41 protein-coding genes and 2 tRNA genes (2 of these 43 only partly in view) are annotated in these 57,671 nt (G+C 65.6%); 14 read left to right on the forward strand and 29 right to left on the reverse strand.

Going from position 1 to position 57,671, the window contains the following annotated elements; translation table 11 throughout:
• From KF724_01770 to prfB, 13 genes are all read right to left on the reverse strand, one after another.
• On the reverse strand, positions 1-859 hold the 5' portion of the coding sequence (locus KF724_01770) for a hypothetical protein (GenBank protein MBX3354409.1). Its footprint begins 518 nt before the window's first position; 859 of the gene's 1,377 nt are visible here — the first part of the coding sequence; its start codon is at positions 857-859; its stop codon lies off the left edge, out of view.
• The gene (locus KF724_01775; GenBank protein MBX3354410.1) at positions 856-3,210 is read right to left on the reverse strand and encodes a CHASE2 domain-containing protein; all 2,355 of its coding nucleotides are present in this window, start codon (positions 3,208-3,210) and stop codon (positions 856-858) included. Before KF724_01775 ends, KF724_01770 begins: the two co-directional genes overlap by 4 nt.
• Positions 3,211-3,247: 37 nt before the next feature.
• Positions 3,248-4,066, reverse strand: coding sequence for a hypothetical protein (locus KF724_01780; protein ID MBX3354411.1), 819 nt, complete (start codon positions 4,064-4,066; stop codon positions 3,248-3,250).
• Between the two features lie 187 nt (positions 4,067-4,253).
• Positions 4,254-4,325: transfer RNA gene (locus KF724_01785), tRNA-Gly, on the reverse strand.
• An 81-nt stretch (positions 4,326-4,406) separates the two neighbouring features.
• Complete coding sequence (locus tag KF724_01790) at positions 4,407-5,312, reverse strand: hypothetical protein (protein ID MBX3354412.1); 906 nt, start codon at positions 5,310-5,312, stop codon at positions 4,407-4,409.
• A complete protein-coding gene (locus tag KF724_01795; protein ID MBX3354413.1) occupies positions 5,300-6,070 on the reverse strand; it encodes a hypothetical protein in 771 nt (256 codons plus the stop codon). Before KF724_01795 ends, KF724_01790 begins: the two co-directional genes overlap by 13 nt.
• 431 nt (positions 6,071-6,501) lie before the next feature.
• Positions 6,502-7,365 (reverse strand): hypothetical protein, encoded by an 864-nt coding sequence (locus KF724_01800; GenBank protein ID MBX3354414.1) that lies wholly within the window; start codon positions 7,363-7,365, stop codon positions 6,502-6,504.
• Between the two features lie 227 nt (positions 7,366-7,592).
• Positions 7,593-11,267, reverse strand: coding sequence for a PD40 domain-containing protein (locus KF724_01805; protein MBX3354415.1), 3,675 nt, complete (start codon positions 11,265-11,267; stop codon positions 7,593-7,595).
• A gap of 45 nt (positions 11,268-11,312) precedes the next feature.
• Entirely contained in the window at positions 11,313-11,951 is a 639-nt protein-coding gene (locus KF724_01810; GenBank protein ID MBX3354416.1) for a sigma-70 family RNA polymerase sigma factor, read from the reverse strand.
• Between the two features lie 184 nt (positions 11,952-12,135).
• Positions 12,136-14,799 (reverse strand): glucosidase, encoded by a 2,664-nt coding sequence (locus KF724_01815; GenBank protein ID MBX3354417.1) that lies wholly within the window; start codon positions 14,797-14,799, stop codon positions 12,136-12,138.
• A 92-nt stretch (positions 14,800-14,891) separates the two neighbouring features.
• Positions 14,892-16,916: a glycogen debranching enzyme family protein gene (locus tag KF724_01820; protein ID MBX3354418.1), complete on the reverse strand. Its 2,025-nt coding sequence runs from the start codon at positions 16,914-16,916 to the stop codon at positions 14,892-14,894.
• Between the two features lie 30 nt (positions 16,917-16,946).
• Entirely contained in the window at positions 16,947-18,020 is a 1,074-nt protein-coding gene (locus tag KF724_01825; protein MBX3354419.1) for an ABC transporter ATP-binding protein, read from the reverse strand.
• A gap of 3 nt (positions 18,021-18,023) precedes the next feature.
• On the reverse strand, positions 18,024-19,205 hold the full coding sequence (prfB, locus tag KF724_01830) for a peptide chain release factor 2 (protein ID MBX3354420.1): 1,182 nt from the start codon (positions 19,203-19,205) through the stop codon (positions 18,024-18,026).
• Positions 19,206-19,433: 228 nt separating this feature from the next.
• On the opposite strand from prfB, the gene KF724_01835 reads away from it, so the two are divergent.
• The 3 genes from KF724_01835 to KF724_01845 all read left to right on the forward strand — a co-directional run bounded on the left by KF724_01835 (position 19,434) and on the right by KF724_01845 (position 22,130).
• Positions 19,434-19,802 carry a DUF2200 domain-containing protein gene (locus tag KF724_01835; GenBank protein ID MBX3354421.1) on the forward strand — a complete coding sequence of 123 codons (369 nt, stop codon included), beginning with the start codon at positions 19,434-19,436 and terminating at the stop codon, positions 19,800-19,802.
• Between the two features lie 227 nt (positions 19,803-20,029).
• Positions 20,030-21,259: a pyridoxal phosphate-dependent aminotransferase gene (locus KF724_01840; GenBank protein ID MBX3354422.1), complete on the forward strand. Its 1,230-nt coding sequence runs from the start codon at positions 20,030-20,032 to the stop codon at positions 21,257-21,259.
• 67 nt (positions 21,260-21,326) lie between these two features.
• The gene (locus KF724_01845) at positions 21,327-22,130 is read left to right on the forward strand and encodes an NAD-dependent deacylase (protein ID MBX3354423.1); all 804 of its coding nucleotides are present in this window, start codon (positions 21,327-21,329) and stop codon (positions 22,128-22,130) included.
• A gap of 59 nt (positions 22,131-22,189) precedes the next feature.
• On the opposite strand, the gene KF724_01850 is transcribed toward KF724_01845, so the two are convergent.
• The 3 genes from KF724_01850 to KF724_01860 all read right to left on the reverse strand — a co-directional run bounded on the left by KF724_01850 (position 22,190) and on the right by KF724_01860 (position 23,657).
• Positions 22,190-22,753 (reverse strand): NADH-quinone oxidoreductase subunit B, encoded by a 564-nt coding sequence (locus KF724_01850; GenBank protein ID MBX3354424.1) that lies wholly within the window; start codon positions 22,751-22,753, stop codon positions 22,190-22,192.
• A gap of 117 nt (positions 22,754-22,870) precedes the next feature.
• On the reverse strand, positions 22,871-23,170 hold the full coding sequence (locus KF724_01855) for a hypothetical protein (GenBank protein MBX3354425.1): 300 nt from the start codon (positions 23,168-23,170) through the stop codon (positions 22,871-22,873).
• Between the two features lie 64 nt (positions 23,171-23,234).
• A complete protein-coding gene (locus tag KF724_01860) occupies positions 23,235-23,657 on the reverse strand; it encodes an STAS domain-containing protein (GenBank protein ID MBX3354426.1) in 423 nt (140 codons plus the stop codon).
• A 106-nt stretch (positions 23,658-23,763) separates the two neighbouring features.
• Between KF724_01860 and KF724_01865 the strand changes: the two genes are divergently transcribed.
• Positions 23,764-24,942, forward strand: coding sequence for a DUF1570 domain-containing protein (locus tag KF724_01865; GenBank protein ID MBX3354427.1), 1,179 nt, complete (start codon positions 23,764-23,766; stop codon positions 24,940-24,942).
• On the opposite strand, the gene KF724_01870 is transcribed toward KF724_01865, so the two are convergent.
• Complete coding sequence (locus KF724_01870; protein MBX3354428.1) at positions 24,839-25,744, reverse strand: YihY/virulence factor BrkB family protein; 906 nt, start codon at positions 25,742-25,744, stop codon at positions 24,839-24,841. The genes KF724_01865 and KF724_01870 overlap by 104 nt on opposite strands.
• A 117-nt stretch (positions 25,745-25,861) precedes the next feature.
• Positions 25,862-27,928, reverse strand: a complete 2,067-nt coding sequence (locus tag KF724_01875; protein ID MBX3354429.1) for a hypothetical protein — start codon at positions 27,926-27,928, stop codon at positions 25,862-25,864.
• Positions 27,929-28,375: 447 nt separating this feature from the next.
• Here KF724_01875 and KF724_01880 point away from each other — a divergent pair, with 447 nt between their 5' ends.
• Positions 28,376-29,581 carry a pseudouridine synthase gene (locus tag KF724_01880; GenBank protein MBX3354430.1) on the forward strand — a complete coding sequence of 402 codons (1,206 nt, stop codon included), beginning with the start codon at positions 28,376-28,378 and terminating at the stop codon, positions 29,579-29,581.
• Here the strand turns inward: KF724_01880 and KF724_01885 are convergent.
• The 3 genes from KF724_01885 to KF724_01895 form a co-directional block, all read right to left on the reverse strand.
• On the reverse strand, positions 29,550-30,251 hold the full coding sequence (locus KF724_01885) for a radical SAM protein (protein MBX3354431.1): 702 nt from the start codon (positions 30,249-30,251) through the stop codon (positions 29,550-29,552). The two genes, KF724_01880 and KF724_01885, sit on opposite strands and share 32 nt — an antisense overlap.
• Before the next feature lie 20 nt (positions 30,252-30,271).
• Positions 30,272-30,355, reverse strand: a tRNA-Leu gene (locus KF724_01890).
• A 92-nt stretch (positions 30,356-30,447) separates the two neighbouring features.
• Positions 30,448-33,240, reverse strand: a complete 2,793-nt coding sequence (locus KF724_01895) for a hypothetical protein (protein MBX3354432.1) — start codon at positions 33,238-33,240, stop codon at positions 30,448-30,450.
• Positions 33,241-33,526: 286 nt separating this feature from the next.
• On the opposite strand from KF724_01895, the gene smpB reads away from it, so the two are divergent.
• A complete protein-coding gene (smpB, locus tag KF724_01900) occupies positions 33,527-34,003 on the forward strand; it encodes an SsrA-binding protein SmpB (GenBank protein ID MBX3354433.1) in 477 nt (158 codons plus the stop codon).
• A 94-nt stretch (positions 34,004-34,097) separates the two neighbouring features.
• Here smpB and KF724_01905 read toward each other — a convergent pair whose 3' ends face one another.
• From KF724_01905 to ptsP, 5 genes are all read right to left on the reverse strand, one after another.
• Positions 34,098-34,838, reverse strand: a complete 741-nt coding sequence (locus KF724_01905; protein ID MBX3354434.1) for an SDR family oxidoreductase — start codon at positions 34,836-34,838, stop codon at positions 34,098-34,100.
• A gap of 21 nt (positions 34,839-34,859) precedes the next feature.
• Positions 34,860-36,965, reverse strand: coding sequence for a site-2 protease family protein (locus KF724_01910; protein ID MBX3354435.1), 2,106 nt, complete (start codon positions 36,963-36,965; stop codon positions 34,860-34,862).
• Complete coding sequence (dxr, locus tag KF724_01915) at positions 36,953-38,188, reverse strand: 1-deoxy-D-xylulose-5-phosphate reductoisomerase (GenBank protein ID MBX3354436.1); 1,236 nt, start codon at positions 38,186-38,188, stop codon at positions 36,953-36,955. Before dxr ends, KF724_01910 begins: the two co-directional genes overlap by 13 nt.
• A gap of 7 nt (positions 38,189-38,195) precedes the next feature.
• A complete protein-coding gene (locus KF724_01920; GenBank protein MBX3354437.1) occupies positions 38,196-41,603 on the reverse strand; it encodes an Rne/Rng family ribonuclease in 3,408 nt (1,135 codons plus the stop codon).
• Between the two features lie 339 nt (positions 41,604-41,942).
• Positions 41,943-43,700, reverse strand: coding sequence for a phosphoenolpyruvate--protein phosphotransferase (gene ptsP / locus KF724_01925; protein MBX3354438.1), 1,758 nt, complete (start codon positions 43,698-43,700; stop codon positions 41,943-41,945).
• 346 nt (positions 43,701-44,046) lie between these two features.
• On the opposite strand from ptsP, the gene KF724_01930 reads away from it, so the two are divergent.
• Together KF724_01930 and ahcY are read left to right on the forward strand one after the other, a co-directional pair.
• A complete protein-coding gene (locus KF724_01930; GenBank protein ID MBX3354439.1) occupies positions 44,047-44,817 on the forward strand; it encodes a hypothetical protein in 771 nt (256 codons plus the stop codon).
• Positions 44,818-44,939: 122 nt separating this feature from the next.
• Entirely contained in the window at positions 44,940-46,490 is a 1,551-nt protein-coding gene (ahcY, locus tag KF724_01935; GenBank protein ID MBX3354440.1) for an adenosylhomocysteinase, read from the forward strand.
• A 65-nt stretch (positions 46,491-46,555) separates the two neighbouring features.
• Here ahcY and KF724_01940 read toward each other — a convergent pair whose 3' ends face one another.
• Positions 46,556-47,980 carry a hypothetical protein gene (locus KF724_01940; protein ID MBX3354441.1) on the reverse strand — a complete coding sequence of 475 codons (1,425 nt, stop codon included), beginning with the start codon at positions 47,978-47,980 and terminating at the stop codon, positions 46,556-46,558.
• A gap of 150 nt (positions 47,981-48,130) precedes the next feature.
• Here KF724_01940 and KF724_01945 point away from each other — a divergent pair, with 150 nt between their 5' ends.
• The 4 genes from KF724_01945 to KF724_01960 are packed head-to-tail and all read left to right on the forward strand — an operon-like array spanning position 48,131 to position 52,825.
• Positions 48,131-49,174 (forward strand): ABC transporter ATP-binding protein, encoded by a 1,044-nt coding sequence (locus KF724_01945; GenBank protein MBX3354442.1) that lies wholly within the window; start codon positions 48,131-48,133, stop codon positions 49,172-49,174.
• Positions 49,171-50,283 carry a substrate-binding domain-containing protein gene (locus KF724_01950; GenBank protein ID MBX3354443.1) on the forward strand — a complete coding sequence of 371 codons (1,113 nt, stop codon included), beginning with the start codon at positions 49,171-49,173 and terminating at the stop codon, positions 50,281-50,283. The genes KF724_01945 and KF724_01950 overlap by 4 nt, the downstream gene beginning before the upstream one ends.
• A complete protein-coding gene (locus tag KF724_01955) occupies positions 50,280-51,989 on the forward strand; it encodes an iron ABC transporter permease (protein ID MBX3354444.1) in 1,710 nt (569 codons plus the stop codon). The genes KF724_01950 and KF724_01955 overlap by 4 nt, the downstream gene beginning before the upstream one ends.
• Before the next feature lie 59 nt (positions 51,990-52,048).
• Entirely contained in the window at positions 52,049-52,825 is a 777-nt protein-coding gene (locus KF724_01960) for a DUF1573 domain-containing protein (protein ID MBX3354445.1), read from the forward strand.
• Between the two features lie 9 nt (positions 52,826-52,834).
• Here KF724_01960 and KF724_01965 read toward each other — a convergent pair whose 3' ends face one another.
• On the reverse strand, positions 52,835-53,407 hold the full coding sequence (locus tag KF724_01965; protein ID MBX3354446.1) for a hypothetical protein: 573 nt from the start codon (positions 53,405-53,407) through the stop codon (positions 52,835-52,837).
• Positions 53,408-53,477: 70 nt separating this feature from the next.
• Positions 53,478-54,653, reverse strand: coding sequence for a thiolase family protein (locus KF724_01970; protein ID MBX3354447.1), 1,176 nt, complete (start codon positions 54,651-54,653; stop codon positions 53,478-53,480).
• A gap of 95 nt (positions 54,654-54,748) precedes the next feature.
• Here KF724_01970 and fbp point away from each other — a divergent pair, with 95 nt between their 5' ends.
• On the forward strand, positions 54,749-55,783 hold the full coding sequence (gene fbp, locus KF724_01975) for a class 1 fructose-bisphosphatase (protein ID MBX3354448.1): 1,035 nt from the start codon (positions 54,749-54,751) through the stop codon (positions 55,781-55,783).
• Positions 55,784-55,823: 40 nt separating this feature from the next.
• Positions 55,824-57,671, forward strand: partial view of a PD40 domain-containing protein gene (locus tag KF724_01980; protein MBX3354449.1) — the 5' portion only. The gene runs 1,653 nt beyond the window's last position; only the first 1,848 of its 3,501 coding nucleotides appear in the window; it begins with the start codon at positions 55,824-55,826; its stop codon lies off the right edge, out of view.

Raw genomic sequence — 57,671 nt, forward strand, 5'->3', positions numbered from 1 at the left:
AGAGCAGCGAGCGCCTGCGGCGCAGGAGATCGCGAAGGGTGGAGCCGGTGAGCGCCGCGGGAAGGAGCCCCGCGCCAAGCAGGGCCATGAGCGCGAGCGCAAAGGGCACCGCCGCACCGTTCACTCCCGCGGCGTGCACCGATCGAAAGGTGGGCGGAACGGGACCTCCCCACAGCAGCGCCAGCGATCCGAGCAGAAGCACCGGAGGAAGACAGCCGATCCACCCCCAGCGATCGGACTCCTGATTGAGCCCCGTCGGCCGCCACCGGGCCGGAAGCGCTCGCATGGCGGAGCCCAGCGCGAGTGGTGCCGCGCCCCAGAGCGCGAGTTGACGCATGGAGACCGCCAGCGCCAGTGCGCATCCTGCTCCAAGCGACCGCCACGGAGTCAACGCCCCGCCGATGGCGATCAACACTGCCGCAAGCGCCAGCGCCAAGGCGAGGTTGTCCGACGCGAGCCAGAGACTGCCTGCGAGCAGGTAGCTGCTCATCACCAGTGGCAGCGTCGCCAGCACCGCAAGCCATGGTCCCATGCGCCGCGCTGCACCGCACCAGACCACGACGACCAGGCAGAATCCCAGCGCAAGGTTCACCACTCGCAAGAGCGGAAGCGAACCGTCCGATGCTCGATGCACGATGGCGAGGAGAAGGTGATAGGTGGGGCCTGTCGCCGAGCGATAGTCGCGCAGGTTCGGCGTCGGCAGCTCCGCGGCGAATGTCTCGATGACCGGCAGGTGGAAGAGGCGCTCATCGATGGCCTGCGAGCGGTTCGCAGGAAGCTCGATCAGCACGGGGAGCGTCAGCGCCAGGAACACAAGCGCCAGCGCGCCGATGGCCATGGCAGCGGTCGCTCGGTTCACGCTTCGAGTGTATCGGCGTGATCGAGGCTCCACGCCAGTCGGACCAGTCCCATCCATCCGGCAACGAGCGCGACGGCGGCACCACCGATCGCACCCGCCACTGCTCCAATCAGGAGAATGGCCGTGTGAAAGTGCACATGCACCGGCATGCTGCGGCTTGCGATCCAGAGAGCGACCGCCGCTGCCGTGGTCATCATGAGCGCGATGGCGGCGTTCCTCCAGCGCCGACGAGCCACCGCTGGCTGGAGAATCGAAGTTGACCACGATCCTCCCAGCGAGGGCATGTTCAGTCCGCGGCTTTGAAGGCGCCGCGCGGTCACCAGCATGGCGAGCGCCATCGCGACGGGAACAATGCCGAGCGAGAGCACCGAGTCGAGCGTTCGAAGGCGCGGAGCCGCCACGCCCTGCATGAGCGCCTCGGTCGCGGTGGCGTGAAGCCAGACCCCGGGCATCGATCGACCATCTCGGACCGGATGGACATCCTGTTCACTCCAAGCGGCAAGGAAGACGACACGACCGTTGATGAGTTCACGCAACGCCTCGCGCTCGGTCTCAGAAGGAGCGACGCACTGCATCACAGTCCGGTCAATGGCCGCGATGGCCGCAGGTTGTGGTGCTTCGAAGGGAAAGACGCCGACCTGATCATCGGGTTGAAGGCCTCCCGGATCCTCGAGCCAGAGCGCCCGACGAGGGCGAACATCGAAGAGCACCACGCTGCGCGGCGCATCGAGCCCGTGGTGGAACTGGAGTGCCTCGAGTGACGCATCCATGGTGACGGCGACCGACCGACCTCGGTCGATTGAACTTGCGACCGCCGCGGCTGCCAGCGGAAGGCGCACTTCGCCCTGCGACGAGCGGGGAACAAAGAGGGCCTTCTCGAATCCATGCACGGGCTCGAGTCGGTAGCACCCCCACGCGGCGGCGGCGTTGACGATCTCCTTGGCGAGTTGCAACGGTCCACCATGCTGATGGGGCCGCCCTGGTGTGTAGTCGTGTGTGGCGACGACCACCGGAACACCGACCTTCCGTGCCCGATGCATGGCGTCGGCAATGACGGTGTTGAGCTCCGGCTCGTCGAGACTGGGGAAGACGATATCGAAGACGACCACCGAGGGATTCATGGCGACGACTTCATCGAGCACGCGCGCCCAGACGCGCCGCCAGGAGCCGCGAGACTCAGCCGACACCCCAGAGATCCCGAGGTGCTGGGCGACTCGAACGAGCTCGCCCGCATCTTCGCCCCGGATCACGGCGACATGCGACAGGTCGGTGACCTCAGCGCCCGGAAGCCTGATCTCAGGACCGGCGCGGAAGGCGACGGCGGCCACTGAGAGGAGCGCCGTCAGCCCCACGCAGAGCAGCATGAGCACTGCAAGGGCAACCAGTGGTCGAGCGAAGCGCCGAGTCGAGTTACGCCGGGGCCAGAGTCGCGACTCAAGAGCGCGGGCCCATCGCTCGCGTCCCGGTGGGCGATAGTTCGCCAGTGCTTCGAGCAGTTCACGGGCGTCGGCGTAGCGATCGCCGCGCACAGGGGCTGTCGCGCGGGCCACGATCTCATCCAGCGCCGAATCCCGAAGGCCCCGCTCTGACTCAAGCGGCTTGGCGCGCCACTCGGCCTCACCAGGATGCGGAGTCACGGCGCCAGGCCCGCCGATGAGTTCCGCGAGTTCCTTGCCGAGCGAAAAGACATCCGCTCGGGCATCGATTGCGGCGGGGTCGCCCGCAATGACCTCCGGCGCCACTCGATGCGGCGAGTAGATTGGCGGCGATGGATCGGATCGACCCCCGCGCCGAGTGCCCCCGAAGTCCGCGACCTTGACCACGGGCGAGCGCCCGCGCTCGATGACCAGCAGATTCGAGCTCTTCAGGTCGCAGTGAGGCGTTCCATGAGCGTGCAGCCACGCGACGCCATCGAGCGCTTGGCGGAAGAGCGCGAGTCGCTCCACCTTGTCGAGGCCCGCCGAGTCGGCGTAGGGAATCAGCCCTCGCGCGCCTTCGAGCCATTCCATCACCAGCGCCGGGGTCTCCGTGCCGCTGGGCCACCGCGCTGTCACTCGCCCGTAGAAGGTCACGAGATGTTCATGGGGTGGAAGCGCCAATGAACTTCGACACTCCTCGTTCCATCGCTCCAGCATCGCCGCATCGAGGCCGAGCGGATGCGGCACCTTGATGGCAACGAGCATGCCCGCTGGATTGACGGCGCGATAGACGCGGCCGAACCCCCCTCGCAGGAATGGAGGGAGCGGTGGTGTCATGACCAGCGTGAAGCCATCCACTTGCGGATGGACATGGTCCATCGCGCCGCGAAGCGGAGAGTCATCCTGAAAGCTGGATCGCGTCGAGTCGGTCATGCACGATCACGAACGCAGTGCGCCACGAACGAGTCACTCAGGGCCGCAGGCCCACATGCTTCGCGCGGTTCTTCAGTTCAACAATCATCGTCTCGATGGCGCTGCCGGCGATCGGCAGAATGGCGGGCACATCTGGTCCGAAGACATGGCCGCGCAGGGCAACAAAAGTGTCGTGTTCCACCAGTTTGACAGTGCGTCCGTCGGGGTGTCCGGGGACAGGAGTCATGTCCAACACGAAGAGTGTGCTTGAGCTGGGTCCTGCGGGGACATTGTCACCTGGAGTCAGCAGTGCAAAGTAGGTCACATTGCCCGGAAGGTCCTTCCAGCAGATCCACGCGGTGCCCACGGATCCGCCTCGAACCGGCCCCGAGGTCACCACGATCGGAAAGAGCGACATCGACGCGCCCTGCGGGGGCTGCGTCGTCTGCTGGTTGATGTAGAGCAGGCCGGATGCAAGCTCAACCGACCCGGCTGGATTTGGCGAAGGGCCACCACCGACCATGAGCTTCCCGCTCTGAAGCAGAGCGCTCCAGTTGGCCGCGGGTGCTCCATTGACAGCCGGCACACTCATGCCGGAGATGAGCCACTCCACCGGCTCGTTCGAGTCGAGCTCGGTCCTTGGAGTCATGGGCTTTGTCGAGAGCAGCGGCTCGGCGATCGGCGAGGCATCCGGACCCTTGGGCGGGCCGGGGTCCTGGCATCCGTAGAGACCACAGGAAGCGGCGAGGACACCCGCCACACTTCCTCGCCACATCAACGCCCCCATCACCGATCTCCGAGAGATCTGCTTCGAGTTCGAAACGAGTTCCATGATGTTGCTCCCGTCAGTCAGCCCGGACTTCAGATGCGAACGCATCACGCAGCGGAGGAATGCCCCAACGACCCCGGCTTCCTCCCTTGGAGGCTATCAGACAGGAAGTGAAGATTTCGCCCAGATGGTCTGTCGACAGCAGCGCGCGGGGCCGATCGTGCTCTCCGCCGTCGCATCATGCGCGACTGGCCAATGACAAGGGCCCGAACCTTCCGGTCCGGGCCCTGATCGAAGCGGGTGAAGGGACTTGAACCCTCGACATCCACCTTGGCAAGGTGGCACTCTACCACTGAGTTACACCCGCGATTGAACGCCGAAGTATATCGAGAAGCGGTGGTGCGGCAAGGGGCAGCACCGGCGGGCTGCGTCGCCCCCGTCCATCGGTTCAGGAGGGAGGGCAGAGCCCCCACTGGGAGAGCAGCAGGGAGACATCGCCGCCGTTCACCACGCCATCGCCGTTGAGATCACCCACGAGTTCAAGCGGACAGGCGCTCGAGGTACCCCACTTCGAGAGGATGACGACCAGATCGCCTGCGTTCACGATGCCATTCCCGTCAAGGTCTGCGGTACACGCGCTTCCATACCAACCACCCGGAGCGAGGTACTCGAAGGAACAGGAGAGCACTGTGGTCGCGCCGGCGGAGACTGTGACCGTGTGGGCCAGCCCCATCGTCTGCACGGAAGGCGGGCCGGGAATGGTTGGACCGGGCAACCCGAGACTTTGCGTGAGGGCCAACTCGCCGGGCCCGGAGATCGCCAGCGCAAAGGGGCAGATGAAGAGATTGACCGCCGGCGCACCGTTGCAGAGGAGTCGCACGATCGGCGTCTGGCCGGTGCAGCTCATCGAGCCGGGCGCCTGAGTGATCAGGGTCATGGTGGCCGTGCCCCCAACGAGAGAACCACCCTGGATCGCGGGGCAGAGCGGGACCTGGACCGTCACTGTCGCGGAGCGTGAGAGGAGAGAACCGTTCTTCACGGTCACGCCTCCCGAGAGCGCGCTCAACGGATTGGCGAACCAATCCGCAGTCATGGCAATCTCGACGGTGGTCTGGCTCCCCGGCGGGGTCACCGTGGCGAAGTAGGTCGCCACCCCCGGCGAAGTTGCCGCACCCGGAATGACCAGATTCTGAGGTGGGAATCCAATGATCGAGACCGTCGCCGTGGCCGCAGGGGCGGGCGGCTGAACAGAGTCTTCAGAGGCTATTGCAACGGAGGTCGCTGCCGACCACGCGGTGAGCGTGATCCACGCAGCGACCTCCGTGCATCGCGTCGATCGGTTTACGGGTCGCATGGCCCCCATGCGCCGAGGAGGAGGGCCACATCCTTGGCGTCAACCGTCAGGTTGCCGTCGAAGTCACCTTGGAGGCAGGGATTGGTGTGGTCTCCCCACAGGCCGAGCAGTTCGGCAAGATCAAGGGCATTCACCGTGCCATCACCATTGAGGTCAGCCACGCATGCGGAGGGCAGCCCGAGGCTCTTCACGATGATGTTGGATGTGATCTGGAATGAGTCGCCGTCGGAGATCGTGAATCGATTTCGACTTCCGACACTCGGCGCCGAGTTCGGGCCGGGAAGGCTGGGAATCGGGGCGCCGAAGATCTTGTTGGTCTGGATGGTGCCCGAACCAGTGGTTGAGAGAATGAATGGGCACCAGTACTCCTGATGAGTGGTCGTCTCATCAATCAGCACCTGCCAGAGCGACACGGCACCGGGGAGACAGGAGATTGTCGCGCCATTCTGATTCGCAGTGGCGAGCAGAGTGACCGAACCTCCGATGGTGGTGCCACCGGGAATGTCGGGGCAGAGCGGCACGCTGAACGATGCGTCGATGCCCTGCGCCGTGGACGACGAGTTTGAGCACTTGATCCATCCGGACATCAAGGCGATGGGATCATTCTTCGAGTCGACCTTGTAGTCGAAATTCAGTGTGACTCCTTCGCTGGTCTTGAAGATGCCCTTGTACTGCACCTGACCGTTTGGAAGAAGAATGCCTGAGACGGGGGCGGTTGACGGACTCCGCCCGTTCACTGACCAAGTGAACTTGGCCATGCGCGGAAATGTCACTTGCGCTGACGCGACTGCGCTCAGCACAATCGGCGCGATCGTCCCGAGGCCCACCACGATTGAACGCTTGACCACTCTTCACCTCCCCACCCGGATTTGACGCGCGGTGGCGGCGACATTGCCGTCACCACCTCGCAGCAGGCCCCGGAACGGTGCTGTCACGGAGCAACCGCCCGATGCAAGGGCAGTGGATTTCCGCAGAGATCGCCTCAGTTTTCAAGGGGGAGCCGGGGACTTTTTTCCGAGATTGCTGTTTGTGCGGGGCTGCGCGACGCCGCGCGGAGCTGGCATTCGAAGGGGTCATCGCATTCCGCAATCGCCGGGCCAGATTGCGATAACTCAAGAAAGGGACCCGGATCTGAGAGATCCGAGTCCCTTCGAGGGCTACTCCCCCTTGATTGATCGCAGGAATCACCTCACTGGCTGCAAGGTCCCCAGGTACCGAGCACCGCGGCCAAATCGTTGCCGTCCACGATGCCATCGCCATTGACATCCGCGGTGTTGCATCCCTTGGAGTCGGAGGCCCCCCAGCGGCCAAGGATCTCCGTGAGGTCCATCGCGTCGATCATGCCATCACCGTTCACATCGGATGCGCAGGGCGAGAGGGCGCCCATGGACTGAACCACCACATTCGTCGTGAAGGTCACAGTCTCACCATTGGTCAGCGCGAAGCGGTGCCGCGAGCCGAGTGTCGGAGCCGAGTTGGGACCGTTCAACGCCGGAATGGGCATTCCGAACTGGGAGTTGTTCTGAATCGAGCCCGATCCGCTCGATGCGAGTTGGAACGGACACCAGTACATCGAGTGAGCCGCCTCACCGCCGATCATGAGCTGCCACGCGGAGTTCGCGCCGGGAAGGCAACTCACGCTTCCGCCATTGGCATCGGTCAGCAGAAGGACCGTCAGCGTGCCGCCAATCTTGGTGCCACCGGGGACCGCCGGGCAGAGCGGAAACTCAATCCACGCCTCGACGCCGCGGGGCACGCCCGAGGTGTTGACGCACTTGAACTGGGTGGCCGCCCATGCGGTCGGATTGCTGATGTCGTCAAGGACGCAGACGAAACTCAGTTCCAAGCCAGGCACTGGGAACACCGAGTGCGCGTACTTCGAGTTGCCGTTGAGCAACTGCACGCCATCGACATTGACGGACACCGGAGTGCCGCCATCGATCGCGTACTTGAACACACCGAGATTCTCCTGCGTGATCTGCGCCGTGGCTCCGCCTGCCAGCAGAATTGACGATGCGATTCCAAGTGCCGTCACGGTCAGTCGACTGTCCAAGTTCCACCTCCTCGCCCGGATGGTCACGAAGTCGGGCGCCGGCAACGGTGTCGGCGCCGCACCCCTCCAGGTCCGTCGTTCAACGCCGTCACGAGGCGCGAACCTGGCGGAGATCGACCCACATCAACGGATTCGGAGGAGGCTCCCGCAAGCAAGGTTGGCGCAAGCGCGTGCGATCGCGCGGTACGCACCACGCGACCGTCACGATCGGATGAAGGATGTCGCTCTCAGCGGTCCTCGAGGGGGAGTCCCATGCCGCTTCGATCCGGACCTGCCGGTCTCGGCGGGTCGCGCGGCGGGTTGCGCTCGAGCTCAGCCAGAACGAGTTCGATCGCCTTCTCGAGTTGCGGATCGCGGCCTCCGAACTCGAGTCCGCCTCGCATGACGCCGGGATCGTCGATCACCTCGAAGTCGGGATCCACGCCATGGCCCTCAATGCCCCAGGTTCCATCGAGCTTGTAGAACGCGAATCGGGGCACGCTGATGTTGCCGCCGTCGACGAACGATGGATTGCCGCTGATGCCGACCAGTCCGCCCCAGGTGCGGGTGCCCACCAGCGGTCCGAGCCCGTGATGCCTGAAGAGCCACGGGAACATGTCGCCGCCCGACCCCGCGAGACCGTTGATCAGCATGGCCTTCGGGCCGTGATGGGCGCCGCGCGGCTGATCCCAGTCGCGATGATCGCGCACCGCCCAGTAGTTCGTGCGTGGACGATTGAGCAGCTCGATGAAGCGGTTCGGGATCTGACCGCCGCCGTTCCAGCGCTCGTCGATGATGAGACCGGGCCGGGCTCGATTGCCCTGGAACTGACGGTAGAGATCCGTCTGACCGTCGACGCCCGTGTTGGGAACATAGATGTAGCCGATCTGCCCGCCGGACTTCTCCTCGACAAACGCGCGGTTGCGCTCGATCCAGTCGCGGTATCGAAGAGCGTTCTCGCTCGAGAGGGGGCGCACGATGACGGTGCGTGCCTGATCGTCATCCTTCGGATTCGGACCGACGCGCAGCACGGTGGTGCGACCGGCAAGACCGGTGAAAGCGGCCCATGGGTTCAATTCGACACTCAGCGGCTGTCCATTCACGGCCAGCAGGAACTCGCCCTCCTTCACATCGATGCCGGGCGCGAGCAGGGGATTCCGTGCATCGCTGTCCCACGGAGCGCCGCGCACCAGCCTCTTCATGCGATAGGCGCGGTGGCCCTCCTCGTCGCCATCAATCTCGAAGTCCACGCCGAGCAGACCGACCCCGGGGCCGCCGGGCGGGGATTCGACATCGCCCGGACCCTGAAGATAGGCGTGGCCGACATTCAGTTCGGAGATCATCTCCGCGATGATGAAGTTGAGATCCTCGCGGCTGTTGGCGAAGTCGACGAGCGCCAGCGCGCGATCCCTCTCGCGAGCCCAATCCACCTGGTGGAGGCCCTCCTCGTAGAAGTAGTCGCGCATGATGCGATAGGCGTCACGGATGATCTGACGCCACTCGGTCGGCGGATCGATGCGGGTGAACATCGGCGTGGTCACCACGGCCTGCGACTTCGCGTTGGCGCGGGCATCGAGAATGTTCGCCCCGCCACCCTGCGCCGGCACGAGCAGCTTCTTGCCATCGGCACTCATCTGGAATGAGCGGCCCGGGCCGACGCTCTTCTCCTCCTGCTTCTTGTCGGAGAGGTCCAGCAGTCGGATGCCGGTACCCGGCTCATCTTCTCCGCCTCCGCCGCGCGCCCGCATGGCGCCACCGGCGCGGACATAGATGAGGTGATTCTGGTCGTTCACCGCGAGTGAGCCGAATCGACCAGGGCGCACGGGCAGTTCGAGCACGCGCTCTTCGATGCCTTCGACATCGATCGTGATCGGCTTCGGTGGATCCTTCGGAGCGGCGCCTCCGCGACCGCGGCCCGGCCTGCGGGCGTCGGCCTCCTCCTTGGGAGCGTCCTTCTCCTCGGAGGGGGGATCCTTCTTGTCATCCTTGTCATCCTTGTCATCCTTATCATCGCCCTCCTTCTTGTCGGCGGGCGGGTCCTTCCTTTCGCCACCATTCTTCTCATCGGCGGGCGGGTCCTTCTTCTCCTCGGCGGGCTTCTCGCCGTTGTCGTTCTTCTCGCCGTTCTCCTTCTTCTCCTTGTCGGCGTCGGGCTTCTTCTCCTCCTTGACGGTCTCCTCGTCGCTCTCGGGCAACCACGGGTGCTTCACATCCTTGCGGAGCGGCATCGCCATGAGCTGGCCCGAGTTGAGATAGACCCATGAGTCGTCGAAGTCGCCGTACTGCGGCTGGAAGTTGCGGCTGCTCTGGAAGAAGATCCACTCGCCGTTGCGGCTGAAGACAGGCGAGTAGTCATTGAAGAGTCCGCTCGTCAGGCGGTGCTTCGTGCCGGTCGCGACTTCGTAGACCCAGATTGAGTCGTGATCGTTGTCGTCATCGGCGCGCGAGTAGGTGATCCAGGCGCTGTCCGCGCTGAACGAGGGAATCGGTGCGCCGGAGCGAGGCTCGCGATCGACGAGCGTCACCTCCGTGCTCTCGACATCGACGAGTCGGAGCGTGCCCGTCTTGTCGGTGAAGGCGATCTTCTTCGAGTCCGGGCTCCAGAAGATGGCCGTCTTGAAGGGGCCCGAATCGCTCGTGAGCTGCCGTCGAGTTCCGCTGCCGTCGACGGCGATCAGCATCAGTTCATACTCGCCGGTCGAGTCATCGAAGAAGGCGATCCACCGGCCATCGGGGCTCCACGCCGGCGTGCGCTCCGCGACGCCGTTGGTCTGGGTCAGCGCCCGGGGCGAACCATTCTCGGCGGGCAGTGTCCAGAGATCGCCGCGAGCTTCAACCGCGACGCGCTTCCCGGTGGGGGAGATACTCCAGGCACCGATGCGGCGCGAGACATCCTGGGTCTTCGGCGCAATCCGCTGTCGCGCACCGGGGATCTGCACGGGAACCTCGCGGGCCTGTCGCGTGGCGAGGTTGAGCAGCATCAACTTGGGCCCGAGCTGAAAGACAATCTCTCCGTGGCCGCCATCATCAGGACCGATTGCCGGCCACTTCACATCGAAGTCGTCGAAGGTGGTGATCTGCTCGCGAGCGCCGGTCCGAGTGTCGTAGCGCCAAATGTTGAGGCGATGCGAGGGTCCCTCGTCGCTCAGGTAGTAGAGATCGGTGCCATGCCACATCGGAATGCTGTCGAGTCCCTCCCAGTCCGTGACCTGCCGACTCTCTCCGCTCTGGAGGTCGTAGAGCCAGATGTCCGTGGCCATCCCGCCGCGATAGCGCTTCCAAGTGCGCCCGTCGATCGAGTGGGGGGTGTAGGCCAGCCAGCGACCATCACGACTGATCGCCGCGTTGGTGCCGTAGGGCACCGGAATGCGCGTGGGCATCCCTCCGGTCACGGGCACCTGATAGAGCTGCGTTGATCGTGTGAGCCCGCCCATGTCGGCACTGGCAAAGACCAGAGATTGACCATCGGGAGTCCAATCGCAGAGGGTCTCGTTGGTCGGGTGATGCGTGACCCGCGTCGCCGTGCCCCCGCCGACGGGCATGATGTAGAGATCGCGGCCCCCTTCGAGTGAGCCGACGAAGGCCACTTGCGAGGAGTCGGGAGAGAATCGGGGAAAGAGCATCGACCCGGGTGCCGCGGCGAGTGGCTTCGCGACTCCGCCTTCCTTGGGCACGAGCCAGAGATCGTTCGCGAAAAGGAAGACGATGAAGTCGCGTCCCACATCGGGGAAGCGCAGGAGGCGAGCGTCTGGAATGGTGACCTCGCCCTGGGCTGGCGCAGCAGCCAAAACAACTGGTGCAGCGGCCCGACTCGGAAGAGCGGGGGCCTGTGGCGAGACGGCGAGCGTGAGACTCGATGCGAGCGCCAGGGTGGCGATCGCGACAACCAGGGCCGCAGGAGCGGCAAGAGAGCGCGTGATCATGATCGGGGTCATACCACGAGCCCCGGCTTCAGGTTGAGTTCAGAATCAGCGACGGCTGCGAGTTCGGCCGGCCGTCGATCCACCTGACGCCATCCACTCCGGGTTGCTCTCGAAGTGGAGCGAGGCCTCCTGCTCAGCCTCTCGGGCCTCGAGGAGGGCTCGAAGCTTGATCAGCCCGCGTCGCGCATGGGTCTTCACGGTGCCCAGCGGCATGCCCGTCGTCGTCGCGATTTCCTCGTGGGTCTGGCCGCAGTGAATCGCGAGCCGAAGCACCTGCTGCTGCTCGGGGCGAAGGCGATTGAGCGCTTCCATGGCCCGCTCACCCTCTTCGCGGATCTCGCTTCGATCGCGAACAGCGGGATTGGTGCGATCAGCGTCCGGAGGCAACTCCTGCACCATGGTGACGCGGGGTTCCCGCGAGCGTCGACGCATTCGATCGATCAGCCGACGCCGAGCAATCGTGGCCACAAAGGTTGTCTCGCTGGCAACGGATGCGTCAAACCGCGCCGCGCAGCGCCAGATGTCGACGAAAATCTCCTGAACCGCCTCGTCGACCTCGGTCGCGTTCGGGCAGGTCCGGCGAGCAAGGGAGCGAACCAATCCACCGAAGCGCTCCATGCACGCGGTCACCGCGGAGGGATCTCCTCCAGCAATGCGCTCGAGGATGGAAGGGGGAGAGGTCATGGGAGGACGCGGCGGATTCGCCGTTCCAACAATACTCTCTTCGCCGACAGGGGTTTCCTGGATTCCGCCCGGTTGCGGCAAGTCCTTGAACCAGGCAGGAATGGAGGAAAGCCCCCCGTGGAAAAGGGCGCGGTTTCCGGGCTCTCTTCCGCGCAACGCTGGGCTGGGCAGCGGGTTAGGTCGATCACGGGCGTTCGCCGAAATGCTCTTCCATGAATCGCATCGAGGCCAGATTGGCGACCAGGGCGGTCCACCCCGTCTGATGCATGGCCCCGCAGCCGCGACCGGTATTCCCGCAGAAGTACTCGAAGAAGAGGAGGTGATCGCGGAAGTGGGGATCGTGCTGGAACTTGTTCCACTTCCCATACACCGGCCGGCACCCCTCGGAGTCGCGCTGAAAGAGCGTCCCGAGGCGCCGGGCAATCTCCTGAGCCACCTCGCGGAGTGTGCACATGCGCCCCGAGCCCACGGGGCACTCCACGCGGAAGTCGTCGCCGTAGTAGTTGTGGAACTTGAGAAGGCTCTCGGCGATCAGGTAGTTGAGCGGGAACCACACCGGGCCGCGCCAGTTCGAGTTGCCTCCGAAGATCTCGCTCTCACTCTCCGCCGGTTCGTAGCGCACGCTCAGGCTCTCCGTCCCCTGCCAGAAGACATAGGGCTTCTTCTCGAGCGCTCGCGACATGCTTCGAACGCCGTGCGGCGAGAGAAACTTCGATTCATCCAGCATCAGCTTCAACAGGCACTTCATGCGATGGCCACGAAGCAGGCTGAAGAGTCGTTGATCGCCGCGGCCGGGAAGACTCCATCGGCTCACCAGATTCGCCAACTCCGGACGCTCGTTGAAGTACCACTCGAGGCGCGCCTTGAAGGCGGGCAGTCGATCGAGCATCTCGGGCTCCAGCACCTCGACGGCGCAGAGCGGAATGAGCCCGACGATCGAGTGGATGCGCAGCGGCATCGTGGTGCCATCGGGAAAGCGCAGGCGGTCGTAGTAGAAGCCATCCTGTTCATCCCAGAGACCTTCGCCGGTGCCACCGAAGTTGGTCATCGCTTCGGCGATCTGGAGGAAGTGCTCGAAGAACTTGACGGCGAGATCCTGATAGATCGGATCGTGCGTGGCGAGCTCAATGGCGATGCGCAACATGTTGAGCGCGTACATGCTCATCCAGCTCGTCGCGTCAGCCTGTTGCAGCGTGCCTCCCGTCGGCAGTGCCGCGCTGCGGTCGAAGACACCGATGTTGTCGAGCCCCAGGAAGCCGCCTTCGAAGACATTGTGACCATCGACATCCTTGCGATTCACCCACCAGGTGAAGTTGAGAAGCAGGCGATGGAAGATGTGGCGCAGGAAGTCGAGATCGCCGCGGCCCGAGTGAAGCATGCGATCGATCTGGTAGACCCGCCATGACGCCCACGCGTGCACGGGCGGGTTCGCGTCATCGAAGGACCACTCGTACGCGGGGAGTTCGCCCGAAGGATGCATGTAGCGATCGCGCGTGAGGAGGATCAACTGCTCCTTCGCGAGGTCAGGATCGATCGGCGCGAGCGCCACCGCGTGGAAGGCGTGATCCCACGCGGCGAACCATGGGTACTCCCAGGTGTCCGGCATGATGTGCACGCTGTGGCAGGAGAGGTTGGTCCACGCCGCGTTGCGACCATGGCGGCGCTCAGTCGGCGGCGGAGGCATCGTCGGGTCGCCATCCAGCCAGCGGCGAACATCGTAGAGATAGGTCTGCTTGCTCCAGAGAAGCCCCGCCCACGCCTGGCGCTGCATGCGGCGGATCTCCTCGTCGGCGCCCGGGTCGTGCACGGTGGCGTAGAAGGCATCCGCTTCGCGCCGGCGGCTCTCGATGATCGCCTCGACGCCGTCGAACGGCGCGCGGAGCGAGGGTGCGGCAAGACGGAGCGTGCGCTCCATCGCGCCGCCAGCCGGAATCGTCTCGGCCCAGTGCACTCCCAGCTTCGTGCCTTCGAGGCGCGCGTTCACCGCGTCGGCGCGTCCATGCACGATGGCGTCATTCACGCCGTCCTTGAAGGTGCGTCCCTCTCGCGCCTTGCCGAAGAGACGCTCCGTGTTGGTGTCGTTCTCGCAGAAGAGGAGGACCGGTGCCCCGCGGCGCGTGTCGATGAAAAGTCGCAACTCGGGCAAGCGCTCGTGATGGATCGCGATGCCGCCATTGCCGTCGGAGGCCAGGCGCGGCCGTGGCGCATCCTTCTCCCACGACCAGGTGTTGCGGAAGAAGAGCTGGGGGACCAGGTGGCAGATGGCCGCTTCCGGTCCTCGATTCTCCACGCGGTAACGGACCACGATGTCGTCGGGGGCCACCTTGGCAAACTCGACGAAGACATCGAAGTAGCGATCGTCGTCAAAGACGCCCGTATCCCAGAGCTCAAACTCGGGCTCGAGCTTCGAGCGCGCCGCATTGACGCGCACCAGTTCGTCGTATGGGAACGCTCGATGCGGATACTTGTAGACCATCCGCATCCATGAGTGCGTCGGCGTGCCGTCGAGCAGGAAGAAGCACTCCTTGAGGTCCTCGCCGTGATTGCCCTCTCGATTGGTGAGCCCGAAGGGGCGCTCCTTCAGGATCGGGTCCTGTCCGTTCCACAAGGAGAGCGTGAGGCAGAGTTGAAGCGCTTCATCGCTCCAGCCGGCGAGCCCATCTTCGCCCCAGCGATACGCGCGGCTTCGCGCGTGATCGTGCGGCAGATAGTCCCACGCGGCGCCGTCGGGCGAGTAATCCTCGCGCACCGTGCCCCACTGGCGAGCGCTGACATGGGGGCCCCAGCGACGCCACTGCGCGAGCCCGAGTCGTGCTTCTTCCAGCCGCTGGTGTTCGGGGGTCATCATGCTTTTTGCTCTCGATCGCCGTCACGACCATGGGCCGCGGCGCAGCAGGTTCTTTCGAAGTCACGCTCCGCTCGATCATCGGCGCGTGGCGCTCAGCCGCAGACGCGCCAGGTGGAGAGTAACTGGCCCACACTCCACGCCTGCGCGAAGCATCCACCCGGACGATGCGGGGGGTCCGCGTCGAAGACCTCGCTCACCTGACCGACGCACGCTTCCCGAAGGTGGCTGACGAACGGGTGCATGAAGTCGGCGATGGCGTCATGGTCATGGTGGACCTGCTCATGCGCGCGCATCAGCGGGCCGAAGAGCCACGGCCACACCGTGCCGTTGTGATAGGCCTGGTCGCGGCGCTCCACGGTGCCGCCGTAGAAGGGCTCATACCCGGGACTGCCCGGGGCGAGCGTGCGCACACCGACGGGCGTCCAGAGTTGGAGGAGCGCCTGCTCGACCACGGACTTCGATTGCAGCGGCGGTAGCAGGTCTCGGCCGAGCGAAATGGCGAAGAGCTGATTGGGCCGCACGAGCGCTTCATTGCCCTGCGGCCCATCAAGGACATCGAGGCAGCACCCCCAGCTTGGACTCCAGTATCGCGCGAAGCTCTCCTTCACGCGCGAGGCAAGCGAGCGGAGTGCCGCAGGGTCGATTCCCGGAAGGCCGCCCTCGATGGACGCCATGTCCGCGAGCGAGAGTAGGGCCGCATGCCAGAAGGCGTTGATCTCGACGGGCTTGCCCATGCGCGGCGTCACGACTCGATCACCGATCTTCGCGTCCATCCATGTGAGTTGGGAGCCTGGCTCCTCGGCGCGAATGAGGCTGTCGGCGGGGTCCATGCCGATCCCATGCCGCGTGCCTTTCGTGAACGCGTTGATGATGCGCTGCATGGTCGGCGCGAGCTCGCGCACGAGGTGGTCATCGCTCGTGGCGTGCCAGGTCATGTGCGTCGCAAGGATGAAGAGCAGCGGAGCATCCACGGAATTGTCGAGCGGCTCCTCACCGGGGGAGGGGAAGCGGTTCGGAAGGAGACCATCGCGTTCGAACGGAGCGAGGCTGCGCAGCACGCTCCTTGCTTCGTCGAAGCGCCGCGTGGCAAGCAGCAAGCCCGGTAGCGAGAGGAGCGTGTCGCGTCCCCAGTCGGCGAACCATGGATAGCCCGCGATGATCGAGTGGCCCGCAACGGCGGGGCCGTTGGGCACCGGGATCTTCCGCTCGACCACGAACTGGCTGCCCGCGAGCACGAGGTGCTGAATGGCCGGTGGCGCCGTGGAGGCTTCAGCCTGCAGCAGCAGTGCGTCGGTGCGTGATCGTTCCCCTTCAAGCAGTTGATCCGCTGGAGTCGAGGGCTGTTCCTGCGTCGACGCCGTCATCACCGTCGACTCGCCCGGCGCGAGCACCACTTCGAGTGTGGCGGCATGGAAGTGATTGTCGAGGAAGTCGTAGCCCAGCGAGGCTTCGACCGGCAGCTCGAAGTCGTGCCACCAGAGCGAACCCGGCGTCGGTACGGCGCCATCACCCTGGATGAAGAGCTCATTGCCCGGCGCGTGCGGTGCGTGCGGCGGCCACGAGACGCGCACACCGCGATCGCTCTGTTCGATGACCGGCCGCGGCGCTCCCTGCGGCGTGAGCTGGTTGTGCGGTCGGTGGCAGACGAGCGCTCCGCATCGAAGTCGGACTTCGCTGGTGCCCTGCACAAGGCGCCAATGCACGCAGGTCGTGTTCTCACCCTGCTTCATGAAGAGACGCTGTTCGATGATCGCGTCACGGAGGCACCAGGTCCATGTGGGAATCAGGTGCTCCAAGTGGAAGCGGATCAGTCGGGGCAATCCGGGAGCCTTGATGCATCCTCCCTTGAAGCGATTGTTCCCGAGGTCCCAGGTCTCGCCGCGATAGATCACCTGCGGATCAAGTTTCGCCAGCATCATCGTGCGGCCAGCGGGCGGGTCGGTCGCGGCGATGAGCAGACCGTGCCAGCGCCGAGTGAGAATGCCCGAGACAGTGCCGCATGCGTAGCCCCCGAGGCCGTTGGTGATGAGCCACTCGAGCGACGAGGCGCGCTCGGCGTTTCCAGTCGTGTCCCGGCCGAAGTCGACGAGTCCAAGGGTGTATCCGTAGCGCCTCATGGGGTTTCCTGGGAGTGTTCGAGCGAAGGACTACACGATCTCCTGCTGTGGCGAGTCGCGAAAGTGGTGGAGGTCTGACGAGTTGGCTTCGAGCATGACCGCGGCCCCGGTCGGAGGCGAGCGTTCCAACGCGGGCAGGAGCACGCGCATCACCTCACCGCCGCGAAGTCTCACCGTCACGAGGCTCTGATCGCCAGTGGAGGCGTGCGCCATGATGACGCCTTCGGCACGCCACGCTTGAGGGCGCGAAGTCGGGGGTGCTGCGCTGGCGGTGGATGCGGAGTCGCGTGAGTCACCGGTGCCCGCCCGAAGCCGCAGGTGCTCCGGTCGGATGCCGAGATGCGTGCAGCCATCGGTGGCCGTGTCGGGCAGTGGGAGCAGGTTCATCGGGAGCGCTCCAAGCAGGACGGCGCTGCGACGCGATGCGGGCTTGGCCCAGATGCGCTCGGGCGGACCATCATCGACGAGGCGTCCGCGGTGAAGCACGCTCACGCGTGTGCCGAGAGCCAGAGCCTCGAGTCCATTGTGCGTGGCGTGGACGCACGCGCAACGGAAGTCATCGCAGAGAGTGCGCACTTCGTCGCGCAGATCTGCCTGAAGCACCGGATCAAGCGAGGCGAATGGTTCATCGAGGAGCAGCAGGGCGGGGCGGATGATGAGCGCCCGCGCCAGAGCGGCCCGACGGCGTTCGCCGCCCGAGAGTTCGGACGCCCGCGATGAACCGAGCGCGCCAAGTCTCATGCGTTCGAGCATGGCATCGGCGTGCCGTCGCGCGTCCCGGCGCTCGGCGCCTCGAATCCTCAGCGGGTGGGCGATGTTCTCCGCCACGGTCAGGTGCTCATGCAGCGGTGCTTCCTGAAGCACCATGCCGACTCCGCGCTCCGGAGGTTCAAGCGCCGTCGCCTCGCGCCCATCGATCATCACGCGGCCGCGATCGGGCGCGTCAAGACCCGCGAGGATCTTGAGCATGGTGGACTTTCCGCTCCCGCTCACGCCCATGAGCGCCACGCGCTCACCGCGCTCGATCGACCATGTCACTTCATCAACGGCGGGCTGGCGCCGATGGGGGAAGCACCGGGTGACGGACTCCAGCGCGAACACCATGCGTTACTGCTCTTTGGAGCCGGCGGCCACGCCGCCTCGCTCGCGTTCCGATCGCCGCCGTTGGAGTTCTGCATCGATGAAGCCCTCGATGTTGCCGTCGAGCACCCACTGGACATTGCTCGACTCATGTCCGTTGCGATGATCCTTCACTCGGCTGTCATAGAAGACATAGCTGCGGATCTGGTTGCCCCAGTCGCGCGCCACCTTGCCGCCGGTGGCGGCCGCGATCTCCGCGTTTCGTCGCTCCTCTTCGAGCTGCTCGAGCTTCGCGCGGAGCACGGCCATGGCTTGCTTGCGATTCTGCGGCTGATCGCGATAGGTGCTCGCAACCACCTGAATGCCGGTGGGAATGTGGGTAACGCGAATCGCCGTCGCGACCTTGTTCACATTCTGGCCGCCTGGCCCGCTTGCTCGCACGAACGGCACGATCTCCAAGTCCTTCGCAGGGATCTCGAGATCCTCCTCCTCGAACTCGGGGGTGACATCAACCGTGGCGAAGCTCGTCTGGCGCTTGCCTTCAGCATTGAATGGGCTCACTCGCGCGAGCCGATGCGGACCGCGCTCGCAGTTCATGTAGCCGAAGGCGAACGGACCGGCGATGCGATAGGTGACGGCGTTCACGCCCGCCTCTGCGCCGAGCGTCTTGTGAAGCTCCTCGGCCTTCCAGCCCATGCGCTGCCAGTAGTAGAGGTACATGCGCTCCAGCATGCCCGCCCAATCTTCCGCCTCTGTGCCGCCGGCCCCGGCTTGGATCGAGACGAAGCAATTGCGATGGTCGTGCTTGCCCGCGAGCAGACTCTGCTGCTCCACGCGCTCCATGTCACTCTGCAATCTGAAGAGTGCTTCGTCAGCCTCCGTCAGCAGATCCGAGTCCCCGGATTCACGGGCCATGTCGTAGGCAACGCGTGCATCCTCGAATCCCTTGATGAGGGCTTCGAGCGGCTCGATCTGTGCACGGACAATCTTGAGATCGTCGATCGTCTTCTGTGCGGCCTTCGGATTGTTCCAGAAGTCGCCGGCGCCCATGCGATCCTGAAGCGCCGCGCGTTCGGTCAGCTTGCCGTCGTAGTTAAAGCGAGTCGCGGATGGCTGTGATCCGCGCCTCCAGGTCGTCGATGACCGGTTGGTGTGCGTCGAAGTGCATGCCACGAGTGTACGAGGTTGCTTCGCCGCACGCGTGTGCATGGTCGGTATCGGCGGCGCGACAGGTCGCCGCCATGCCGGGCGTGGAGTGGTCGGCATCGGTGGCCCTCTTCGCCTCAGACACTCGGGCGGCGGGGCGGCTCTCGGAGTTGTCGCCCTACCGCCCTCAACTCGGCGAGAGAGGGCCACCGATGCCGACCCTGGTGGGACGATGAGCAATGAGGAGTTGAGGCGAGGGATGGAGGTGTTGGATGTACGCTTGAAGGTTCCATGGTCACCAAGCAGGAGCAGCGCATCTTCGGCATGTCCTTCGCCAAGCTCTATCCGCTCTATGTGCAGAAGGCGGAGCGAAAGGGGCGAGCCCGAGGCGAAGTGGACCAGGTCATTTGCTGGCTCACGGGGTACAACGAGAAGCAGCTCGAGAAGCAGATCACGAGTGATGTAACCATCGCGGAGTTCTTTGCTGAGGCGCCGGAAATCAACCCTTGCAGCGCATCGATCACGGGGGTCGTGTGCGGGGTACGGGTTGAAGAGGTGAAGGACCCGCTGATGCGGAAGATTCGCCTTCTCGACAAACTCATCGATGAGCTCGCGCGAGGAAAGGCCATGAGAAGCATTCTCCGCGCATCTCCGGACTGACTGATCGCATCGGCTTCAGTGGCCCTCTCTCGCCGAGTTGAGAAGGGCTCGCGGCGATTCCGAGAGCCGCGTGCCCTTCGAGTGTCTGAGGCGAAGAGGGCCACTGATGCCGATGCCTCGACGCCTCGCATGCATGCGAACGGGGCCACTGATGCCGATGCCTCGGCGCCTCGCATGCATGCGAACGGGGCCACTCAAACCCTTCCACCCGGTATCTTGAGCGGCGCATGCAGATCTCTTCGCGTATCGCCCAGATGAAGGAGTCGGCCACGCTTGCCACGGGCGCGAAGGCCGCTGCGATGAAGGCGCGGGGGATCGATGTGGTGAACCTCTCCGTGGGCGAACCCGATTTCGTGACACCCGAGAGCATTCGCGAGGCGGCGAAGAAGGCGCTCGATCAGGGGCGGACGAAGTACGCGCCGACTCCGGGTGACATGGCAGTGCGCGAAGTTCTCGCGGGAAAGTTCGCGCGCGAGAACGGCATCGCATGCAAGCCCGAACATGTGACCGTCTGCGCCGGCGCGAAGCACGCCGTGTACATGATTCTCCAGACGCTGGTCGAGGCTGGCGCGGGTGATGAGATCATCCTGCCCACACCTGCGTGGGTCAGCTACCGGCCCATTGCTGAACTGGCCGGCGCCCGCTGCGTGGAAGTTCCGCGCTCAGTCGAGTCAGGATTCCGACTCGACCCAGCCGCGATCGAGCGAGCCATCACGCCGCGATCAGTGGGGCTCATTCTCAATTCGCCCTCGAATCCCTGTGGCACGGTGCTGCCTCCGGCCGACCTGCGGGCGCTGGTCGAGGTGCTCTCGCGGCACCCGCGCGTCACGCTCATCTCCGATGAGATCTACGAGAAGCTCATCTATCCCGAAGTGTCTCCCGGCATCTCGCATTGGTCGCCCGGCTCCGATCCGCGCATTGCCGAGCGCACCATCACGGTGAACGGCATGAGCAAGGCCTATGCCATGACCGGCTGGCGCCTGGGCTGCATCGTGGCGCCGGGCGATGGTGGATGCTTCATGAAGGAGCTCATCAAGCTCCAGGGCCAGATGACAAACTCCGTTCCGGCATCATTCATGGCGGCGATCATCGAGGCGGTGACGAATGGTGGCGAAGGCGTCGAACGAATGCGGCGTTCCTTTGCAGCGCGGGCGAAGCGGATGCACGAGGGCCTCTCACGAATCGAGCGGCTGCGGACGGTGGCGCCGGACGGCGCGTTCTACGCGTTCCCCGACATCGCCCGTTGCATCGGCATGACTTCTCGCGGCGGGCGCCGGATCGATTCGGCGCAGGCGTTCGCAGACGCGGTGCTTGAAGAGGCCCATGTTGCGGTCGTGGCGGGAGAGGACTTCGGCGAGTGCGCCCGAACGCATGTGCGACTCAGCTTCGCGTGCAGTGAGAGTGACATCGATCGCGGGTGTGAGCGTCTTGCCGAGTTCGTCGGCACGCTGCGGTGATGTCGAGCCCCGCGCCACGACTGGGAACCGGGTCGCTGCAGAGGTATTCTTTCGCCGGATCGGCACGGTGGCGACCAATGTCCCCGAGATCGTCGCCATCGTCTCGTTCATCGCGTGCGTCGGGAGGATCATGAGCGGCCTCGACCTCGAGCATCTCACCCGGCAGCCCAGACCGATCACGATCCTGACCGGCGCGGGGATTTCAGCCGAGAGCGGCCTCGCCACCTTTCGAGGCGCCGACGGACTCTGGGAGGGTCATCGCGTCGAGGATGTGGCCACGCCCGAGGCGTACGCGCGAGATCCGCGACTGGTACACACCTTCTACAACCAGCGACGGGCGCGCCTCGGCGACCCCTCGATTCAGCCCAACGCGGCGCATCGGGCACTGGGCGAGCTCGCGCGCGACTGGCCCGCGCCAGTCCACCTCATCACGCAGAATGTCGACAACCTCCACGAGCGCGGTGGCTCACCCGAGGTCATTCACATGCACGGCGAACTCACAAAGGTTCGCAACGATCGGACCGGCGAGGTCTTCGAGTGGACGGGAGAGTGCTGGCCGGAGACACCCTGTCCGCGGAGCGGAGCGATCGGTGTGCTCCGACCTCACATCGTCTGGTTCGGCGAGGCGATCATGGAACACGAGCGCATTGCTGCGGCGCTCGCCGATCCCGCGCTCTTCCTCTGCATCGGCACGGCAGGCGCCGTCTGGCCCGCCGCTGGATTCGTGCAGGAAGCCAAGGCGCGCGGCACGCTCTGCGTGGAGTTCAATCTCACGCGAACGCAGATCAGCGTCCACTTCGATCGCTCAATCACGGGGCCTGCGAGCGAGACCGTTCCGGCGTTCATCAGGACCTTGATGACGCATACCTGACGCCGCGATCTGGCGGTGCCTGCGAGCGTGGGGTGATGTGAAGCGCACGCGGCCGCGCGTCAGGTCATGCCAACCGTGACGGGCTGCGGCCTGACCTCGTAGTTCGGCTGGAGCGCGATCTGGAGCGGTACGCGCTTGCCCGTCGGATCACGGGGAATCTGATCGTTGTCGATGATCCGCTGGATCGCCATGATGCCCTCGATGAGCATCTCCGGTCGCGGCGGGCATCCCGGCACATAGACATCCACCGGAATGAACTGATCGACGCCCTGCACGACGGCGTAGGTATCAAACACTCCGCCGGTCGATGCACACGCGCCCATCGAGATGACCCACTTGGGCTCGGTCATCTGCATGTAGATGCGCTGAAGCACGGGCAGCATCTTCACCGAGACGCGGCCCGCGACGATCATCAGGTCGGCCTGCCGAGGGCTGAAGCGCATCACTTCCGCGCCGAAGCGAGCGAGGTCGAAGCGACTGCATGCCGTCGCCATCAACTCGATACCGCAGCACGCCGTGGCGAAAGGCATCGGCCAGACGCTCGAGCGCCGCGACCAGTTGACCAGCCGCTGGAACTGCGTGGTGAGGATGCTGTCGACGGGGAAGGCGGCTTCGATGCCCATGGGATGGAAACGGTAGCAGGCGAGGGGACTCGTCGGGAAGTTCATTCGCCCGGGAGTCCGCGGGCGTTTCACCGCGGCTCGAGGGCGAAGGCGGGGGGCAGCAACCTCGGAGGGGCGCTACTGCTGGATTCCGAAGGAGTTCTTCCGACGGTAATACCGGACGGGATCCTCGCCCTTGGGGGGCTCGCCCCACATGAACTCGTTGATCCAGCTCGGTCCTTCCTCTTCGACGCTGGGCTCGTACTTCTGCTTCACCTCGGTGGAGGTGATGCCCGCACGGGTCACATGCTCATAGCAGCCGCCGAGAAGGAGTCCCGCAGAGAGCACCACCGCGAAGCGCAGGATCGGCGCCGAGATGCCACGCCCACTGGCGCGGGTTCGGCGAGGGGCGGATCGTGAAGTGGTGAGCTTCGTCATGCGCGAAGTTCCAGAGCAGAGGCGATCAGCCGTCGAAGTCGATCTTGGGCCGACTCGCAACGGCTCAGGCGGAAAGCATACGCGAGAGTTCGGACTCGTCGTGAAAGATGGTGAAGAGGCGATCGACCTTCATCGTCCGGAGCAGATTGAGCATCGGTGGCTGAAGGCCCACCAGGATCGGGCGAAGGCCGCGTTCCACGGCGCGGTGGCGCGTATCGAGGCAGAGGCCGATGCCGAGGCTCGAGAGCGCCGCGATCTGCGAGAGGTCGAGAACATAGCAGCGACCCTTGCCCTCGAAGCCCGAGAGTGCCGCCACGATGGCCTGCTGCGCCGCCTGCACCTCGGTCGCCGAGGGCACGCGCGAAGTGAGCGTGGCGATCAAGTGACCGTTTCTGGTCTCAATGACGACCGGAGCCCGGCTTGGCGTGGTGGCGGAAGGCGGTGCGCTCATCTCGATGATTCCATCGGCGCCGGTCATGACACCCATGTCAATCGTCCGGAGGTGCACCCCGTGTGCACTCGGGTTGAACCTTCGCAGGTGCCTGTCCGATGGGAAGCTTACTCTCGCCGGTTGACGGCAGGAAGGTCCATTCGTGGAAGTCTCGCGACGCACATTCATCCAGTCCGGTGTCGCGCTCGCCGCGTCGTGGTGGCTGTCACGATCCGTGCGCGGTTCGCCCCCGGACGGCCTGCGCGCGGCAGACGGCACGCCGCCCCCCGCGGCGGAGGGGATTCTGGCTGAGTCGACCGCTCCCAGGGATCCGAGGGAGCTCGACCTCCTCCATGCTCGGCTGCCGACATTCCAGGCGTCGCGGCGAGACACATGGGTGCTGCTGAGCGATTGCGACGATCCGCCTGTCCGGGCGGCGCTTGAGCTGCTTGAAGCATCGGAGCGCCAGGTGACTCGAGTGAGTCGCGAGTTGGATTTCGAACCGCGCGATCCCGGAGCACGCCACCTCGGTGTTCTCTTTCGGAGCTTCGACCAGTACCGCGCGTTTGCTCGCGCCGAGGCGGCCCATGGCGATGGATCCGCGCTCGGTCACTACGCACCGCGCGAACGCTACTCGGCCTTTGTTGCACTGGCACCGACGCAGGAGTTCCTCGAGTTGGTCCGTCGGCTCGAGCAGGACCCCGAGGTTCGCGTCGTCCGCCGCTCGGATCGTGGTGGCCGCCGAGCGCACGGCGCCAGCTCTGCGGCGCAGTCCAAGGCGATGGTGGCCGAGGCCATCGACGAAACGCGCCTTCGGGCCGCTCGCCTGATCAGTCATGAAGCCGCCCACCAGCTTCTGCACGAGCGCGGCGTTCTTCCGGCGCACTCCGGATGTCCTGCATGGCTGGGCGAGGGGTTCGCCTGTGCATTTGAGACCGAGCGCGCCATTGGTGACTTCGGTCCTGATGTCGATGTGGCCGCGCGGCGTGAACGCCTGGAGCGGGCCCTGGAGGAAGGTGCCGCGATGCCCCTGGGGGCGCTGGTCGGCATGACGGGTCGTCCCACGCCGGGAACCAGGGCGTCACTCGACTGGTATGCGCAGTCGTGGAGCCTGGTGACCTGGCTCTATCGTGAGCAACGCCAGGGCCTCGTGGAACTCATGTCATCGGTTCGCGAGGGCACGATGCCCGCGTCGCCGAAGGGACGCATCGCCCTCTTCGAATCAGCGTGCGGCCCGCTCAGCCATGTGGAGCCTGCATGGCGCGAAGCCTGGTGTAGGCGCGACGACGATCGTCCACATGCGACGCGAGCGAGACCCCCAGCAGCACGAACATCCACATGAAGTAGAGCCAGAGCATGAAGATGGGGGCGACGCCGAGAGAGCTGTAGACGCCCGCCTTGCCGCCAACAAGGTGGACGAGGTACAGCCCAAGGAACCGGCGCCCGAGCTCGATGAGGACCGCTGCCGCGAGCGCCCCGAGCATGAGGTCGCGGATCTTGAGTTCAGTCGTCGGCACGACGGTGTAGATGACCCAGAGCAGCAGCCATGTGAGCCCCACGCTCATGGAGAGCTTCGCGAGGGAGAGCAGCCACTCCCACTGTGGAAGCGCGTCGGCGACACCGGCCAGCTTGCCCGAGGCGAAGGGCACCACGGCCAGAATGACCGGTCCCGCCGTCAGCAGGAACCAGTAGAGGATGATCCGCCGCGACCAAGTTCGCGTGCTGCGCGAGTGGGCGATCTGATTGAGCGAGTCCTCGATTCCCGCAACCAGCCAGATCGCCGTGGCCAGCACGATGACCACGCTGATCCAGCTCAGTGTGGAGAGATTGACCCCGCTCGCCTGCGCGACCAGCGATCGGACCCAGGTATCGAGGGCGACCGCCTTGCCGTCACTCATCACCTCGATGCCCTGGAGTCCGAGGGCGCTGATGATCTCTCCCACGAACTCCGGGAAGCGATCGGCCATGAGGCTTCGTGCGGCAACGGTAGCGACCACCAGCACCGGAACAAGGCCGACCAGCGATCGATAGGCGAGGGACGCGGCCATCTGCGGAAGTCGGTCATCGCGGATGCGCTCATACAGCCGGATCCCTTCCTTGATCGGCGTCGGCAGGGATCGCGACAAGAGGGGCGATTCGCTCATCTGGTGCAGAGTCTAGGAGAGGCGCGGGTGAGCGTGAGTCACCGGATCGCCCTGTGTCCAGTGAGGTCGAGGCGAGCCGATCGGAGGCGGCATGAGGGTGCCGCGCTCCACCGAGATCTATCGACCCGCGGCGTCGGGTGCATTCGTCGATTCATCAATCAGCACGCCATAGGCGTAGCTCGCGCGTGGTTCGTCGGGCTTGACTTCCGCCGTCAGCGTGACGGTGCCGGTGGGCTTCATGCTTGAATATCGGGCGCTTCCGCCGCGCTTCAGGAGGACGCCGAGGTTGAAGCACTGGCACTGCGCGAAGTGATAGTCGGCGGAGCCGCCCGCGCCCTGCACATCGCGCCCGACTGCATGGAAGACATCCTGCCCGCCGAGATCGACGAGGGCGGCGATGGCGTTCTGAGCTGCGGCGCCTTGCGAGAGTCCATCGGCGCGGTAGGTGTCATTGCCATCGAAGTCGATGAGCATGGCGACCGACTCATCCCACGCGGCGCCCTGCCCTGCGGCCGTCCGACTCCAATAGACATCATCACCCGCGAAGTCGAGCAGGATGCCGAACGCCTGATGCGCCGCGAATCCCTGGGCGTAGCGATCACCGTGATAGAGATCACGGCCGGCGCGATCCGCGAGGATGCCGAGCGCGAAGAAGTAGCCACCGCCCTGCGCGAACTCTCCGGCTTGGTAGCGATCATCACCCGAGTCATCGACGAGCACTCCGATGCCGCCGGGGAGATCGCGGCGCACGCCGTAGCCGACGCCCTGGCTGAAGGCCCTGAAGGTTGCCGGAGTTCCATAGGCGCTTGGCGCACCGCTGACGCTGTAGAGATCGTGACCCGAGCGGTCGATCAGCGCACCGGCCGCCATCGGCCCGCCAACTCCCTGGCAGAGGACGACGCCGTGGTAGCGGTCCGAGCCCGCGTGATCCAGAAGGATGCCCACGCCGAAACACGCGGCGCCCTGCGAGAACGCGTGGGCGATGTGAACATCGTCGCCCTCATCGTCAATCAGCACACCAGCGCCGAAGAGCGCTGCGCCTGAAGAGAGTGTGAGACCTTCGTAGCGGTCGTTGCCCTTCAGGTCCCGGATCAAGCTGAAGCCGAGTACCGCGCCTGCGGGCCCCACGGGACCTGTCGAGACATAGGTGTCGTTGCCCTCAAGATCGATGATCACGCGCGAGCCGACAACGGTGTCATGCCACTCGTAACGGTCGTCACCGCCTGGATCGAAGACTCCAGCAATGCGACTCATGTCGTAGGTGTTCGATCCCGTTCCGCCCACCACCAGCCAACCGAAGGGCTCGAACTTCAGCACCTTCAGGATCTCCCCCTCGACGGCGCCGGAGAGTTCCTCCGGCAGTTCGCCCGGCTTCTCCTTGCTCCAGTCGATCGAGAAGTCGAACTCAAGGTCGGCCAGCGCTACCGATGAGGCGATGCGCGATCGGTCCATGAGTGTTGCGAAGGCCGCCATTCGCTTGGCCAGTTCGAGATCTTCACCCTGGGGCATGGGTGTCTGTTCGATGACGGACAGGAAGCGAAGGGCATCATGGGCGAAGCGGCGCCGAAGCGCCTCCCATGCTTCGCGGAACTGCATCACTTCTTCTTCGGTCATGGCGTTGACCTCGTCGGCGGTTGGCATCGGCACGCCGTACTCCTGTGAGGCAGCGCGGAGGATGGGTTCGAGCGCCTCCTGAACCCGAAGATCGCCTGCGCCAAGGAAGTACTGGAGCGCCTGGATGCCCGCCCATCCGCGATCAATGGGCTGTCGCCCGGTTCCCTCGGGTGCCGGCGCGTCGGCGCCCAGCGCCATGGCTGCGAATGAGGCGACCGCGAGTCCGGCGCGAGGGTGCTGCGTCGACTGGACCAGTGCGGCGGCAACTTCGGGCAGCGCCCACGGCTCATCAAGGAGCGAGCGAACCAGAGGAAGAATGCGGTCGCTCGGGACCTTCGCTGCGGCTCCCGCGATCTGCGCCTCGATGCGTTGCAGCGGTTCCGCCAGATCATGGATGACGACCGCCGCTCCGAGTGAGTGGGTGGGATTCCGCGGTTGAAGCAATGGCTCCTGTTGCACATCGGCGATGTCCGCAGTGCTGGCGCTGGTCGTTGCGCCATTTCCACACGAGAGTGAAGCCGCGAGAGACGCACCTGCGATGACTACGACGCCCCGAGCAAGAGCGCTCATGGAGTCGCCGCGCCGATCGTGCATCGCCGCGGACGGCCTTGGTCGAGCGATGGCTGATGCTGAGTGTCCTCTGGCGCGATCGAGGGGCGGCGTTCGAAGGGGCATGGGCGCATGGTGGCATGCCTCGATGCGGCCGTCCATTCACCGCCGGGCGTCGGTGGGAACAACCGTGGTCGGGTGACGCCGGTGGACCCTGGCATGCACGATACGGCTCTGGCGGGAGTCTGCGGGAACAACGGTGGTCGGGCGACGCCGGTGGACCCAGATACGAAGGATCCGGCGCTGGGTGGGAGTCTGCGGGAACAGCGGTGATCGAGTGACGCTGGCACTGCGCCTGAGCACTCCTATGCGGCGCGGTGGCCCGTTCACGATGGCATGGCGTTGCTCCCCGGCGGCAATGGCATGGCGCGGCCACGCGCGGCAGGTCGCACCCCGTAGGATCCCTCCATGCCACGCAAGGGCCGAACGCCATCCCACTCCTTTGCCGACGAGTCCCGAGGCCCGCGCCTTCAGCGCGTGATGGCCGATGCAGGCGTGGGCAGCAGGCGCCACTGCGAAGCGCTCATCGAGCAGGGCGCAGTGCGAGTCAACGGCGAAGTGGTCGAAGCGTTGCCTGCGTGGGTCGATCCCGCGCGAGATCGCATCGAAGTCGAAGGTCGCCTGCTGTCGCGACCCGAGCGTCATGTCTATGTGATGCTCTACAAGCCCAAGGGCATCGTCTCGACCAACTCCGATCCCGAAGGGCGTCGTCGCGCGATCGATCTCATCGACCATCCGAGCAAGGCGAGGCTCTATCCCGTGGGGCGGCTCGACATCGACTCGAGCGGTCTCCTGCTGCTCACGAATGACGGCGAACTGGCGAATCGACTCACGCATCCGCGCTACGAGATTCACAAGATCTACGAGGTCACGGTCGGCGGCGCCGTCGGCGAAGCCGATCTCGCCAAGCTCGAAGCGGGCATCTACCTGCCGGCTCGTCGCGGCGCCCCGGGCTCGCGCACGGAGCGATCGAGCCTGGCCATCGTGAAGCGGGACCGCGATCGGACGCAACTGCTCATGGAACTGGGCGAAGGTCGCAATCGCCAGATTCGCCGCATGATGCTGCGGCTGGGGCACCCGGTGAAGAAGCTGCGCCGCGTGCAGATGGGGCCGCTTCGTCTGCGGGCGCTGGCGATCGGCGAGTGGCGCGATCTCACCCACAGTGAGGTCGAGGCCCTGCGCGCCGAGGCGTTCATGTCACCGGCGGAGCGATTGGAGCGAGCGCAGCGTCGAGAGCACCGAGCCTCCAAGGCGTCGCATGAGCGAGGCACACCGCGCCAGCCGAAGGCGTCGCATGAGCCGGGCGCGCCACGAGGGCCAGGCAGGTCGCATGGACCCCGCGCGTCAAGAGCGACGCGCGAGCCTGGCGCGTCCCGTGCGCCGCACATGCCAGGCGACATCGGCGTGCCGCGCCAATCACGCGACTTCCGCGGAGTGGGCCCTCGAACCAAGTCAGCCAAGGGCGGCCCGGGCTCTTCACGGAGTGCTCCGGCGCCGCGCGGGCCCTTTGGTCCCCGCGGACCCGAGTATCCGCGCCCATCCGGATTCGGTCGCAGTGATCGATCGCGGGCTCCGGCGTCGCCTAAACGCCGCGGGTCGCGGGGGCCCAGATGAACTTGTGCAACTGAAGCTGCATTCGCACGGGGAGTCGATCCGCGAGAATCCACTCGGCAAGCTGCCGCGGTTCGAGCCCCTTCGCCCCGGCGATCTCAAGTCCCTTCGCCTGCTCGAAGACGGGACTCATGAGCACGCAGCGGCAGCGTTCGACGAGTCGATGTTCGGTCATCACGCGGCGGGCCCACTCATAGTCGCCGCGATCCGTGATGACGAACTTGATCTCGTCGCGCTCGCGGAGGTGGTCGAGATTGCTCCAGAGATTTCGGTGACTCTCGCCGCTGCCGGGAGTCTTCAGATCGAGAATCCGGATGGAGCGAGGATCGCACGGTGAGATGTCCACGGCTCCGGAGGTCTCGATGAGCACGGTGCATCCCGCATCGGCGAGCGCGGTGATGAGCGAAAAGACTCCCGACTGGGCCAGCGGTTCGCCACCGGTGATCTCGATCAACGGACAACCGATGTCGACCACCTCGCGCACGATCTCCGAGATGTCCCTCGATCGCCCTTCGCGAAAGGCGTACTCCGTGTCGCAATAGCGGCAGCGCAGCGGGCAGCCTGCGAGGCGAATGAAGACGCATGGCACGCCCATCCACGAGCTCTCCCCCTGAATGGAATGGAAGATCTCGTTGATGCGAAGCGTTGCGGCGTCGCTGCGGCTGCTGCTCACGACCGTGCCACTCGTCTGAATGCCCAGAAGAGGACTCGAACCTCCAAGGGATTGCTCCCACCAGCACCTCAAGCTGGCGCGTCTGCCAGTTCCGCCACCTGGGCAATGCGGAGAAGGGCGAAAGTATAGCGGCGGCCGCCCGGGTGTGTAGCCCGAACGGCCGCCGCATGCAGACGAACAGAAGTGAGCGTGGCGATCAGCTCCAGTTGCCCAGCAGAATCGCCAGATCCGATCCGTCGACCGTCCCGTCGCCGTTCAGGTCGCCAGTGCCGGATCCGCCCCAGTTGCCGAGGAGGAGCGCGATGTCGGCACCATTGACCACGCCGTCGCCGTTCAGGTCACCAGGCACCACCGGCGTGCATCCGTAGCCAACAATGGCGACGGTGTCGACGGCAGCTTCAACCAGCGCCTGAGCACCGAGATCCTGGGCACGGAAGCGCACCCGCATGTTCTCAGTCAGCGGCACATAGTCAGCCAAGCGCCAGGAGTACGGCACCCACGAGGTCGTGCTGTTGTTGATGTTCGTGATCAGCGTCCATGTGGCGCCGCCATTGTTCGAGACATGCACTGGCATGACATCGACGCCGGGGTTCGCGCCCTTGTCATTGCTGTACCAGACGAACGCGGTGAAGTAGATGTCGTCGGCGCCGCCGGTTCCAAAGACGGGCGAGATGAGCGTCGTGATGCCGTTGTCGACATCGTTTGCACCTGCGCCGCCGCCGGGGTGCTGACCGGTGAAGGCGCAGTTGGGACCGGAGACTTCAGGCTGATGGCCGCCGTTGGGCTGGGCCGTCGTTCCGATCGGATTGCCTCGCTCCCAGAAGCCGCTCGTGGCCGTGTCTCCCGCGACGCCATAGGTCCATCCCTTGTCGCTCTCGAAGTCATCGTCCCAGATGACACTCTGGGTGAAGGCGACCGGCGCCGAGTAGAACGCCGAAGGCGCCGCGCCAGGACTGGTGACGACTCCGCCTCCGACGGCTTGCGCGGAGAAGTAGTACTGAAGCGTGGTGCCGCATGGTCCCGCGGGGATGGACGCCGTGTACTGGTTCGCCGCGGCCTGGGTCATTGGCGCCGAAGTGAATGCGCCGCTGTTGCCGAAGCGATAGAAGAGCACGCCCGTTCCGGGCACAGGGGAGCCGGAGAGAGCCTGGACCTGCACGGGAATCGATGTGCTTCCATTCGGTGCCGCCAGGGTGGGCAGACCGCTCGGGAAGCTGAACTTGATCGGGGCGAGCGTCGGGCCAGGCATGTTGTGCAGGCTGAAGGCCAAGTTGATCAAGTCATAGTCTGGCGTGCCATCGGTGATGTCGGCGTTGTCATCGTTCAGCGTCAGGAAGTCCACCGTGATCGACGGCGTGATGCTCGAGAGACCGGCCCGCAGCAGGACCGAGTTCACCGTCAGCACCGCAATCCGATCGCGATAGTCAGCGGGATACGCCGCGAGGAAGTTGTTGCGGAGATCCCAGATGCAACCGGAGAGCAGTCGGCCGCAGGCGTGAATCGCCGAGCCGCAGCTCGAGCAACCGCTCGTCTGGTACTGACAGTTGTTGTTGGCATCGCGCAGGCCGCTGTTGCAGTTGCCCTGGAAGCCAAAGGCGAGCACGCTCTCGTCGGTGACAAGGATTGCAAGGCAATCCGACATGCCCTCGCCATACGCGCCTTGGCCGGAGCCGCCCTTGGCGACCATGTTGTGGCCGAACTCGTGATGCACCACGGTCGAGAACGCCGTGTTCGGACAGCCACCTCCCGCCAGGTAGAAGTTGATCGTGCTGTTCTGATAGAAGGCGTTGCACGAGTTGCTGATATTCACGATGACCGGGAACTCACTCTGCGTTGCAATCGACGGGAACTGCGGATTGGCGCGGAGGATCAGGTCGCGGGCGATGTTCGCATGCAGATAGGCGTTCACCTGCGCACGATCTTCGCTGGAGCTGTTCAGACCATTGTGAAGGAAGGTGATGGAGCCGCCGCTCGGGACCGTGGCTGTCAGGCTCAGGTTGGCCGTGGTGGAGCTGTTGACCGCGAAGTACGCGCCGACGATCGCCGAAGTCAGGTTGATGGAACCCGAGCTGGGCCACGGCACGAGGAAGTTGCCATCCACATCGGCAAAGTGCGTGCCGGCGGGTGAGGTGATCTTTGCGTACGGAAGACTGACATCGATCACGCCAGTGCAGATGTCAGCCTTGTTGCCCGAGCTCACCTGAGCGCGCACGGAGCCGGAGACATCGGCGAAGTAGATGAGGCTCTCCTGATAGAGGATGCGGCCGTCGGCGGCATCGACCACATAGAGCATGTGCATGTGGTTGTCGGGATCGAGGTGGGAACCACCCTCGGCATCGAACTCGATGGCGAGGCGCGGCTCGGGCGTCTCATCGTCGATACCAGCCCAGATGACCCAGCGGGGCTCAGAGACGCGCGGTGGCGCGCGGAACTGGTTCAGGGCGTACCGGGTGTAGATGGCGGGGTTCATGGCGCCGAGCGCCTGTCCCGCGAGTTGACCTTCAAGTGAGCTCACATCGCGGAGCGTGCTGCCGGCGAGCACCATCGGGAAGCCCGGCTCATTGCGCACGAGTCCGACGAGGTGCCCGCGGAAGACGGGCACGCCATGGAAGACCTGCGTGTAGTACACGCCTGTGAAGATGAAGCGGTCGGTCGCTTCGTCGTACATGATGGGCGTGGTGCTGCGGCCATCTTCGAAGGGTCCGCCGAGCACGAGCTGATCGGAGGTGACGCCGTAGATTCCGGCACTGGTGTTGACGAAGGCCTGCACACTGTCGATCGGGGTCAACCCGCTTGAGAACGCCCGTCCCCACACGCGTTCAATGAGGGTTCCGATCTCGGTGAACCCGGTGGCTGGGTTCTGCTGGAGGAACTGGCTGCGGGCCTCGGCCGTTGGCGCCGGGATGGTGGGATTGGCAGGCACCACCTGCGCCATGACGGAGCTGCATGCCAGCAGGACAACAGCGCTACACAGGAACCTTCTTTGCATGGGTCTCTTCTCAGAGGGGAACGGGGAGAGAGAAGGCGCACCACCCGCAGACGGGCCGCGCACCGAACGCTGGGTTGATTGTCCACCCTTGTGAGCATTTGGCAAGTGCGGGGTGTTGATTTGAGGACCTTTGAGGTCGGCTTTCGAACCCGGGAGACGCCGCGGCCGAAATCGGCGCAGGGTGTGAGAATTGCGGACCTTGGCCATGTCAGCGAAGATTTCCCGAGTTCGATGCCGCCCTGCTGTTGCTCCTCGCGGAGCGAAATCCTTCGCTAGGATCGGCGGCATGGCGTCGGAGGGTGCACGCGAGCCCGTGATCGAGAATCGGAAGGCCCGGCATGACTACTCGATCTCCGACACGCTCGAGGTCGGAATGAAGCTGCTGGGCTCCGAGGTGAAGAGCCTGCGCGACGGCAAGGCCAGTCTCGCGGAGGGTTGGGTCATGGCGCGCGAGGAGCCGCCGTGCCTTGAACTGCATGGAGTCCACATTTCCGAGTATCCGCCAGCGGGCTCGGCGAGGCAGCACCCTCCCGTTCGGGTGCGGCCGCTGCTTGCTCATGCACGCGAGATCCGCAAACTCGCCGCCACCATGCGCACCAAGGGCGTGACGCTGGTGCCGCTCCGCATCTACTTCAAGGGCGGTCGCGCCAAGCTCCTCATCGGCGTCGGCGCGGGTCGCAAGCATGGCGACAAGCGCCAGGCGATCGCCGATCGCGAGATGAAGCGCGACATGGATCGTGCCATGTCCCGGCGCCGCGAGTAATCGCGAGATCCGATGACCAGTGGATGGCCGGACCATTCAGCGGTGTGACCGCTCGACCACTCAACCGATTGGCCGTTTGGCCGGCGCCGCTGGATCACCGCGGGCTGGGCAGCGCGATCGGCACACCGTGTTCCTTCTCCCGCGCGCCTTCGATGCACTCGGCGATGACCTTCGCGACCGCCTCTGGGCGCAGCGCCTTCTCACGCGGCAGCAGATTCTCGGGGAAGTTCTTGCGCAGGAGCGGCGTCTCCACGGCGCCTGGATTCACACAGAAGGCGCGGACGCCGATCGAGCGGCCCTCGCGGGCGCACGATCGCGTGAAGCTGTCGAGCGCGGACTTGCTGGCGGCGTAGGCGAAGAAGCCGGGAAAGGGATCGCTTGTACCGATGGTCGAGACATTCACCACGCAGCCGGACTTCTGCCGCCGGAAGATGGGCCACGCTTTCACGATCAGCGCCGCAGGACCGAAGGCGTTGACATGAAAGGCCTCTTCGAGCACCGCATGGGTGGTGCGCTCGATGGGAGCAAGTGGGGCGACTCCCGCCGCGTTCACGAGGTTGTCGAGCCGATCGAAGCGCTCGATGGTCTGGTCGACCACGCGACCCGCTTGGTCGCTGTCGGCGAGGTCCGCCACGACGATCATCGCATCGGCGTCGAGGTCCTTGACGACATCGAGCGTGTCGTGGAGCTTCGACTCCGTGCGCCCCACCAGCACGAGCCGATGGCCCTTCGACGCGAGCAACTCAGCCGCCGCGCGGCCGATGCCGCTTCCAGCGCCGGTGATGACCGTCACCGGTGACGCCGGAGCTCCACGACGATCATTCGACTCACCCATGTTCAGCACTCCGGAGCGCTCTCAGCCGCGGCCGAAGAGACGCATGACATCGTTGTAGGACGCGATGAGAAAGACACCGACGATGAGGGCAAGCCCGAGGAGCGCCGCCGCATTCTGAAACGCGATCGAGGGCGGGCGTCCCCGGAACTTCTCATACACCAGGTAGAGGAAGAGGCCGCCGTCGACGATCGGCAGCGGCAGGAAGTTCAGCACCGCGAGATTCACGCTGATCATCGCGAGGAAGAAGATGAGATACATGAACCCGCGGTCAGCGACGCGCGAGCCGATGTGCACGATGCCGACCGGTCCGTGCAGTTCCTTGACGGCGACCGTGCCCCGGAAGAGTCGATCGAGTGTGAGATAGGTCAAGAGCACCAAGCGCCAGGTCTGGCGGAAGCCCATGCCGACGGCGCGGATGGGATTGCCTCCGGCGGTGAGGACCTCATCGAGCGGGTCAAAGAGCGCCAGAACGAAGCGGGGGGTCCATCCGAGGGCGAGCACCTCCGACACCTGCGCTGGTGTCAGAGTCAACTCGAGCGAGCGACGAGCGCCATCGGCCGTGGGCGACAGAAGGTCGATGGCGATGACGGCGCCGCGCCCCTCAGCCTGATTTCGGAGAGCGCGATCGATCTCGCGTCGGACATCGCCCCAGGTGGTGACCGTCACTCCGTTGACGCGATCGATGCGTGACAGGGGAAGGATCGCATGGTCCGAGGCCGGTTCCCCAGTGAGCGCGCTTGCGGCGACGAGGGTCGCGTCGAGCGCCGAGGCGAGCGTGATGCCCAGTCGCGGCGGGCGATCGCCGACGAACTCGGCGCTCGCGATCGTGGCATCGACATTCAGCACCGAGCCGTCGCGCAGGATGCGCAGCGGCATCAGGCCAGCGCCGCGCTCACGCACCGTGGCGACGAGCGAGCGGGCCGAAGGACCGGTGACCTGGCCTGCGGCAAGGATCACATCGCCTGGCTTGAGGAGAGCAGCGTTCGGATGGTCCTTCTCGATCGCCGCGACCTCAACAAGAGGCACGAGTCCGAGCAGGTGTGAGTCCCGGGTGGGAATCGCGGTGCCTGCGCCCTCGTCGGCGCGGCCGATGATGAGTTCCGGCGTCGTTTCGATGGTGACTTCGATCTGGCGCTCGCCGCCCGGTGAGAGCCACTGCGTCCGCAACGGCTCGCCATGCGATGCTCGCGCGGCAAGCACGAGGTCATCTCCGAGCTGTGCCGGATGGTCGTTGATCGACAGGAGCGACCACCCCGGGCCAAGACCCGATGCGCCGAGGCCGGTCGAGTCAAGCGCCTTCTCGACATCGCTCGCCACGCGCGGATCGGTGGTGATCGTTCGATTGAAAGCCGGCGCCACATTAAGCGTGCGCACGCCCCCGCGCGGATCGTCGCGCGGTTCCGCGAGGTAGCGCAGCGGATCGGCCACTCCGGGGCGAGCGACTTCCACCACAAGCGACTGCCCGGGCTTGCTCATCGCGGCGGCGATTCGGACATCGGCGAAGGTCAGCACCGAGGAGCCGTCGATGGACAGCACGCGGTCGCCCGGTCGCAAGCCACGACCCTGCGCCGCGTCGCCGCCGATCGGGACCGCCTGCGCCATGGCGCCCTCTTCCGGCAGGATGCCCATGACCGGTGATTCGAAGCGCACACCAACCATGAACGCCACGATGAAGAGCACCACGGCGAGCAACAGGTTGGCAATGACTCCGGCGGAGACCACCACCATGCGAGACCCGACCGAGGCTCGCTGGTAGCTCCGCGGCGCATCGGAGCGAGCCGAGGGGTCCATGTCATCCTGCCCCAGCATGCCGACAAAGCCGCCGATGGGCAGGAGTCGCAGGGAGTACTCCGTTTCGCCCACCCGATGTTCGGCGAGTTCAGCGTCGCTCATCTGGTGCACGGGCTTCCCGAAGCGCGCCAGTGCGAGCTTCTCCGTGCTTCCAAGGCGCATACCCAGTCCCGGCCGATAGGCGAAGATCACGGGCCCCATGCCGATTGCAAAGGCGTGCACGCGAATGCGCGCCCAGCGGGCGGCAAGGAAGTGGCCCAGCTCATGCAGCGCGATGAGCAGGCAGAACCCGAGGATGATGAGCAGCAGATTGCCGCCGGTGGTCAGGGCGTCCATGCGGGAGATTCCGTCGGGGAGACTGTAGCCGTGCGTGCGCGGACGAACTCCCGGGCGTGGCGATCGGCCCTCTCGGCGTCAGCGAGCGAGGTCATGGTTTCGATCGAAATCGAATCGAGCGCTTCAGCTGCGAGCTCGGAAATGCGACCGAAGGCGATCGCTCCTCGCAAGTAGGCCGCGACGGCTTCCTCGTTCGCCCCATTCACGATGGCACCGGCGGTTCCTCCCATCTCGATCACGCGATGACCGAGCCGCACGGCGGGGAAGCGGCGGGGATCAGGCGCTTCGAAGTCGAGTGAGCGCAGCGTGTGGAAGGGGAGTCGTTCGGTTTTGCCGAGGAGCCTCTCAGGGTGCGTCAGAGCAATCTGGATGGGCAGTCGCATGTCCGGCGGCGAGAGCTGCGCGAGCACCGAGCCATCCTGGAACTCGACGAAGCCATGCACGATCGACTGGGGATGGACGACGACCTCGATGTCATCGGCGGGAAGGCCGAAGAGCCAATGCGCCTCGATCACTTCGAGCGCCTTGTTCATCATGGTGGCGCTGTCGATGGTGATCTTCGATCCCATGGCCCATGTTGGATGCTTGAGGGCCGCCTCAATCGGCGCCGTCGCGATGCGTTCGGCGCTCCAGGTTCGGAAGGGTCCACCACTCGCCGTGATGACGATGCGCCGAATGCCCCGCGTGGGCTCCGGGGGCAGGCACTGGAGGATGGCGCTGTGTTCGCTGTCGACTGGCAGGAGGGCCACGCCCTTGCGCCGCGCGGCACTGGTGACCAGTGAGCCTGCGGCCACCAGCGTCTCCTTGTTCGCAAGACCAATGCTGCAGCCTCGCTCAATTGCCGCAAGGGTCGGCGCCAATCCGGCGAAGCCCACCATCGCCGCCATCACGAAATCGCCGGGACGCGCGACAGACTCGATGAGACGCAGCGCCGCATCGGGACCTTCATGCAGCGCGAGGCCGCTTGCGGAGAGTGCGAGAAGCGCGTCGCGGGACTTCGGGTCTACCAGCTCATCGGCAAGGGCGAGAGCCGGAGCGTCGGCGTGAAACTCCCTGGCGAGTTCCGCGAGCGCATCGGCGCTTCGACCTGCGGCAAGGCCGACCACCTTGAAGTGAGGCCCTCCGCTCGAGCGGAGATGGCGCACGACATCGATGGTGCTTCGACCGATGGAACCGGTCGCACCGAGAAGGATCAGTCGTCGTTCCGCGGGAGTGCGCTGCATGGCCGGTTCAGCGATCGTCGTACTTCACGGGACCACTGAGGCGGCGCACGCCTCGAGCGTAGAGGCCGCGCGGGGCGGGCTTGGCGGGCGGCGGCGATGTCGAGGCTGCACTTGAAGTGCTTGGCGCCTTGGAGTCACCACCGCGCGAACCTTCGGACGGGCGAGAGTTGCCTGTCGATCCACTTGAAGCTGATCGTGAGCCGCTCTCGGTCCGCTCGTCGCCGCCACCGCCGGCGCGCGCTTCGGCGCCACTTGCGCCGGATCTGTCGTTGGCCCCGTTCTCTCCCTGAGCCGAGCCGCCTCGGCCTCGGCGACGGCGTCGGCGCTTCCGCTTGCCGCCTTCACCGCCTTCGGGTGCGTCGCCACGCTCACCCTGCGCGGCCGCGGGCCGGTTTGCATCTGGGCGCGGTTCGCGAGGGCGATCTTCGTGTGATGCTGAGGAAGAGCCCTCCGGCGCACCATCGCCACGGCCCTTGCCACCGCGACCGCGCCGACCGCGGCGTCGTCGGCGCTTCCTGCGACCGCCGCCTTCGCCATCGGGCGATTCGCCATCGTGATGGGTGTCACTCCCAGCCGAAGTGCTGTCAGCCTCGGTCGACTGAAACGGCGCCGCATCAGCACCCGTGAGCGCCGCGTCGGGCTGCTCCGGCGCGTGGAGCTTCATGGCGAGCGCCACCCACTCCGACGGGAGCACTGACATGTGGTTCTTCGCATCGAGCGGCCACGCCTCGGTCGCATGCTGGCGCAACTGTTCGAGCAGATCCTTGCTCGACACGCCGAGGTCCTTCGCAAGCAGGTGGACGCGGCGAGGGTCGGGCGGGGGCACGGGCTCGGGCGCCGGCCTGGGCGCGGGCGAGGATGAAACTGGTGAACCTGACGCAACTGATGAAGCCGACGCAGGCTCGTCGCGGCGATCGCGACCACCGCGACGACGACGACGCTTGCCGCGTCGCTCGCCGCCGGTCCCATCCTCGTCGCGACGAGCGCTGCGGGAACTGTCATCCTTCGCTGGCGCGTCGGAGTCGCCATCGTCCTCGGATTCAGCCGAGCGAGCAGCCCGCTCGGCCTCTCGACGAGCCGCCTTCTCCGCGTCGGCCTCGCGCTTGAGGCGTTCGCGGGTGCGGATCTCGTCGATCGCGCTGGGTTCATCGTCCTTCACCTCGGGAAGGTCATCGAATCCACCGGCGAGCGCGATACTCGCGGCATCGGCAGGCGCTGGGCGCCGTCGTCGGCGCCGTCGTCGACCACCACCTTCGCCCGCCTCCTCCGTACCTTCCGGCGCCTCGAACTCCTCAGGGGGCTCCGAAGGGAGTGCATCGAGGGCGGGAGCCTTCGGAATCGCCAGGCGCGCAATCTCGACGTCGGCGCCGCGTTCGTCGTACCCGTAGAGATCCACGCGATCAACTGGCAGCGCTTCGCTGATGCGCACATCGACGCGCTTACCGCTGCGGCGCTCGATCTCGTAGAGGCGCTCCCGCTTCGCGGAGAGGATCACGCTGGCGACCTTCACCGAGCAGACCATCTCGACGCGATGCACGCGCTCATGGCCGAGCAGCGCCTGGACATCGCGCAGAGCGAGCGCGGCGGTCGAGTCGGGGATCTGCACCTGTCCGATGCCGGAGCAGTGCGGACAATCCATGAAGTGCATTTTCTGCACGCTCGGTCGCATGCGCTGCCGCGTGAGCTCGATCAATCCGAACTCGCTGATCGAGAGCACCGTCGTCTTGGCCCGATCGCGCCGGAGGTTCTCCCGGAAGCGCTCCTCGATCTCGCGGCGATGCTTCGCCGAGCGCATATCGATGAGATCGCAGACGACCAGACCACCGAGGTCGCGCAATCGAAGCTGGCGGCAGATCTCATCCACCGCCTCGCGATTGGTGTTGAAGGCGTTCGTCTCGCTGTCGCGCGCCGAGCGACTTCGTCCGCTGTTGACATCGATGGCGACCATGGCCTCGGCCTGGTCGAAGACCAGCGCGCCGCCGCTGGGAAGCGGGACTTCGCGCGAGTAGATCGAGCGCGCCTGCGGCTCGATGCCGAAGGCGTGGAAGATCGGTGAAGGCCGGTCGTAGAAGCGGACCTTGGGTGGGTCCTTCGGGAACGCCACTTCGAGAAAGAGACTGGTTCGGTCGTACGCGCTCTCGCTGTCGACGACGATGGTGCTGACCGTGTCATCGACGACATCTCGGATCGTGCGAAGGAGCAGATCGCTCTCGGTGTAGAGCTCGCACGGCGCGCCACTTCGCGTCATGCGCTTCTCCATGGCCTGCCAGAGGCGCATCAGATATGCGGCGTCGCGCTGAAGTTCCGTGCGGCTTCGATCGAAGCCCGCGGTTCGCAGGATGAATCCGAACCCCTCGGGAAGATTGAGCGAGTCGAGGATCTTCCGCATCTGCCGGCGCTGTTCCTCGTCATCCACCTTGCGGGAGACGCCGACATTGTCCATCTCCGGCATCATCACCAGCAGGCGCCCCGGAATGCTCAGGTAGCTCGTGAGCGTGGGGCCCTTGGTGCCGAGGCCTTCCTTGATGACCTGAACGAGAATCTCCTGGCCGCGCTTGAGCGCCTCCTGAATCGGCGGCCGATCGCGCCGCGGAATCTTGCGGCCAACCGCCTCTGTGCGCTCCGCCCCGGGGAAGTAGCGCGGATGCAGGTCGCTCACATGGAGGAAGCCATTCTGGTTCTCACCGAAGTCGACGAACGCCGCCTGAATGGCGGGCTCAACATTGATGACGCGGCCCTTGTAGATGTTGCCGACGCTGGTCGCCGAGGCCTGGCGCTCGCCGAAGAATGACTCCAGACGGCCCTTTCGAACGAGCGCGATCCGGCACTCATCGCCGGGCACATCGTTGACGAGCATGATCGAGTCCGGCGAGCGCGCCTCGCGCTTCTCCGGTGAGTCGCGCACGACGACGATCGCCTTCGATGCCTCGACGCCGTCGGCTGGCGCCGCGGCTTCGCCCTCCTCGAATCCATCGCCCCGCTGCTCGAAACTCGAGAAGCTGTCGGGCAACTCACTCATGAACGACGGAGCCTCGACATCGCTCGTCGAGGTCATCGGAAGCGCGTCGGCGGGCGACGCCTCGTCGGCCGCGAGGTCGTCGCGCGCCTCGCCATTCAAAATCCCGGCCGAGTGCGACTCCGAGGCCACGGGTTCGATCTGCCCAAAGGCGCCTTCATCTTCGACCTGGGCGGCGCTCGGCGCGAGAGTCGAGTCGGGCGCTTCGTCACGGGCCGGGTCGGCCGACGCGGCGGCTCCCGCGGCGGCTCCGCGGTTCGCGTTCCCCGCGCCTGACTCAGCGTTCATTGGCTGAGGAAGCGCGTTCTCGATCGTCACCGGCGCTTCAGCGCCACCACCCCCCTGCGCGGGTTCCTGCTCCACCCCGTTCCACTTGTGCTCATGTTCTTCGAATGCCACGATCAACCTTCTGCCGCACTCGGGCGGCGGTTCGTGGCGGAGTCGCTTGATGAATCACGAAGACGAAGGAGGCGCTGCGCCCGACGCGGGCCGTAGAGCCCTCGTCGCGCCCGGTGCGCCTCGGTGTCGATCGCAGCCGACGAACCCCCGGGAGGGTGTTCGTACAACCGGCGCGTCTGACGCTCGTCGATGATCCATCACGCGGTCCGCCCTGCGGACGCCGTCGATGCGGCCGGCCCGCACGCCGTTGGCGGGGCCGACCCGCGAATCGCGGGTCCAAGTCTGTCCTCAATCGGGCGCCCCACGACGGGACGCCCATGTGCTCCATGTCCGGTTGCTTCAAACGCCGTTGTACGCGCCGAAGGTCTCCGGGTCGATTCGTCTCAGCTCGTCGCGCAAAAAGGTCTGGATCGGGCGCTCCGAGTCGAACGATCCCGCCCTGCGGGCCAGTCGTTCACAATGTTCCAGGTTCACTTGTCGCACCACTCGTTTCACGAGCGGAATCTGCGCCGGAACCATGGAGAGTGTACGCAGCCCCATTCCCACGAGCAACATGGTGAACTCGGGGTCGCCGGCGATCTCGCCGCAGAGGCTGACCTCGATGCCTTCATGGCGAGCCGCACGAATGACATTCTTCACCAGATGCAGAATGGCCGGGCTGGCGGCGGAATAGAGGCCCGCCACACGCTCATTGCCTCGGTCGACCGCGAGCGTGTATTGAACGAGATCGTTGGTTCCGATCGAAAAGAAGTCGCTCTCGGACGCAAAAACCCGCGCCATGAGCGCCGCGGAGGGGACCTCCACCATCATTCCGATCCTGACCCCTGCATCGAAGGTGAGCCCATCCTCGGCGAGCTCCTCGCAGACATCGGCGAGGATCATCTTGGCTTGTCGCAGCTCCATGAGCGTCGAGACCAGCGGGAACATGATCTTCACGGGCCCGTGCACGCTGGCCCGCATGATGGCGCGGAGCTGAGTCTTGAAGAGCGGTTGATCCGCAAGGCAGTAGCGGATGCTGCGAAGTCCAAGGAATGGGTTGCGCTCCGGCTCCTCCATCGCCTCCTGCGTGTACTTGTCCGCGCCGAGATCGAGCGTGCGAATGGTGATCGGTCGGCCCGCGAGCAATTCGATGGCCCGGCGGTAGACACGGTACTGCTCTTCCTCGTCAGGTGGCTCTGAACGCGTGAGGTAGAGGAACTCGGTGCGGAAGAGGCCAACGCCATCGCCACCGTTGGCGAGCACGGCCTCGACCTCCTCGGGGAACTCGATGTTGCCGAGCATCGCGATGCGTGTGCCGTCTCGCGTCACTGGATCAAGGGACGCTTCCTCTTGGACGACGCGTCGTCGGCGTGCGCCTCGCTCTGCGCGCGTGCGATATTCGGCGAGCATCGCCTCGTCGGGGGCGACGACGAGCACGCCCGAATCGCCATCGACAAGCACCAGGTCGCCATCGTCAATCCGCTCGGTGGCATCCTGACAGCCGACGACCGCGGGCAGACCGAGCGCCCGCGCCACGATCGAAGTGTGCCCCGTCTGACCGCCTGCATCGGTCGCAATCGCGATCACCTTGGCTCGGTCGAGGCCCGCCGTCTGGCTCGGCGTCAACTCGTGCGCGATGATGACCGCAGGCTCCTTGAGCTGGGCGATTCGGCTCTTGGTTTCGCCCATGAGCTTGCCCAGAACGCGTCGCTCCAGGTCAACGACATCGTTGGCCTTCTGCTCGAAGACGACATTGCCCATCTTCCTGAACTGGTTGATGAGCGACTGGAATTGATCGGCCACCGCCTGCTCCGCGTTGACGAGCTCATCGCGAATGCGGCCACGAATGATGTCGAGCAACGCGCGGTCGCGCAGAAGCCCCAGATGGAAACCGAAGATCTTGGCGGGCTCGGCCCCCAGTTCGCGTTCCGTGCGATCGCGGAGTTGACCGAGTTCGTCGGCGGCTTCTTCGAGCGCCTTGTCCAAGCGACGAAGTTCACTGTCGACTTCGCCCGCCGCAATGGTCCGTTGCGGAACATGACGCTCCGCTTCGCCGACATGGATGGCCCGGCCGAAGACGATGCCGGGGCTGACAGGAATGCCCTTGATCAGTTCCATGATGCCTCTCGGCGGTGCGTCCGGGTGGTCGTGTTCCGCAGCGTGCGGAGCGGGGACCGGCGGGGCGGAGCCGAAACGCCGATGGTAGCGAATCCCGCGTGGCGGGGAGCCGGTGCACCGCCGGTGGCCCGGGGGCGATGGCTCGCGGCGAAGGGCGTGGAGCGTTTCGGGGCGGTTAGGGCGGCATGCCACGGGTTTCTCGCTTGTGCTTGGAGGGCAACGGGGCCAGAATCGGGCCATGCATCCAATCACCTCGAATTGCCCCAACTCTCCCTCTCCCGAATCGGCTCCACCCCGCAGCCGCACCCTTCGCGCTGGGGCACTTCTCGCGCTTGGCCTGACCTCCATGGCTCTGCTCGCCTTCGGGGCGCCAGGGACAACTCCAGCATCGCTGGTCGTGACCTTCGACGGCGGGGCACCGAGCAATGTCGGCGTGTGGAACTACGGACTTCCACCGACCTATCCGAACAGCGGGGGCAATCCCGGGTGGTACCTGCACACAGCAGGCCTCGACACCTTCGCACCGCAGCTTCGGACCAATGGTGCGAGTGTCTTCACCGGCAACTACCGCGCTGACCGTATGAAGCGACTCGGTGTTGACCTCAACACCTTCGCGGTCGACTTCTCCGCAGCGGGGCGGCCGTTGGCGCTGATCCTGATGAGCAACAACAACACGCCTGCGAACCTGAACGACGACTGGGGCGCGTTCGTGCTCGGCCCGAACATCCCGGTGCCCGGGGAAGGTTGGAAGTCTTACGACTTCACCGTTCCGTACTGGGTCACGGGTGCCGCCATGCCGGCGGGCTGGACCGGCATCCAGTTTGGTCCAGGAGCGCCCGTTCCGAACTGGGACGCGCTGATCACCAAGGTCGATCGAGTCATCTTCTTCTACGGCAACCCCGAGTTCTTCTTCATCTTCCAGATGTGGACGGTAGGGGCCGACAACATTCGATTTGAACGGCGGATCGCCGACCTTGACAGCAATGGCCAGGTGGATGGCACGGACCTGGCACTCCTGCTGGGCCAGTGGGGCGCGTCCGGGAGTGCGGATCTGAATGGCGACGGGACGGTCGACGGGGCCGATCTTGCCCTTCTTCTGGGCGACTGGGGGCCCTGAGAAACTGGCCTCGGGCGTTGACGGCCAGTGGAGCGGGCCTATACTGCACCCGTTCATCCGGATGAACGGATGAATGCCCGATCGACCCTCTCCTTTCCGCCTCCATGAAGGACCCAAGGCCCATGCCCCCGACCGCCACCCGTTCGAATCGCTCGACCCGCTCCTCGTCTCCCGCCTCCAAGGGCGGCGCCGAGAGCGCGCCCTTCCTCGACACCGGACTCTCCTTGCAGGATGCGCCCCCATTCAAGGTGCGCGACCTCTCCGAGGAGACCGTGCGCTTCGGTCGCAAGGAGATCGAACTCGCCGAGCATGAGATGCCCGGTCTCATGGCCATCCGTCGCGAGTATCGCGGCAAGTCTCCGCTGAAGGGCGCCCGCATCACGGGCAGCCTGCACATGACCATCCAGACTGCGGTGCTGATCGAGACGCTGGTTGAACTCGGCGCCGAGGTGCGCTGGTGCAGTTGCAACATCTTCAGCACGCAGGATCACGCCGCGGCCGCGGTTGCGGTCGGCCCCAAGGGCACCGTGCAGAACCCGAAGGGCGTGCCCGTTTTCGCATGGAAGGGTGAGACGCTCCCCGAGTACTGGTGGTGCACCTGGCAGGCGCTGCGCTGGCCGAACGGCGAGGGCCCGAACATGATCCTCGATGACGGCGGTGACGCGACGCTCCTGGTGCACAAGGGCGTGCAGTTCAACAAGGCCGGCAAGGTTCCCGCCGCGGGCGCCAAGGACAGCGAGGAGTACGGCGTGGTGCTCGCCCTGCTCGCGCAGCTCCAGAAGCTCGATGCGAACTATTGGTCCCGCACCGCGCCGCAGATTCGCGGCGTCACAGAGGAGACCACCACCGGTGTCCTTCGCCTCTACCAGATGGAGGAGCTCGGCCAGCTTCTCTTCCCGGCGATCAATGTGAATGACTCGGTCACCAAGTCGAAGTTCGACAACCTCTACGGCTGTCGTCACTCGCTGGTGGACGGCATCATGCGGGCCACCGATGTCATGCTCTCCGGCAAGGTCGCGGTGGTCTGCGGCTACGGCGATGTCGGCAAGGGCTGTGCCCAGTCCCTTCGCGGACAGGGCTGCCGCGTGAAGATCACCGAGATCGACCCGATCTGCGCCCTTCAGGCCGCCATGGAAGGGTACGAAGTGGTTCGCCTCGAGGATGTGCTCGACAGCGCTGACATCTTTGTGACCGCCACCGGCAACTTCAACATCATCACCGCCGATCACATGAAGCGGATGAAGGACAAGGCGATCGTCGGCAACATCGGTCACTTCGACAATGAGATCGACATCGCCGGGCTCGCCAAGGTCCGAGGCGTGAAGCGCGTCAACATCAAGCCGCAGGTCGACGAGTGGGTCTTCCCGAGCGGTCGATCGATCATCGTGCTCGCCGAGGGTCGCCTGTTGAACCTCGGGTGCGCCACGGGTCATCCGAGCTTCGTCATGAGCACCAGCTTCACCAATCAGGTGATGGCGCAGGTGGAGCTCTTCCAGAACGCCAAGAAGTACGCCCGCAAGGTCTTCAAGCTGCCGAAGCTGCTCGATGAGAAGGTGGCGCGACTCCACCTTGAGAAGCTCGGCGTCCGACTCACCGAACTCTCTCGCGAGCAGGCGGAGTACATCGGAGTGGCGGTTGAAGGCCCCTACAAGAACGAGCACTATCGCTATTGAGTGATCGGCCCCGGGTCACTCGGCGTCGCGTGAGCGCGGCGCACGAACCCGAGGCCCGCTCGAAGTCAAGGCTGCTGTGGCGGCTGGGGCAGAGGAACACTTCTCCCCAGCCGCCCCGGAGCCTCCGTCCCGGAGAGCACATCGGCGATCGGTGCCCGGTCGTCGCTGCGCCCGAGGCGCACGACGGTGAGCGTGTCACGCTCGCTCTCCTTGCCCTGCTCGAGAAGGAGCAGCAGATCCGTTCCCGCGATGGGGGAGATCCAGAGCACCGGAGCCGGTCGCTGTACGGTGTGCACACGCGGCTCTGATGGCTCGCTCAGATCGATGATCACCAGTTCGGGAGCCGGTTCGAAGCGGCGCTGCGCGCCCTCGTCACTGCGGGCCTTCACCTTGCCAGCCGCGGCCGCGACAACCATGGTGCCGTCGCGGGTCACGGTGAGCGACTCAAGTCCGGGTCTGGTCGCGACGAATCCGACGCGCTGACGCGCCTTGAGATCGATGACGGCGACACCGCCCTCGGGACCGGCGTTCGCCACCACCGCGAGCGAGGCGCCGGGCCGAGTGATGATCACCACTCGATCGGGATAGGAGTTGCCGGCCGATCCGTCGGCGGCGGTGCAAATCTGCACGCTGTTCTCGAGGCGGCCTTCGAGAGCGGCATCGAGGTCGGTCAGCAGCACGGTTCCGTAGTTGTCGAGCGTGACAATCAGCGTGTTCGTCGTCGCATCTTCGCGGACGATCTCAGGCCCCGGGCCATGATCACGCGGTGAGTTCGGCGGGTGGTGTGCCTCGCGATCGCGATCGAACTGGAAGTCGGAGATCACGCGCAGGTCCGGCAGGGCCACGCGAATGAGCCGATGGCCCCGATGCTGTCCGTTGCGCGAGTCCTTCTGGAGCGTGATCCATGCGCTCGCACCATCGGGGCGCACCCAGATGTCCTCCGCCTTCGATCCCGACGGTGACAGGCCTCCAGCCCCGCGCATCGACCATGGCGCCAGGCATGGGGGGCCATCGGGGCATTCGGAGGCGCCAGCGAGCATCTTCGCACTCAGCATGAGGCCGTCATCGGCGCCGATCAGGAAGCCGTCGCGCGTCGCGCGGATCTCGTCGGGCTCCTTGTCGCTCTCTCGCGCCGCGACCTGCGGAGTCATGACGGTGGGGCCGCGTGGAGCGTCGCCCGTCGACTGCGGCGGCCTGTCGAGCGTCACAAACAGAAGATTGCCAGCGCCTTTCACCGGCGCGGTGACGCCGATGGTCCGGTGGCCCTGCGAGTCCTGGTGCACGGCGAGCTTGCGAAGCGCGGTCCACTTCGCATCTCGGGCGATCTCCCGAAGCATCTCGATGGTGCCGGTCTCGCCATTCACCCGGGCCAGCCAGAGGCCGCCCCCGACTGGCGTGGTGTAGGTTCCCACCACCTCCTGGGCGAGAGCCGCCGCACTGAACACGAAGCTCACACACAGAACGAGCGAAGTGCGGATGATGCTCTTCATGAGTCGAATGTCCTTCATGGTCCCAAGGTCATTGCCATGGCGCGCCACCCTGGTGACCGCCGGGCCTCGCGAGGTTGGAAGCGTACCGCTCCCGTGGTCAGGTCAACACGCGCGCATGATCAGCCGCACGCCTCACTCGCCACCGAACTCATGAGCGCCAGGGTTCAGACCTCGGTCACCCTCGACTGCCAGCGCGTGGTGAAGCGCTTCGGCGATCACCTTGCCTTGCGCGGTGTGAACGCGACCCTTGCGCCGAGTGAATGTCTCGCGCTCCTGGGGCCCTCGGGGTGCGGCAAGAGCACGCTGCTCAACATCATCACGGGCATGTTGCGCGTCGACGATGGTCGAGTGATCTGCGGCGACGAGGTGCTCGATGATCCCGCCACGCGCCGATTCGTGCCGCTCAGGAAGCGACGCTTCGCGATGGTCTTCCAGGACTTCAGTCTCTGGCCGCACATGACCGTCGCGGCGAATGTCGCCTTCGCGCCCCGGCTCGAAGGCGTCGGCAGCGCCGAGTGCGGGGAACGGGTCGCGGGAGCGCTGGCGCGCGTGCGCATGGAGCGCTTCGCCGACCGCTATCCCTCGCAGCTCTCCGGCGGACAGCAGCAGCGCGTCGCCATGGCCCGCGCGATTGCCGCGCAGCCCAGACTGCTGCTGCTCGATGAGCCGCTGAGTGCCCTCGATGCGGTCCTGCGCGAGGAGCTGCGCGATGAGATCGCGCGCCTGGTGCATGAGCTCGGCACACCGACGGTGTTCGTCACGCATGACCAGGGGGAAGCGCTGGCCATCGCTGATCGCGTGGCGGTGATGCGCGATGGCGAGATTGAACAGTGCGCCACCGCATCGGAGGTCTATCGAGCGCCTGCATCGGAGTTCGTGGCGCGCTTCGTCGGAGCGGCCAATGTCATCGCGGCTGACGACGGCCGTCCGTTGGCCGTGCGTCGGGAGGACCTTCAGTTCGTGAGCCCGGGGGCCGATGCGGCGGCCAGCTCTTCCGGGGGTGAAGTGCGGCGCTGGCGCGGGCGTGTGTCGGCGTGCATCTACCTCGGCGAGCGCTACGAGATCACGCTGGACCTCGGAGCGGCTGGCACGCTCCGCGGGTATGGGGCGCAGTCGGTGGCGCTCGGCGCCGAGCTCGTGGCGGTGGCGCCGCGCGCTCGCCTCATCACCCTGCCGAGCGAGTCGCCTCGATGAACGCCTCCCGTCGGAGCCTCTCGCGCCGCGAAGCGCTCCGCCGAGCCGGTGGGGCGCTCGGCGCCGCGCTTCTCTCAGGCGCCGCGCGGCAACCGCTGGCGGCGCTCCTCAGCGCGTCTGGCGCCGCACTGCTTCATGGGTGTCGGCAGGGGGGTGATCGTCTGGTGGTCTACGCCGCGAACCCACGACCGCTGGCCACTCGACTCGTGAATGCGTTCATGGAGGAGGAGTCGATCGCCGTCGATCTCTTCTCCGCGACGACAGGCCAGGTTCTGGCGAAGGTCGAAGCGGAGCGCCTCAATCCCCGCGCCGATGTGCTGCTTCTCGCGAGCGGTCTCGCCTCGGAGTGGCTGCGGCGCGAGGGTCGACTTGCCGCACTCGACTTGGACCGACCCGCGTGGGCCGACTCGGAGGAGCGTCGCGGGTGGGTCGACCCGCATGGCACCTTCGTGGCGACCGGCGCTGCATCGGTCGGCATCGCCACGCGCCTCGATTGGACGCGCGGTGCTGAGTCGTGGGCGTCTCTTCTTGATGGCTCCTTTATCGGCCCCGATGAGCGACGAGGTCGCGTGGTGATGCCGAGTCCGTCGCGCTCGGGCACGAGCGGCGACTTCATCATCCAGTGGGCGCTCCAGGCCGGCGACCGCGCGTGGGACCTTCTGATCTCGGCCCGCCGCAAGGCCATTCTCGAAGTGAAGGGGGCGAACTCCGAGGCCCTCACCAGCCTCGAGACGAATGAGAGCCAGGCGATTCTCGCCGCCGTCGACTACCTCGTCTGTGATCGCGTGGCCGCCGGGCATCCGATGCGCCTCTCCTTTCCGGAGTCGGGCGCGCCGATCGTGACCAGGCCCATCTGCATTCTGCGAAGTACGCGACGGCTCGAGTCGGCGCAGCGCTTCGTGCGGTTCCTTCTTTCGCCGCGAGCGCAGGCGATGATTGCGGCGGCCAACATGCTGCCTGCGGACCCTTCGATTCCACTCTCGCCGGTGCGTGCAGCGGCGGGTATTCCCCGACCCATGCCGATTGACCTCGATCAGGCGCTCGCGGAGCAGCGCCAGATCCTGCGCCGATTCCAGTATGAGGTCGAGCGCCTGGTGGTGATCTCATGAGCGCGGAGGCATCTGCTCCACAGCCATCGGCGGCCCCGCCGCGCCGCACGCGACCGAGCGCGATGCTGGTGGTGGCGCTCCTCATCATGGGCGTACTGGTCGTCTACCCGGCTCTGCTTCTCATCGCGCTGAGCATTCTGCCGGACCTCCCCGAGGGGCGCCTCAGCGGCGCGTTCGACGCCTTCCTTCGGATCGGCACCACGCCGGGTATTCCGAAGATGCTGCTCAACTCGCTGCTCTGGGGCGTGTCGGTGGCGGCCGTGGCGTGGGTCATCGGGATCCCGCTCGGATGGATCCTCGCGCGCTGTTCGATGCCGGGCCTGTGGATCATCCGGGCGCTGGTGCTCGTGCCGATCCTGACCCCGCCCTATGTCTTCGCGCTCTCCTGCACCATCGCGATGCAGCCGAATGGGTTGATCGATCGCTTGATCGGGACGATCCCCGACTGGCTTCGAGGTCTCTACTTCGGATTCGGCGGAGTCACGCTGGTGATGGCGCTCGCGACCTTCGCCACGGTGACCATGGCGGTCGAAGCGGGGATTCGCGCGATTCCAGCGCGCCTCGAAGATGCGGCAGCGATGTTCGGCGCCTCGCGACGAGTGGTGGCGTGGCGCGTGACCGTGCCGCTCCTGCTGCCGGCCATTCTGAACTCGGGCCTGCTTGTCTTCCTCGAAAGCGTCTCGAACTTCGGTGTGCCCGCGATCCTTGGACCCCGGGCGAACCTGCCGCTCCTGCCATCGGAGATCTACCACCTCGCGACGAGTTGGCCCATCGACTTTCCGCTCGCGATCGCCCTCTCGACGCTTCTCATGGTGACGGCGCTCCTCGCCGTGGCGGTGCAGCAGCGCATCCTCGCCCGCAGCACGCTCGGCTCGCGTCCTGCGCCGGCGCGACCGCCGCAGCCATTGCGATGGCCGGGCCAGTTGCTCGCGTGGGCGTGTGTGGCGCCGGTCTTGCTCATCGGCGTGATCGGACCACTCGCCGCCATGGTCCTTGCGAGCCTCGTCGGCAACTGGGAGAAGCCCAGCCTGGGACTGACGCTCGCGAACTATTCGGCGCTGCTTGCACCTGAGTCATCGGGTCGCCGCGCGATCATCACGAGCCTCTGGCTCAGCACGCTCGCGGCGACCATCACCACGGCGCTGGGGGCATTCACCGCGTGGACGGTGGCGCGACATCATGGCCCGGCGGCGCAGTGGCTCGATCGCATCAGCGTGTTGCCGAAGGTGCTGCCGAAGATGGTGATGGCGGTGGCTCTCATTCTCGCGTGGAATGCGCCGTGGCTGCCGCTCGATGTCTACGGCACCGTCTGGATGCTGCTTGTTGCGTATGTGGTCCTCTACATGAGCGACTCGATGCGCTTTGCCGACGCGGGGCTTCGCGCCATTCCCGCGAACCTCGAGCGGGCCGCGGAGCTCGCCGGTGCGACGCGGCTCGGCTCGTTCGTTCGCATCACCCTGCCGCTGCTGCGGCGCAGCCTGCTCGCGGGGTGGATCACGGCGTTCGTCGTCTGCCTGCGTGATCTGGTCGCCAGCGTGCTTCTGCTTCCGCCGGGCACCGAGACGATCGGCAGTTTCATCTTCAACCAGTTCGAGCAGGGGCGCTCTGGCGAGGCTCTGGCCATGGCGGTGCTGGCGACGGTGGTTGGCGGTGCTGTTCTGTTGCTGGTGCGATGGCTCTCGGGCGTCGAGCGGAAGATGGGCTAGCACGCCGTTCACCGGTCGTCACTTGACAATCTCGGGCGAAGGGGGACGATTCTCCGGTCATGCGCGTGATCGCATTCTTCCTCGGCTTCGTCGCGCTGGTCGTGGTCGGCACCGCGTCCTTCATCATCTGGGTGCTCGTTCGGGCACCCCGCGTGGAGCCACCACCGCGTATCTCCTTTGCCGAAGTGCGGACTGAGCCCGAGGTGCTCGACCTCGGTGTCATCGCGCAGTGCGGGCCGCCGATCGCCTTCAAGGTCAAGCTGGTGAATCCGAGCGAGCGGACCTATCACCTGAGCAATGTCATCGCGGCGTGCGGATGCACTGTGCCCGATCTCGATACACCGCTGCGCCTCGATCCCGGTGAGAGCCATGAGTTCCTCATCACGCTTGACCCATGGTCCAACGACGGCCCGCGCAAGCAGCGCGTCGACTTCATCTACGCCGAGGTCGGACGGGCGCCATCATTCCATGTTGCGTACGATGTGCAGTCGCCCATCACCACAAGGCCCGGAGCGGCGCACCGCACCGAGGCGCCGCAACTGGTCCTCCGCCTGACCGCGCATGACGGCGAGGAGTTCCTGATCGAGCGAGCTGAGCCCGAGGTCTTCGAGCCATGGATCACCACGCCAACGGTCGAGACGCATGTCAGCCTCGACTGGGCGCTCGTCGACAAGGCGGCGGTCGTCCATCCAGAGCGATTCGAGTTCGATGAGCAGGGGCGCTGGAAGCGGGGCATCGTGACGATCACGACCAGTCGCCCGGAGTGCCGCGACATCAATGTCCGCGTCTACAACCGCGGTTCGGTCAAGGCGGGCACAGGCTTTGGCGCCGGTTGATTCGTGGCTTCAGGTGAAGTGCTCTGCCTGGGGGGCGTGCGACTTGACGAAGCCGATGAATCGACGCCGCGCCGCGTCGTCGGGGAAGCCGCGCGTGCGGATGACGATCACATCCGCGTTCATCCATAGTTCGATCCGCTCGGGGTGCTCCTCGATCGAGGTCAGCGAAGTCCATAGGCACTTGAGTTCCACATCCTGACACTGCACGAGCACGCCATCGTGTCGCGCCTCGATGACGAAGGGGACCGCGTCGAGTCCGCGGTAGTACTCCTTCACCATCCTGCGGAGCGAGCGACGGGTCGAGGCATCGAGGAATGGGCGGGAGATCCACCAGCCGAAGGCGGTTGCAAAGGGGGCGACAAGGAGCGCCGCCGCCATCTTCGGCCCGAGCGGAGTCCGCATGAGCGTCACGGTGATGGCAATCGACACCATGACCACTGACAGGGTCACCGCCGTGCGCGCGCGCTGTCGCTGCGCCCGCCATGTCGGGCGGCGCTGCGCGGCGTCGAGGGTGACCTGCATGACCTCCTCGAGCGTGGCTTCGAACTCCACGCGTTCGATGGCTGGAGCGCTGCTCGTCACAGGCGCACTGTACAGGGCCGCACGCCCGGCCGACCCGGCGGTGCGGCGGCCCTTTGCCTTGCGAAGGCGATCACACGGCGCGGATCAGCATGGAGACGGCATTGCCGCCACCGAGGCAGAGGCTCGCAATGCCTCGCGTACCGCCCGTGCGTTTCAGGTGATGCACCAGCGTCGTCAGGACTCGGGCGCCGCTCGCGCCGATCGGATGTCCGAGGGCGATGCCGCCACCACCGATGTTCAACTTGCTCTCCGGAATGCCCAGCGGCGTGATGTCGGCGAGGACCTGCGCAGCGAACGCCTCGTTGATCTCGAAGAGGTCGATGTCCTTGACCGTGAGCTTGTGCTTCGCAAGGAGCTGCTCGATGCCGATCTTCGGCGCGATGAAGAGCTCCTTCGCGGGAACACCAACGGTGTTCCACCCTTCGATCACGGCGAGCGGGGCAATGCCGAGCGCCTTTGCCTTCGCTTCGCTGGCGACCAGCAGCGCGGCTGCGCCCTGGCTGATCTGGCTCGCGTTGCCCGCGGTCACTGTGCCATCCTTGGCGAATGATGGTCGCAACTTGGCCAGCGCCTCGAGCGAGGTGTCGGCCCTGAAACCCTCATCCGCATCGAGGCCCACCTTGCCGCCGATCTCCTCAGCCGTGAGTGGAACGATCTCCGACTTGAACCACCCCTCCTTGGTCGCCTGCGCCGCTCGATGGTGGCTTTGCACCGAGAAGCGATCCTGATCCTCACGCGACACGCCATGTGCACGGGCGATGTGCTCCGCCGCCATGCCCATGCCCCAGTTCTCGAAGGGACAGGTCAGACCGTCAGCCTCCATGTGATCGAGGAGCTTGCCAGCGCCGAACTTGATGCCGGCGCGGGCATGCACCATGTGCGGGGCGAGGTCCATGTTCTCCATGCCGCCCGCCACGCAGAGTTCATTCAGCCCGGCGCGGATACCACCGGCCGCGAACATGACCGACTGGAGTCCGCTGCCGCAGACCTTGTTGACCGTCGTGGCATTCAGCGTGTCGGGAAGCCCCGCGTGAAGTCCCGCCTGCCGCGCTGGATTCTGGCCGAGGCCCGCCTGAAGAACGCTCCCCATGAAGCACTCGTCAATGTGCGCCTTGGCATTGGGGTGATCATCGAGCAGTGCCTTGATGACGCGAGCGCCGAGCTTCGTGGCGGGAACTTTCGACATCACGCCACCGAACTTCCCGATGGGGGTGCGGCGAGCAGCCAGAATCACGGCGTCGGGCATGAGGAACTCCTTGGGTTGAGATGTAGTGCAGAGGTGCACATGCGTGGTGCAGATGCAAAACCAAGGTGGATGATAGCCTCCGCCGCATGAGCCGTATGGAGCACGACGCACCATCGACTGGGAGCCCGGCCCTGGTCGGGGAGAACCTGACCAGCCTCCAGACCTTCATCCTCGAAGAGGAGGCTCGCTTCCCGGACGCGTCGGGCGAATTCAGTTGGATTGTCTCGGCCATCTCCCTCGCGGCCAAGATCATTGCCTACAAGGTGCGGCATGTGCGCCTCCAGTCGATCGTGGGCTCGATCGGCACCACCAATATCCAGGGGGAAGAGCAGATCAAGATGGACGCGATCGCCAACGAGGTGATCATGCGGGTCCTCGGCAGTCGACCGTCGATCGCCGTGCTGGGGAGCGAGGAGGATGAGCATCCGCGGATCCTGCGCCGCGGTCACGAGGGCGGAAAGTACTGCGTGCTCTTTGATCCACTGGATGGCTCGAGCAACCTCGACACCGCCGTCGGCGTCGGGACCATCTTCACGATTCTGCGGAACGACCCGACGATTCCCGGGGCGATCGAAACGGTCTGCCAGCCCGGCATGCGGCAGGTGGCGGCGGGCTATGTCCTTTACGGGTCGAGCACGGTGTTCGTCATCACCACCGGCTACGGAGTGCACATGTTCGAGCTCGATGCCGCGGTCGGAAGCTTCATGCTGGTCAAGCGTGATCTGCGGATGCCCGACTCGAACAGGGTCTATTCGATCAACGAGGCCTACAGCGAGGGCTTCCCGGCTGGATACCAGCGCTACCTCCAGTGGGCGCACGGCAACGGGTATTCCGCGCGGTACATCGGATCCATGGTCGCCGATGTTCATCGCACGCTCGTCAACGGCGGCGTGTTCCTCTACCCACCGACGCGCAAGCACCCGACGGGCAAGCTGCGCCTCCTCTATGAGGCCAATCCCATGAGTTTCCTGGTGGAGCAGGCGGGAGGCGTGAGCACCACCGGCACCCAACGGACCATGGAGGTGCAGCCGACGCAGTTGCATCAGCGCACCCCGCTCGTCATGGGATCGGTCTCCGAGGTGAAGGCCGTGCAGGCGCACTTCAAGAGCCCCGCCGATGCGCTGCCCTGACCTCCAATCTTGCCCCTCGCCATCACAAGGATGAAGGCCCATGAAGTTCTCACTTCACCGGAGTCGATCGCGCCAGCTCCATCAGTCAGGAGCGACCGCCGTGTTGCTTGTCACCGCGGTGATGGTCACAGGCGCTGAGAGTTTCACCGATTCAACGAGCGCATCGCCGATGCAGGGGCAGGAGCCGGTCGGTTCGGCGCCCATCCTCGGCTGTGTCGGCCACGCAGCGCTCTCGGGCGATCGAGTCATCTTCGAGAGTGCAGGCGATCTCTGGATGGCGCGCGTGCCCGTCTCAGGTGACGGCGGCGGAGATGGGGTCCTCGAAGCGTCGCGCCTGACGAGCGGCGCTGGAGTCGAGCGCTGGCCCACCATCAGTCCCGATGGGTCATTGGTCGCCTTCGTGGGCGAGTACGACGGCAATCCGGAGGTCTATGTGATGCCCGTCTCCGGGGGCGTGCCGACGCGGCTCACTTTCCATCCTGGCCGCGACATTCCGCTCGGCTGGACGCCTGACGGCACGGAGATTCTCTTCCGATCGCAGCGATTGAATCCCCAGGGCATGTGGGAGCTCTTCCGGGTTCCGGTCACCGGCGGTGCCGCCACGCGAGAACCGATCGGTGAGTGCTCGCTGGCGTCGATTGATCCTCGTACAGGTCGGCTCGCGTTCACTCGCTGGAGCAATGAATCGTGGAACTGGCGCGGCTACCGGGGTGGCACCGCGCCGGAGCTCTGGGTGACGGGGCCCGATCGCGCCCAGTTCACGCGCCTCACCGATGTCTCAAGCAATGAGCTCTTTCCTTCGTGGGTCGCGGGGAAACTCGCCTTCCTCTCCGATCGAGATGGCACAACGACCATTCACCTGATGGATGGCGAAGGCGGTTCGCGGCGCGTGCTCCTGCCTGCCGCCGAAAGCGGCGCGGGATCCTTCGATGTCCGACGGCTCGCCGCCGACTCGGCGCCGAACTCCACGCGGCTGGTTTTCAGTCAGGGGTGCCGGCTCGGCATCATCGATGCCGACAGCGGCGCGGTGCGCCGATTTGATGTCATGCTCGTCGGCGATCGCCTCGATGAGCGGACACGGCTGGCCGAGCCGCTCAAGGCGCTCTCGGGGATGTCGCTCTCGCCGGATGGCTCCATCGCGGCGCTTGAGAGCCGCGGCGAAGTGCTGCTCGTCCCCATCGGTGCGCCGACAGCCGGTCGGCCGCAGAGCTGGCAGCAGTTCCCCCGTCGCAGTGAGACGCGGGACTTCGGCGTGGCGTGGGTCTCGCCCCGAGCACTTCTCTATGTCAGCGACCGCGATGGAACCCCGAGGCTGGTCCTTCGCACCTTGTCAACGGATGGCGTTGATCAGGAGATCGAAGTTCCAACCGGCGTGCGCGAATGGATCTTTGCGCCGGAAGTGAGCCTCGACGGTCGTTGGGTCGCCTTCGCAGACAAGAGCCTCCGCCTCCATCTCGTTGACCTTCAACAAGGCGTGAGCCGAGTGCTGGCGACCGCGACCGCGGGCGAGATCACCGACTATCGCTTCTCACCGGACGGCAAGTTGATCGCCTGGGTTGAGCCGCGGCGCACCGGCTTCTCGCAGATCCGCATGGCGTCGACGGTTGATCAGAGTGTCGACACCATCGTAGGTCGCGGCATGACGATGGACTTCGAGCCCCGCTGGGATCCAGCGGGGAAGTTCCTCTTCTTCCTCTCCAAGCGGCACATCGATCCGCTTCTCGATGCGTTCGAGTTCAACTTCGTGAATCTCAATCCGACGGTGGTGTGCGCGCTGCCCCTGGCGGAGGGCACACCTCCGCCCATTCCCGCGATGGCCGCCGCCGCGGGCTTCGACCTCGAAGTGTGGGCCAAGCCGCCCCAGGGAGATGACGCCGAGAATGGCAGC

This window comes from Phycisphaeraceae bacterium (assembly GCA_019636735.1).
In the GTDB taxonomy this organism is placed as follows: domain Bacteria; phylum Planctomycetota; class Phycisphaerae; order Phycisphaerales; family SM1A02; genus VGXK01.

Coding starts and splice junctions, on each gene's coding strand:
- KF724_01775 (MBX3354410.1), bottom strand. CDS start 3,210: ATGACCGACTCGACGCGATCCAGCTTTCAGGATGACTCTCCGCTTCGC.
- KF724_01780 (MBX3354411.1), bottom strand. CDS start 4,066: ATGCGTTCGCATCTGAAGTCCGGGCTGACTGACGGGAGCAACATCATG.
- KF724_01790 (MBX3354412.1), bottom strand. CDS start 5,312: ATGCGACCCGTAAACCGATCGACGCGATGCACGGAGGTCGCTGCGTGG.
- KF724_01795 (MBX3354413.1), bottom strand. CDS start 6,070: ATGGCCAAGTTCACTTGGTCAGTGAACGGGCGGAGTCCGTCAACCGCC.
- KF724_01805 (MBX3354415.1), bottom strand. CDS start 11,267: ATGATCACGCGCTCTCTTGCCGCTCCTGCGGCCCTGGTTGTCGCGATC.
- KF724_01810 (MBX3354416.1), bottom strand. CDS start 11,951: ATGACCTCTCCCCCTTCCATCCTCGAGCGCATTGCTGGAGGAGATCCC.
- KF724_01815 (MBX3354417.1), bottom strand. CDS start 14,799: ATGATGACCCCCGAACACCAGCGGCTGGAAGAAGCACGACTCGGGCTC.
- KF724_01820 (MBX3354418.1), bottom strand. CDS start 16,916: ATGAGGCGCTACGGATACACCCTTGGACTCGTCGACTTCGGCCGGGAC.
- KF724_01825 (MBX3354419.1), bottom strand. CDS start 18,020: ATGGTGTTCGCGCTGGAGTCCGTCACCCGGTGCTTCCCCCATCGGCGC.
- prfB (MBX3354420.1), bottom strand. CDS start 19,205: ATGCACACGCGTGCGGCGAAGCAACCTCGTACACTCGTGGCATGCACT.
- KF724_01835 (MBX3354421.1), top strand. CDS start 19,434: ATGGTCACCAAGCAGGAGCAGCGCATCTTCGGCATGTCCTTCGCCAAG.
- KF724_01840 (MBX3354422.1), top strand. CDS start 20,030: ATGCAGATCTCTTCGCGTATCGCCCAGATGAAGGAGTCGGCCACGCTT.
- KF724_01850 (MBX3354424.1), bottom strand. CDS start 22,753: ATGGGCATCGAAGCCGCCTTCCCCGTCGACAGCATCCTCACCACGCAG.
- KF724_01855 (MBX3354425.1), bottom strand. CDS start 23,170: ATGACGAAGCTCACCACTTCACGATCCGCCCCTCGCCGAACCCGCGCC.
- KF724_01860 (MBX3354426.1), bottom strand. CDS start 23,657: ATGGGTGTCATGACCGGCGCCGATGGAATCATCGAGATGAGCGCACCG.
- KF724_01870 (MBX3354428.1), bottom strand. CDS start 25,744: ATGAGCGAATCGCCCCTCTTGTCGCGATCCCTGCCGACGCCGATCAAG.
- KF724_01875 (MBX3354429.1), bottom strand. CDS start 27,928: ATGAGCGCTCTTGCTCGGGGCGTCGTAGTCATCGCAGGTGCGTCTCTC.
- KF724_01880 (MBX3354430.1), top strand. CDS start 28,376: ATGCCACGCAAGGGCCGAACGCCATCCCACTCCTTTGCCGACGAGTCC.
- KF724_01895 (MBX3354432.1), bottom strand. CDS start 33,240: ATGCAAAGAAGGTTCCTGTGTAGCGCTGTTGTCCTGCTGGCATGCAGC.
- smpB (MBX3354433.1), top strand. CDS start 33,527: ATGGCGTCGGAGGGTGCACGCGAGCCCGTGATCGAGAATCGGAAGGCC.
- KF724_01905 (MBX3354434.1), bottom strand. CDS start 34,838: ATGGGTGAGTCGAATGATCGTCGTGGAGCTCCGGCGTCACCGGTGACG.
- KF724_01910 (MBX3354435.1), bottom strand. CDS start 36,965: ATGGACGCCCTGACCACCGGCGGCAATCTGCTGCTCATCATCCTCGGG.
- dxr (MBX3354436.1), bottom strand. CDS start 38,188: ATGCAGCGCACTCCCGCGGAACGACGACTGATCCTTCTCGGTGCGACC.
- ptsP (MBX3354438.1), bottom strand. CDS start 43,700: ATGGAACTGATCAAGGGCATTCCTGTCAGCCCCGGCATCGTCTTCGGC.
- KF724_01930 (MBX3354439.1), top strand. CDS start 44,047: ATGGCTCTGCTCGCCTTCGGGGCGCCAGGGACAACTCCAGCATCGCTG.
- ahcY (MBX3354440.1), top strand. CDS start 44,940: ATGCCCCCGACCGCCACCCGTTCGAATCGCTCGACCCGCTCCTCGTCT.
- KF724_01940 (MBX3354441.1), bottom strand. CDS start 47,980: ATGAAGAGCATCATCCGCACTTCGCTCGTTCTGTGTGTGAGCTTCGTG.
- KF724_01945 (MBX3354442.1), top strand. CDS start 48,131: ATGAGCGCCAGGGTTCAGACCTCGGTCACCCTCGACTGCCAGCGCGTG.
- KF724_01950 (MBX3354443.1), top strand. CDS start 49,171: ATGAACGCCTCCCGTCGGAGCCTCTCGCGCCGCGAAGCGCTCCGCCGA.
- KF724_01955 (MBX3354444.1), top strand. CDS start 50,280: ATGAGCGCGGAGGCATCTGCTCCACAGCCATCGGCGGCCCCGCCGCGC.
- KF724_01960 (MBX3354445.1), top strand. CDS start 52,049: ATGCGCGTGATCGCATTCTTCCTCGGCTTCGTCGCGCTGGTCGTGGTC.
- KF724_01970 (MBX3354447.1), bottom strand. CDS start 54,653: ATGCCCGACGCCGTGATTCTGGCTGCTCGCCGCACCCCCATCGGGAAG.
- fbp (MBX3354448.1), top strand. CDS start 54,749: ATGGAGCACGACGCACCATCGACTGGGAGCCCGGCCCTGGTCGGGGAG.